Source organism: Streptomyces sp. NPDC058880, from assembly GCF_042742535.1.
Lineage (GTDB): Bacteria > Actinomycetota > Actinomycetes > Streptomycetales > Streptomycetaceae > Streptomyces.
In genome coordinates this window covers 56,897-111,332 of record NZ_JBHYMC010000018.1, presented here as the reverse complement: position 1 = coordinate 111,332, position 54,436 = coordinate 56,897, and the positions used below count along the sequence as shown (strand labels likewise).

Here is a 54,436-nt window from a genome sequence, read left to right as displayed (position 1 = left end):
CGAAGCCCAGCTCGCCGCCCGCTACACGGTCAGCACGCCGACCCTACGGAGCGCCCTCGCGCTCCTCCAGGCCGAAGGCCTCGTCGAAAAGGTCCACGGCAAGGGCAACTTCGTCCGCCCCCCTCTTCGCAGGATCACGTACCTCGGCGGCGGCCCAACACTGCCGACTCCGGGCTTGCAGATCAGCGTCCGGACCGCCAAAATCCGGGCGCGCGGCCACCTTTCCGTCTTGCTGCGGGTACCGGCTGGGAGTCCCCTCACCGAATTCCAGTGCCTGAGTCACGACGGAACCTCGCCCCACAGCCTGTCCCACGTCTACATCCCTCGCGATCTGGCGCCGACTGTCATACCCGACGAGTCGACCTGGCCCACAACCGTGGCGACGCCATTGGCCGAGGTCGAGGAGAGACTCTGCGCTCGCCTCCCCACCCCGTTGGAAGCGGCAACCCTCCGAATCAGCCCGACCCTCGCCGTTCTGGCGATCACCCGCGTAGCGACCGACAGCGCCGGCCGCGTCGTCGAGGCCGCGCTCCTGGCCCTCCCCGGCGACCGCGCGGAAGCCACCTTCACCACCCACCACACGCCCGAAGGCAGAAGGGCCGAAGGATGACGCCTCACAACGAGCTCCGACTCCTCCCATGGTCGGGACCCGACGGCAAGCCCTGCTTCCTGAGCACCGACGGCACCAACGGCCCCTTGTCCCGCCTGGCCGACCGCGCCGAAGCCACCCAACTCGAAGTCGCAGTGCAGCTCTTGGAGCACGCCCAAGAGGTACTCGCCGACGAGTCGACGGCCCCGGAAGAACTCCGTCTCGTGGCGTCAGACCTCACCGGCGCTCTGCGAGACGCACTCCGCGTAGCCGCAAGCCGCGGCCACCGCCTCCCGACGCTGGGCACCTCCGACCACAGAGACAGCAACGAGGTCCCCCACCTGTCGGCAGGCGCCTTCGGCTAACAGCCACGCGCCACAACGACACGAAGCCCCGGGCCAAAGCCCGGGGCTTCGTGCACACGGCTCCGGAGGCCCCGTGCGTCCCACATGTTTCACCAGGTCAGGAGTTTAGGAGAGGCGCGCGCCGTTCCGTAGGTCCACGAATAGGCCGCAGCTTGCAGGGGCACCGTGGATGCGCTGCGTCGGAGCACCGCTAGCGGAGGAACGAGTACACCAGCACGACCACCACCAGGACGCCCAGCCATAGCGGGACGCCGGTTGTTGTGAAGCGCCCCCGGTTGTCCCTAGGCTGCGACCGTCGTCGCTTAGTCATCCCAGCCCCCTACGATCGCGATGCTTCCCCAGCGCCCAGGGTGGGGCTGATGGCCGCACGCAGATAGAGCGAGAACCAGCCGCAGCTGTCCAGGGCCGAGTTTCGTTAGACCGGGATCCTCGGCATCGGTAGAACTGCACACCAGACCTGAGGGCTGTGCGCGTTGGTTTTACGCCACCGTGGCGCCCGGTTACAGCCAAGTTTCCCTTGTGTCGAATAGTGCGTCATACAGTTGCAGGGTTGACGTCAGGCAACGGCTGAGGGGGGAGCTGTGGAACCGGAGATCGTCGCATTGGCCAGTAGTGCAGGAACTACCATCGTCACCTTGATGGCTACGGACGCCTGGGAACGGGTGCGGGAGGGGATCACGTCACTCTGGCGACGTGAGCACGCAGAGCGGGCCGAATCTGTCGCTGTCGAACTCGATGTCACCCGCGAGGACCTTCTCGTAGCCTCGGAGACGGGTGATTCAAATGTTCATGGTGAGCTTCAGGCGGAATGGCAGGGGCGGATTCGACGCCTTCTCGCTATCCGGCCGGAGGTAGCCGGCGAACTGCGGAGGCTGCTGGATGAACTGGCCGCGCAGCCAGGGGGCGCCCCAGCAGTGACGCAACATGCCACCGCCTCGGGCCATTCCAGGATCTATCAGGCAGGCCGCGACCAGCACATTATCGACTGATGAGGCTCACTAGGAGGTTGTGCCGACGGCTGTGGCAGGGTCTGCCAGGTGTCTGGTCATCTGGGAATCACTGAGTATGCGCGGGCGAGGGCAGAGCGAGTGAGTGAAGGGGGAGCGCTGTTGCTGCCCACTGTCCGGCTCGAGTTGATGCAAGCCACAGGTTCATGACCGGCTTCCGGCGTCCTGATCGGCTTTTAGTCGACGCGTAAAGGCGTCCATTACTGGCGATGAATAACCTCTGCCTATCAGCGTTGAACCTACTTCCTCTAAGATCTCGATGCCTCGGCCGGCACCAGCCTTGTTGGCAATCTCCAGCGCTGACATCGCATGCTGGAGAGAGATGTCGCATTCCCCCTTTCTTGCGTAAGCTAGAGCCAGGTATGAGAGATGAAATCCTCCCTCATGGCCGAAATCTTCACCCCATCCATCCATGGCTGCTGATGTATTATTGATCGACTCCTCGAAGCGTCCAAGCCTTAGTAGGGCTATTCCTTTTTGGGCTTGGAGATGGCGTGCACGCATAAAGCTAGCGGAGATTCCGAGAGGGTTGCTCGAGAGATGTCCCGCACCATCTAGAAGCTCCTCGGCGGTATCGAGGTATTGTCGAGCTTTTCTTTCGTTGCCGAGAATCGACCAAGCCTGCGCGCATTGTAGGTGAGCGTTAGCTGAGATTCGATGGATGTTCTCGCCCTCTAACTTGGTGGAGAACTCGGCCATCCCCAATCCTAAGGCTCCATTGCCCTGGTCGGCTGCCACTTGGGAGCGGCGTGAGAAGAAGTACGAGGCTAGAACCTCGTCGCCTCCAGCCTGGGCGAGTATGATTGATCGATCGGCATATACCGCTGCTTTATCATAGTCCCCGCGGCTTTGCCACAGCCAGCACGAGAAATCCATCCACAGGGATTGCAGTCTAAGTAGGCTCTGAGCGATGTGAGTTTCGCCTGTCTCCTTTATTAGCGCATCGACGAGGCTAACTTGATGGTGAACCAATGGGAGAAGTCGTGTCGGCCCTATCACCCTCTCAGAGGCTACGAGATTCTTGCGTAAGTGCGCCAAGGATGTGACTAGGTCGGGCGCGACTCGCACCGATCCGCCCAACCGGCTGACGCCACCTAAGGCGACACTCCCGACCACCTGCATGAAACTTCGCCGGTCCGGTTGAGGTGATGTATCGGCTGCTCTCTGGACTAATCCAGGCGTGAGAGTCGAAGCCTCAAGGGTGTGTAAGGTGATGGAGACGTTGTTGTGTGTGACATGCTGATCTCTGCGTGCTTGATAAATTCCACTGTTCCCCGATGCGGTCGCGTGCAGGTCAATAGAACTTTCCTCGATCTCATCCATTGCTTTCCCTCTGAAACTGGCGAGTCGGGTGGTGCTTGTGAGACACCTGGAATTGAGCCTCCTGGGTACTAACTATGCCCCTTAGGTTCTTCCTGTAAGCAACTACTCGGGAGAGATCGTCAGATCATCGGTGGACCCGAGTGTGGCCCGCGGAGTGGTGCCGAGTCGAACTGCTGCTCGTGCTGGGTGGGGCGCGTACGATCGCTGGGCAGATCAACTGTGGTGCGGCGTGGCTCAACAGGCTGGTCAAGATCGCGGGGACAGGAGCAAGTTGACCTAACGTGGTCGGGCATAGTGCCGTTCGTTGAGTGACGACGACTCCATCGGCATTGCCGCTTTGCCTCATCCTTATCAGGTCGATGACCCGGGGTACGCGATCTCGCACATTCCGTTTGCAGTCCCCACTGACCTGCCGCCGAGGTTGATCAGCGATCGGCGGAATCCGCTCCTGTTGGTGTCAGGCGCTGATGTCAGCCGTCACCACAGCGCTTGACGACTCCAGCGGCTCACGGGATCGCCTGCCACTCCAGGTCCACAGCGTCCGCAACCTGGACGTTCTAGGCTGAGTGACTTCGCGCATGTAGGTGCTGCGCCCCCTACTCAGCATCTTGATTGCCTCGCCCAGCCCGACTGGATCCCAAAGATCCAAAAGACTCTCGTGGCTCTCGGGTACCGCGGCAAGCTTCTCAAGTCGCCCGATTGCCGCCTTGACCTCATCAATGCCGGGAAAGGTTGGCAACGCATGCGCCTCTACCCTGGCCCTGCCGATCGGCTCCAAGATGGCGAAAACATACGATTCGCGCTGTTTGTAATCAGTGGCATCGATATCGCCCAGCGCAACGACGTAACGAGTGCCGGCATCCGCTGCTTCGATGAGGTGTTTGAGCGTCGTCTCGAACCGAGCTACGTCAAACTTGGCAATCTCAAGCTTGCCCTCCCAGAGGATCCGATCTCGGGCTACGCCCTTCTGGGTCCACCGCGTAACGCCGCCGACGATGAGTGCTGCACCAGCCGTGATCAGCGGCGCAACGGTGACGATGGAATCAAGCTGCATGGTCATATGCTGCACGACCTCCTAGCTCAGGACACAGACCCCTCCTGACTGCACTGCCACCTTCAGCTTTTGTCCCACCGATCACCGGGCAAAGCGCCGAAGTGCGGCGCCGACCTTGTGAGCGGAGCGCGCCACTCGCAAGCGGTTTTGCACGGACCCACTGCCGCCAAACTCGGGCCCCGACTCGCGCCGGGGCCCCGGGTGGTCAGCTGGCGTAGTCGCGGGGGTCGTAGCCGTGGTTGCAGACGGGGCAGAGGGTGAGGTCTTCAGGGTCGTCGGAGTACGGGTTGGGGATGATGCCGGCGTCGCACTGGGGGTCGGTGCAGGCCATGGTGTGCTCCTTCGAGGTCGGTGCCGTTGTCCTGATGGGCACCGCCCCTGCACGGTTCTGGGTGGGCGCACAAGGTGGAGCGCGCCACTGTACGAACGACCTTGTGCGCCCACCCAGAACCGTGCCGCCCTCGGGATCAGGACAACGGCGCCGACCGGCAGCCACCACACGAGTGCCCCGCCCCGCCCCGCCACTGGGCCTGACCGCAGTTCCTGCGCCGCCCCCGCCGTGCAGCACAGGTGAGCCCAGTGCCCAGGCGCTTTAGGGGCCCAGCTTCTCGCTCACAGCCTCGGCGTGCTTGGCAATCTGATCAAGTTTGGCCACCACGGTTTCGCGATCGAGGGCCATCCCCTCCATGACGTTCAGGTCGATTACGTAAGTCATGGGAGCGATCGCGCCCGTGGGCCCCACCGCGTTCACCGTGACGGTGTACTGGCGTGGCAGATCGGTTCTTTGGTAGAAGCGGCCACCGAAGGTGAAGAACCACTCAAGGCGACGGCCAGGCGGCAGGAAAGGGATCCTGCGTCCTACGGCGGACGCAATGTCCGTGTCCCAGTTTGGGCTCTCGCCTCCTTGGATTGGCGGGTCGATCGTGAACTCGACATCACGGGCTACTGTCTTGCCGAGGTTCTCGATCACGAAAACCAGGATCCCGCTGCCGCCAGCGCGAGGGCAGATGTCCACCACGACGTAGGGGTCGTTCGCCTCTTTACTCACCCGCTCGGCGAGCCTCAGTTGGTGCCCCGCATAGACAGCCTGTCGACGTGCGTAGAGAAGCGCACCCAGGCTAATCACGACGGCCAGTGCCGCTATGTAGTTGCCCATATCGCGAGAATAGATTGAAACAAGCCATCTGGAGGGTGAATGGCCGAAGATGGCCGGTGGGGTTTCAGTCCGCCGCAACCAAACGATCGCCCAACTCTCATCCCGTCCGCCGTCGACCCACACGCATGTGGAGCGGACGCGGGGCCGGGCGTCCAGGTGGAGCGCGCCACTGTACGAACGACCTGGACGCCCGGCCCCGCGTCTGCTCGGCTTGTCCTGGGTCGATGGCGGACGGGATGGGAGTTCCCCACCCCAGCCATCCACGGGCCGGCACCCGCGAACGGCGCCCCCGCCATCCCGGAGTCGGAGCGCCCCCGCCGGAGGCATCGTCTTGACGCGAGCTGATCAGCCGGCCGAGCCACCGCGGTTCTCACCATCAACCCGAGCCGTAGGCGTGCGGACGGCGGCCGGGCTGGAGCGGGGCGTCAGACAGGAGCGCAGGCCCGGGCGACGGGCCGCGCGCGCCGCGCTGTGCGCGGCGGGTGCCTTGATGAAGTAGAGAAAGTCTTACCGCGCTGCCCTCAAAGGACGATCGGCTTGTACGCCATGGCCCTGTCGACGACCTTTCCGGGCGTCAGCTCGGGATCGGGGTCCCAGAAGATGTAGTCGCTGATGTGCGGGCAGGCCAGGCCCCGTTCAAGGGAAGCCAGAATCTCGGAAGACTCTTCCTCGGGAGTCTCTGGGTTCATGAGGTGTTCGACGAGGAGGATCGCTTCCTCGCGGGTCATCCGCCATGCCGGTTGTGTGCTCACTAGTGCGTGATCAGGTGGCGGCCGTCGTGGCTTCGGACGTGGGGGCCGTTTTCGTCCAGGGCGTCCAGGAGGCGGATCGCGTAGACCTCGGCCATGCGTTCCTCGACCTCGGCCGGCGTCAGCCAGTCCACCGCGGTGGACTCGTCCGAGGTTCGCTCGGTGCCGCCTGAGGGCTTGCAGCGGAAGACCAGGGCCACGATGCCGCGGGTGGTGTTCTTGTACACGCCGGTCAGCTCGTCTACCTCGACGTGGATGCCCGTCTCCTCCAGGACCTCGCGGGCGACGCCCGCTTCCGGTGCCTCGGTCAGTTCGAGGACGCCGCCCGGGAGCTCCCACGTGCCGTTGTCCGCTCGGCGGATGGCCAGGAGGCGCCCGTCTTCGCGCACTACCGCTCCGGCCACGGACACCGAGTGGAGTGGCGTTGACTTTGTTCCCGCGCTCCCGTTACTCATGTACAGGAGCATATGAGAGTGGGTAGGACTGTGGGAACTCCAGCAGGAGCTGGCAGGGCCGTACCTCGGTACGTGCAGATCGCGGACGAGATCGTCCAGCAGATCCGGTCCGGCGTCCTCAAGGCCGGCGACATGGTTCCGAGTGAGTCGGAGCTCGTCGAGCGGTACGGGGTTGCTGGGGGGACTATTCGGAAGGCCATGGTCGAGGTTCGGGCCAGCGGGCTCGTCGAGACCCGGCACGGCAAGGGTTCGATCGTGAAGGACCGGCCTCCCGTACGGCTTCGGTCTTCGGATCGCTTCCGCGCTTCTCACCGGCGGGGCGGTAAGGCTGCCTACCTCGCCGAGTCCGAGCAGTCCGGCGCCACCGCGAAGGTAAGCGTCCTCTACATCGGGCCCATGGAGGCGCCCGCGGACATCGCTGAGCGGCTTGGTGTCGAGGTGGGGACTCAGGTGCTTGCGCGGCGTCGGCTGTACTTCCGGAACGGGACGCCCGTCGAGACCGCCTCGTCGTACCTGCCGTGGGACGTGGTGAAGGACATCCCCGAGCTGTTCGCCGAGAACCCCGGCCCGGGTGGCATCTATGCCCGGCTCGAAGACCACGGTCACACCTTCGCCGAGTTCGTGGAGACGCTCCAGGCTCGGTCGGCCGCGAAGGCGGAGGCCTCCGAGTTGGCCCTGAGTCCTGGCGCCCCCGTGATTCAGCTGGTGCGGGATGCGGTGACCACGAAGGGGCGTGTCGTGGAGGTCTGCGACACGCTCATGGCCGCTGACCAGTTCGTCTTCCAGTACCGGATCCCCGCGACCGACTGACGCTCGCTCAACTCCCCTCAACCCGCTGCGGATTCTTTCCGTGGCGGGTTGACTCATGTACAGGAGTGGTGCACTCTTCCCCATGTCACTCCTGTACAGGAGTGGATGAGTCCAGCCTATATAGAGGAGTGATCCACTGTGCGTCAGATCCCCGTCGACACCTCCGCCGCGATGGTGATGGTGGCCCAGCCCCCGGCCCCGAAGATCGCGAACCGTCAGACCGGTGAGATCGCCACCGACCGGGACACCGGTGCCCCGCTCATGACTGTCGATGTCATGTTCGTCATGGACGGCAACGCCGAGATCCTCAACCTGACCGTGCCCAAGACCGGCATCTCCGAGGAGCTGTCGATGGGCACCCCGGTCGCCCTGACCGGGGTCGTCGCCCGGCCGTGGGAGAACGAGTTCAACGGCCAGAAGCGGCACGGCATCAGCTTCCGCGCCGTCGCCGTCACCTCGCTCGCCGCCGCGAAGGTCGGCTGACCCATGACCGCCTTAACGGTCACCCTCGCACTGGTCGCCACGGTCGCCCTGCTGCTGCGGTGGCAGCGTCCGGCCTGGTACTGGATGAGCTTCGGCGTCGCCTTCGCCGTGGTGCGGATCCTGGCCCGGTATGCGTCGGTCATGGACGCGTGTGGGCTGACCGTCCCGCCCTCGCGCTGGCGCCTGGCGCTGGCTCGGATGACCGGCCGGCCCATCCTCGACTCGCGGGCGCCCCGGATCCTGCGGCTGCGGCCGACACGTACTGGGCTCGTACTGCGGGTGAAGCTGCGCCCCGGTCAGGACGCATTCGACTTCTCCGCCGCCTCGGACCGGCTCCGGCACTCGTTCGTCATGCAGAACGTCACCGCCCGGGAGATCCGCTCGGGTGTCGTCGAGCTGCGGATGACCGGGTACGACGTCCTCAAGCGGGTCCAGATGCCCGCAACTGCCCGTGCCGGGGCGATGCGCGTTCCGGTCGCCATGCGGGAGGACGGAGAGGTCTACTACCGCGACTACCGCCAGACCCCGCACGCGCTGAACGTCGGCGCCACCCAGTCCGGGAAGTCCGTCTATCAGCGCAACCTCGTTGCTGCGCTCGCTCCGCTGGATGTCGCCTTGGTCGGGATCGACTGCAAGCAGGGCGTTGAACTTGCTCCGCTTGCCCGGCGGTTCACCGCCCTGGGCGACAACCCTGACGCCGCCGCCGACCTCCTCGACGCCTTGGTCGAGCACATGGAGGACGTCTACCAACTAATTCGCCGCGAGCAGAGATTGAGTGCAGACCTGCCGGATGCGGAGATCACCGCCGACATCTGGGACCTGCCCGATCGTCTGCGACCGACCCCGATCGTGCTCCTGGTCGATGAGGTCGCCGAACTCGCCCTCTTCGCCACGAAGGAGGAAGAGAAGCGCCGGGACCGGATCATCACCTCACTCGTCCGGCTCGCTCAGCTCGGCCGTGCCGCCGGCATCTACCTGGAGATCTGCGGGCAGCGCTTCGGCTCCGAGCTCGGCAAGGGCATCACCATGCTCCGTGCCCAGCTCACCGGCCGGACCGCTCACCGCGTCAACGACGAGACCTCCGCCAACATGGCCTTCGGCGACATCGCCCCGGACGCCGTCCTCGCCACGGTTCAGATCCGCACCGACCGGCCCGGCACCGCCGTCGCCGGCGACTCCTCCGGTGGGTGGGTCCGCATCCGCACTCCCCACCTCACGCTCCGGCGAGCCGTGAACATCGCGAACTCCCATGCTCACCGCACGCCCGAGATCCCCGCGCTGGACGCCTTCCGGCCCGTCCTGCCGCCGCTGGGCAAAGCCGCGGCGCCCTCGGCCGTCACTGCTCCCGCGATCGCCTGAACTCCCTCGCTCCACGGCGGCGTGACCGCATCGCGCCAGGTCTCTACCCCTCCCATGCCCGAAACCGGAAGGAGGACCCTCCGATGCGTCCCATCCGCCGACCGGACGCCGTCCTCGTACAAGCCGTGATCGCCGGCGCCCTGTCCTTCGCTCACCTCCACGACCTGGCTGCGGCTGCCGGACAGTCCGGTTGGAAGGCCTGGGCCTACCCGGTCTCCGTGGATCTCCTGCTCGTCGCCGCCTGGCACCGGCTGCGGACCTCGCGGGCTGCCGGTGAACCTGCCCGCTCGGCCTGGACATGGTTCATGGTCGCCCTGGCCGCGTCGCTCGGCGCGAACGTTGCCACCGCCGGTCTCCTCGACCTCGGCCATGTTCCCGCCTGGCTGCGCATCCTCGTCGCGGGCTGGCCCGCCCTCGCGTTCCTCGGCGGCACCCTCCTTGTCCACTCACCTGGGCATCCGGCGGCGCCTGCCGAACCCGACACGACCACCGAGCAACCCTCAGCCGTGGAAGCCGTCATCGAGCGGGATGACGTAGCCGAGCCTGCGCCGGAGATCGCCGCCGCACCGGCCCTTCCCTCCCCGGAGCCGGATCCGGAACCCGCACCGGAGCCCGAACCCGCCCCCGTCTCCGTACCGCCGGCGCTCGTCGCTCACGCCCGGAAGGTCGCCGACGACTACCGCGCCCGCACCGGCTACCCGATCGACGCCGACACCCTGCGCGCCCGCCTCGGCGTCCCGCCCCTGATGGCCAACGCCATCGCCGCCCAGCTCGCCTGAGAAGGAGATCGACCATGCGCCACTCGACCCGGCACGCCCTGGAGCGCGCCGCCGAACTGACCCGGAACAACCGCCTGGTGGAAGCCATGGCCACCGCCGAGCCCGTGATCCTCGCCGCCGACGAGTACGAGTCGGCCGAGATTCGCCAGTGGCTCAACGAGCACGCCGACGACTTCACCAGGGAGGCCTGAGCCATGGCCGCCCGCGACCACTTCCACTCCGTGATGCGGATCGGCCCCGTGCAGATCGGCACCCACCGCGACCGCCACGGCCGTACCAAGTACGCCGCCGTCTGCACGTCCGACCGCTGCGGCTGGTCCTCCGCCTACTCCAGCTCCTCGGCCGCCCAGCTCGCCGCCCGTACGCACCGCTGCCGTATCACCGACTGAACGGAGCACGCCCATGGACGTCCCTCTCTGGCTCGCGCTGGTCGTCGTCGGCGGCCTCGGCATCAAGCTCATCCGCCCGCCCTGGTGGCTCGTCGCCGTGATCCTCCTCGGCGGCTACCTCCTCGCCGACAGCGTCCTCGCCCCGCTCATCGACACCACGATCAACAAGTAGGGAGACCCACCATGCTCCGCCCTCGCATCCCGGTCAACCCGCTTCCGACCGGCCTCGTCACCCCGCTCGTCCAGCCGACCACCTCGGCCGACATCGAGCCGGCGGCCTGCAACCACCACGATCACACCCTCGCGCCCATCCCGGCCACGCCCCGCGTCCAGGTCCCGGCCGTCCGCCTCACCCCGACCGGTCTCCTCGCCGTCGTCGCCGGCGGCGCCGGACTCGTCCTGGTCGTTGGCACGGTCCTCGTCTCGATGCTCCTCGCCGTCGCCGTCAGCGCCGCCTCGGTCGCCGTCTGCGCCGTCGTCCTGCGCTCGCTCCTCAACGACCAGCACAAGCGCCGCTAGTCGGGCTCCCGGGCGGCTCAACCGCCAAGTCTCCGCCGCCCGGGAGCCCCGCCCCTATCCAGTCCAGAGAACCAGAAGGCGCCTGCTCATGATGACCGACACCGACCACGTACCGGGCCTGGCCCCGGCCACCCTGAGCGACATGCTCCGGGTGGCCGCCTCCCCCGGCTTCGACCGCTGGAAGGAACAGATTCACCGCACCGGTGGCTGCTCCCAGCCCATCCATCTCCAGGGCTGGACCCTGACCCGGGACAAGACCACCGGCGAGGCCCTGCACCGCTACTCCACCGACGCCGAGCCCGGCGGACGGCTCCGGATCGCCTGCGGCAACCGCCGTGCCTCCCGCTGCCCCGCCTGCGCCTGGACCTACGCGGGCGACACGTACCACCTCATCCGCGCCGGCCTTGCCGGAGACGACCGCCGCGACATCCCGGCCGCCGTCCGCGATCACCCCCGTGTGTTCCTGACCCTCACGGCGCCGTCGTTCGGGCCGGTCCACAACCGGCCCGGCACCCGGCCCTGTCGCTGCGGCACCCGTCACTCTGAGGACGCTGCCGAGCTGGGCACGCCCCTCGATCCCGACGCGTACGACTACGCCGGCGCCGTGCTGTTCAACAACTACGCCGGACAGCTCTGGCAGAGGTTCGCCACCCGGCTCCGCCGTGAGATCGCCGCCGCTGCCGGGCTCTCCCAGCGGGAGTTGAAGGAGGTCGCCCGGCTCTCCTACGGGAAGGTGGCCGAGTTCCAGAAGCGCGGCGCCGTCCACTTCCACGCCGTGATCCGCCTCGACGGACCCGACGGGCCCGACACCCCTCCCTCGTCCTGGGCCACGACCGAACTCCTCACCCGAGCCATCCAGGCTGCCGCTGCCCACGCGTACACGACCATCGCCGTCCCCGCCGTCGGCGATCAGCCGTTACGCCGACTCCGCTGGGGCACCCAGCTCGACATCCGGCCCGTCCGAGCCTTCGGCGACGGCTCCGACATCACCGAACAGGCCGTCGCTTCCTACATCGCCAAGTACTCGACCAAGGCTGCCGAGACCACTGGAAGCCTCGACCGCCGTATCGGCAACCGTGAGGCCCTCGTCCTCCTCGCCATCCCCGAGCACACCCGCCGCCTCGTCGAAGCCTGCTTCGACCTGGACCCGCTCTACCCCGACCGCCGCCTCCTCGCCTGGGCCCACATGCTCGGCTTCCGGGGCCACTTCTCCACCAAGTCCCGGCAGTACTCCACCACCCTGGGCGACCTTCGCCAGACCCGCGCCGACTACCGCGCCGCCCAGGAACGCACCGCCCGCGGCCTCGACGACATCCAGCCGGACACCGTCCTCGTCCTCGCCTCCTGGGCCTACGCCGGTCAGGGCCACTCCCCCGGTGAAGCCGCCCTCGCCGCCTCCATCGCCCGGGACATCCAGCTCAACCGTGAGACCGCCCGCGAAGCCCTACGCGACCAACTCGCCCTGGAAGGAGCCGCAGCATGACCACCGCCACCGCCGAGCTGCTGACCGTTCCCGAGGTCATGACGCGCCTCAAGCTCGGCCGCTCCACCGTCTACGACCTCATCCGGTCCCGCCGCCTGGTCTCCATCACCATCGGCCGGTCGCGCCGCGTTCCCGCCGACGCCGTCCAGGACTTCATCAACAACCAGATTGAGGAGGCCGCCTGATGGCCGCCCAGCGCAAGCGCAACCCCAACGGGGCCGGCACCATCACCCAACGGTCCGACGGCCGCTATCAGGCTGCCGTCTACGTCCTCCAGCCCGACGGCACCCGCGCCCGGAAGTTCGCCTACGGCAAGACCTGGGCCGAGTGCGACGCCAAGCGCCGCGCGCTCCTCGACAAGGTCGACAACGGCGTTCCCGTCCCGACCCGTTCGATGAAGCTCTCCGAGTGGCTGCCGTACTGGCTCGACAACATCGTCAAGCCGCGCCGCAAGAAGACCACCGCGGCCAAGTACGAGGTGCACGTCCGGCTGTACCTCGTTCCGATGCTCGGGCCCAAGCGGCTGGAATCCCTCGGCGTCGCCGACGTCCGGCGCTTCCTCGTCCAGTTGGAGAAGAAGACCAGCGCCGCCACCGCCAAGGAGTCCCACCGGGTCCTGCGCACCGCCCTCACCGCCGCCTGCCGTGAGGAGCTGGTGAGCCGGAATGTCGCGACGCTCGTCGAGCCGCCGACCGTCGCCGCCCGGGAGCTCTCCCCCTGGTCCCTGGACGAGACGCTCGACTTCCTCGCCGCCGCCCGGAAGGACCCGCTGTACGCCGCCTTCGTGCTCGCCATCGCCCTCGGCTTCCGCCGCGGTGAGGTCGTCGGCCTTCGCTGGGAGAACGTCGACCTCGACAAGCGAGAGATCCGGGTCAGGACTCAGCGCCAGCGGGTGGCCGGTGAGGTATACGAGGACGATCCCAAGGGACGCCGGCGCAAGCAGACGCTCCCGCTCCCCGCGATCTGCATCGCGCCTCTCCGGTGGCAGCGTCTCAGGCAGGCCGCCGCCCGCGAGCGCGCCGGAGAGAAGTGGACGGACACCGGGTACGTCTTCACCACCCGCACCGGACAGCCCATCGAGCCGCGGAACCTCTACCGCTCGTTCACCCGCGTCGCGAAGAACGCTGACCTCCGCGTCGTCCGACTCCACGACGCCCGGCACGGTACGGCGACGCTTCTCACCGCCGCCGGCGTCCCGCCCCGCGTCGTGATGGAGATCCTCGGTCACAGCCAGATCGCCGTCACGATGAACGTCTACACCCACGTCGTCCAGGACACGCAGCGCGAGGCCGTGAGTCACATCGACCGGCTGCTCAGGAGTCGTCCCCGGTCGTGATCGACCGTTCCCGTTGATGTCAGATGTAGATGTCAAAGGCCCCTCGCCATGATCGGCGAGGGGCCTTTTCCCTGGTGGGCGCGGACGGTTTCGAACCGCCGACATCTGCTTTGTAAGAGCAGCGCTCTACCCCTGAGCTACGCACCCGTGGATGAGTGGACAGCCTACATGGCGGGCACACCCCCCACGCAAACCCGTTCCCGTGGGGGAGAATGGACCGGGGCATGGCGGACACGTACGGGAGAGGGACTGTGACGACGGCATCCCGGCGGTGGTTCGGTGGGCGGGACGAGAGTCGGCGGGCGGATGCGCAGGCGGCCAAGGATGCCGCCGCGGCCGCGTTCTACGAGCTGGACACGGCGCAGCGGGATCTGCGGATCTCGATCGAGACCATCGCCGCGGCGGACGGGTCGCCCGCGGCACGGCAGGCGACCGAGGGTTTCGCCGCGCTTGGGCAGCGCATCGACCAGGTCAGCCACGTCTACATCGAGGCGGTCGACGCGCACGACCTGGACCGGGCGGAGCTGGAGGCCGCGGTGGCCACGCGTGCGCGGGATCAGCTGACGCGTGCCCGTGATGAACTCGTGCGGGTCAAGGGGGAGCTGGAGCGGTTCGCGCAGAGCCTGCAGCCGTTGCTGGACAAGGCCGAGACGCAGCTCGCGCGGGTCGCGCCGGCGCGGGAGCGGGCCAGGGCCGCGCTGATCGGGGCCAGTGATGCGCTGGACGCCGTGCGGGCCAAGGGGATGCGGGCCGACGACCTCGCGGCGCGGCTGGCGGCGCTGGGGCCGGAGCTGACCAAGCTGAACCAGGGCGCGGCACAGCACGGGGTGCAGGAGACGGTGCGGCGCGCCGACCGGATCCTGCGGGACGCGGAGGCCATACGGGCGGAGGCGGCGCGGCTGCCGGAGCGGGCGGCGGAGATCGACCGGCGGCTGGTGAGCCTGCGGACCCGGGCGCAGGCGCTGCGCAATCGGGCGGAACGGGTGGATCCGGTGCTGAGCGAGTTGCGGCGGCGGTTCAGTGCGGCGTGCTGGCAGGACCTCCAGCAGGTGCCGGACGAGGCGGTACGGAGTGTGTCCCGGGCCGAGGAGCAGCTGCGGGAGGCGGGCGCGGCCCGGGACGAGCAGCGCTGGGCGGACGTGGGGGCGCTGATCGAGGCGGTCCGCGGTGCGCTGGAGGCGACGGACGAGGCGGTGTCGGCGGCGCAGGACCGGCTGACGCGGCTGGAGGCGGTGGCGCGGGATCCGCAGGCGGAAGTGGATCGGACCCGGTTCGCGATCCGGGACGCCCAGCGGCTGGCGATGGCGGGGCGCAGTGTGCCGGATCCGCGGCACGCCCGGCCGCTGGACGATGCGGTGGCGCGGGTGGGCCGGGCGCTGGACGGGCTGGAGGGCAGGCATCCGGACTACTGGGCGTTCCTCCAGGAGATGGAGGCCGTCCGGGCTTCCGTGAACCGGGTGGTGACCGGCATCCGGGAGGAGCTCGCCCACGGCTAGCGCGGGCGGGTCTGCTCCGCCCCTGCCTTCGCGGCTCCGCGGCCCCGTGGCGCTTGTCGCGCCGGTCTTCTGGGTCGCGCTTGTCGTGGGGCGTCCGGCGACGGATGCTGGAGGGTGCGGGACGGAGCAGAGGAGGCCTCCATGGCTGCCCACACCTTCCACAAGCCGCATGCGTCCCAGGCACCCCCGGTGTCGCAGCAGCCGTATGCGCCGCATGCGGCGTACGGATGCACCGAGCCCCATGAGCACTATGCGCCCTACGTGGCCCACGAGCCGTACGAGCCCCGCGTACCGCAGGACCCGCACCCGATGGCGCGGCGGGTGCAGCGCGTTCTGCATCCCGTCAATGCCCGGCTCGACGAGCACCTGCCCATCGATCACAAGCTCAGCCAGGTGTACCGGGTCGGGGCGGGGCTGACCGGTCTGTTGCTGGTGGTCTTCGGGATCCTGGGCCTGGTCGACCGGATCGGGTTCTTCGACACGGGCGGGGACACCGTGCTCGCGTTGAACACCAACGGTGCGCTGAGTGTCCTGTCGATCTGCATCGGCGGGCTGCTCATCGTCGGGATGGTGCTGGGCGGGACCTTCGCCTCGACGCTGAACATCGTGCTGGGCGTGTTGTTCATCGCGAGCGGGTTCGTGAACCTGGCGCTGCTCGACACCGGGCTGAACTTCCTGGCCTTCCAGATCCAGAACGTGCTGTTCAGCTTCGTCGTCGGCGTGATGCTGATGTGGTTCGGGATGTACGGGCGGGTGGGCAGCGCGCTGCCGCACGACAATCCGTACTGGCGGGCCCGTCACCCTGAGCAGGCGGCCCGGGAGGACCGGGCGAGGCTGGCGCGCGGGCAGCTCGCGCGGCCCGACGCCGTCTAGGTGTCGGGGGACGGCGCCGGCCCACCCGCCGCGGCGCCGGCCCACCCGCCGCGGCGCCGGCCCACCCGTCGCGGCACCGGCGCCGACCCGCCGGGCGTCGCACCGGCACCGACCCGCCCGGGGTAGCCCCCGACCACCGCCGTCCTCTCCTTCCCACACGCCGTCCCGCGTCCCACCGGCCGGCCCCGACACCGTGTGCGAGCCGGCCGGGAGTCGTAGCGCGCGGGCGCCGCGCGCGCTTAGCCTGTGTGCATGCCTCGTTACGAATTCCGCTGCCGGACCTGCGACGACACCTTTGAGGTCAGCCGCCCCATGGCCGAGTCCTCCGCCCCTGCCGACTGCCCGGCCGGGCACGCCGACACCGTGAAGCTGCTGTCCGCCGTCGCCGTGGGCGGGGCGGGCCGCGCGCCCGCGGCTGCGGCCGCGCGCCCCATGGGCGGTGCGGGCGGGGGCTGCTGCGGTGGCGGCGGCTGCGGCTGACGCTGCTGCCTGCCAGCGCCCGTCTAGCGCTTGCGCGAGAGCGTCAGGCCGTCCGAGATCGCCAGGAGGACGGAGTCCATGCGCGGATCCGCGGCGACGTGGTCGTTGAAGGCGCGCACGCCGGCCGCCGAGCCGGTGGCCGACTCGTCGAGGACCGTGCCGTGGAACAGGGTGTTGTCCGTGACGATCAGACCGCCGGGACGCAGCCGCGGGACGAGCTCCTCCCAGTAGGCGATCTGGCTCTCCTTGTCGGCGTCCACGTAGGCCATGTCGATGTGCGGCTCGGTGGGCATCGCCCGCAGGGTCTCCAGGGCCGGCGCGATGCGCAGCTCGATGCGGTCGGCGACGCCGGCCTCCTCCCAGGCCTGCCTGCCGTACGCCGTCCACTCCTCGGAGACGTCGCAGGCGATGAGGCGGCCATCGGCGGGCAGCGCCTGGGCCATCGACAGGGCCGAGAAGCCGGTGAAGGTGCCGATCTCGACGATGTGGCGGGCGCCGGTCAGGCGGACGAGGAAGGCCAGCAGGGGTCCCTGCTCCTCCGCGGACTGCATCCCGGCGACGTCCGGGAACGCGGCATAGGTCCTCGCAACCAGCCCCCGCTGGACGGAGTCCAGCGGGGGGTTGTGGTCGAGCATGTAGCGGTACAGCTCGTCTGTGATCTTCGTGCTGTTGCCTTTGGTCATGCGTCCAGTCTGCCGAGCCGACCGGCCTCGCGGGCGAATGCGCGCACGATTTCCTCGCCGGCCAGGACGCCCGCTTCGGCGAGCGCGGTCACCGAGGGGGCCGTCCAGTGCGCGTCGGCCAGTTCCCCATGGCCCGGGCGCCAGGCGGCGTCGGCCGCCAGCAGCAGGTCGGCGTCCAGGAGGGAGTCGCCGGCGGCGAGGGTGGTGGTCGCCCCGGTCCTGCGGGCGACCTCGCGCATCGCCGCGCTCTTGGTGAGCGGGCGCGGCACGGCATAGATCTTCCGGCCCTGGAGGGAGACCGTCCAGCCGCGGGGCCCGGCCCACTCCGCCAGGGACTTGAGCCATGCGTCGGGAACCAGGGGGCGTTCGACGACGAGGTAGGCGAAGAGGTCCTCGGCCACCCGTGCCTTGCGCAGCCACGCCGGGTCGGCGACGGACGACAGGTGCTCGCGGACCTCCTCCAGCGGGGCGCACTCCTCGGCCAGGCGCGCCGCGACCTGTCGCCGCCACTCGCGGTCCGGCACGCCGTCGACGAGGAGCTGCCCGCCGTTGGCGCAGATCGCGTACCGGGCCGGGCGGCCGGGGAAGCGGATGCGCTGGTACTGCTTGCGCGTGCGGGTGGTGGTGGGGACGAAGACGACGGACGGGTCCTCGGTGAGCTCCGCCAGCAGCGCCGCTGCCGTCTCCGTCATGTAGGACAGCGGCTTGCTCTCGTGGACCTCGACGCAGAGCAGGCGGGGGGCCACCGGGTCGGGCATGGTCAGACCGAGGGCGGCCGCCGAGTAGATGAGCGTACGGTCGAGGTCACTGGCTACGAGGACAGTCACTGGGTGGCCACAGCCTTTCCGTCGGCGCCGGTGGCGCCGCGCGTGAATCGGGGGTGGATGAGCCCGACGCAGGTGTAGGGCAGGTCGTCGGCCTCTTCCACCGGGACGCCGCGCTGCTCGGCGAGCAGCCGTACGTGGTCCAGGTCGGACCCGGCGCCGCGCTGCGCCAGGATCTTCCAGGGCACCCGGCGCAGGAGCACGCGGGTGGTCTCGCCGACGCCGGGCTTGACGAGGTTCACGTCGTGGATGCCGTACTCCTCGCTGATCCGCTCGACCGCCGCCCAGCCCTCCCAGGTCGGCGTGCGGTCGGCCGCGAGGAGTTCCTTGACCTCCTCGTCGACGGCGTCCGCGACGTCGTCGAAGTGGGCGGCGACGGCGTCGACGAATTCGGCGGAGACGTCGGCTCCGGCGAGCTCGCGGTAGAACTTCGCGCCGTGGAAGTCGGATGGCCCGACCAGGTCGGACCTCAGAACCGTACGCGAGATGAGCCCGGAGACGGTGGAGTTGAGGCAGGCGGAGGGGATCAGGAAGTCCTCCCGGGTGCCGTAGGTGGGCACGCACGAGCCGGGGTCGGCGAGGACGACGACCTCCGGGTCGAAGCCGGGGAACTCCTTCAGGGCGTCCCTGAGCTCACGGGTGATGGCGCCCTTGCCGGTCCAGCCGTCGACGAAGACGACGTCGGCGGGATCGTGGTGGGCGGCCAGCCAGCGCAGGGCGTTGGCGTCGATGCCGCGGCCGCGCACGATGGAGACGGCGTAGTGCGGGAGGTCCAGGCCGTGCCGGGCGCGGGCCCAGCGGCGCATCAGGACGCCCACGGGGGTGCCGGCGCGGGCGAGGGAGACCAGGACCGGGGAGGGGGAGCGTTCGGCGAGGACGGTCTCGGTGACCGTGCCGACGGCGCGGGCCACGCGGGCGGCGGAGGCGGTCAGCGCGCTGCGGTAGAGCTCCTGGTACTGGGGCGAGGGCTGGTACTCGACGGGCAGGGACTCGGCGTAGTGCGCGCCGCCGGCCTGGATAGCCTCCTCGCGCTCCTCGGTGGGGGCTTCGAGCTGGACGCCGGAGAGGTCCTGGAGCAGCCAGCCGACGTCCTCGGGGGCGTAGGAGGAGAAGGCGGGGCCGCGCAGCGGCTCGGGCATGGTCGGCTCCTGCCGGGTGTCGGGGGTGCTGAAGGCCGTGCCCGGCGGCAGGGGCGCCGTGGACGGTGTGTAGGAGGGGACGACGGCCAGGACGAGGCGGCCGGTGTGCGGGGCGAGGGCGGCGAGGAGTCCTGTGTGCAGTTCGGGGGTGTCGCCGGCCGAGTCCACGACGGCGACGACGGTGTCGAAGCCGGAGCCGTCCGCCGGGCGGGCGACGTTGTAGGCGTAGCGGTCGCCGGGGCCGTCGGCGGGGGTGTCGTGGGCGGGGAAGACGAGGCGGGTGCGGATGGCGTAGCCGGGGTCGTCCACGGCCAGCACCGGGGAGCGCGTGGTGGTGGAGAAGCGGACCTCGCGGGCCGCGCCCGTCTCCTCCAGCGCCTTGGCCAGGCGCAGCGGCGCGTACATCAGCTCCTCGTTGCCGAGGACGAGGACCCGTCCGGGATCGGCGCCGAGGGCGGCCCCGAGGCGGGCGGTGAGGTCGGGCAGGGCGGCCTCCAGACGCTCGCGGTGCAGCGGGTGGAAGCCGTGCCGGCCGCCGTCGGGGAGCCCGTGCGGCCACCGCAGGTCGACGTGCAGGACGGGCCGCGGGGAGCCCGCCGGTCCGGCCGCGTCCGCCGCGTCCGTCTGCTCGTGCTCCTCCACCAGCGCCTTCCCCTTGGCCAGCACCCCGTCGGGGAGGGACACCGTGCCGGAGGCGAGGGCGATCAGGTCCACGCGTGCGCCCAGCTCGGCGGCGAAGGCCGTGAGCCGGTCGCGGTCGGCCGGGGAGCGCATGTCGACGAGGGCGACGACCACGTACCGCGAGCGGGGGTGACGGGCGTGCAGGTCGCGGATGGTGTTGAGGACGGTGTTGCCGGTGGAGAACTCGTCGTCGACCAGGACGAGCGGCCCGTCGCCGGCGAGGAGCGCGGGGTCTTCGGGCAGCAGCAGGTGGGAGGTGGCGTGCGAGTGTGCCTCTTCGAAGCCGCCCGCCGCCGTGACGCCGGGGACGGGCCGGCGGGTGGAGTGCAGGTACGGGGCGGATCCCAGGCCGTCGGCGACGCAGTGGCCGAGTCCGGTGGCGGTCTCGGCGTAGCCGAGGACCACGGCCGTCGCCGCGGCCTCGTCGCCGAGCAGGGCCCGTACGCGTGTTCCGAGCCCGAACCCGGCGGCGTACACCGTGCTCGGGGACTGCGGGACGTGCTTGCCCAGCACCTGCGAGACCAGCAGGTGTGCGCGCTTGGGGTTGCGCCGCAGGGCCATCCCGAGCAGGTCCGTCAGCCGCGGGCTCAGCCGCGGACCGGGCCGCGGCCCCCCTTCGGAGTCGTGCAGGGCGACTCCCAGCCGGTCCGCGACCCAGGTACCCGACCACACCTCGTCGATCGTCTTGCCCTTCCTCGTCGTCTGCTTCGGCACCGGCTCGCTCACACCTGGAGCCCGGCCGTGAGCAGGTCGACGAAGCCGACCTGCTCCTTCGCCACACCGAAGGCCTCGGCGCGCAGCATGGTGCGCTCGGCCCAGGCCCGGTGGGGCTTGATCTCGTTCATTTTGTTCGTATAAGCCGAACGCATCACTCCGCCCCCGCCGCGCTCGGGCCTCAGGATGTCCTCGGCGTCGCAGAACTCCTCGTGGGAGACCACCGACAGGGCGTGCACGGGTGTGACGTGGGCGGGGTGGATGCAGGTCTTGCCGAGCAGCCCGTTGGCCCGGTCGAGCTCGATCTCGCGCAGCAGTCCGTCCAGGTCGTGTTCGATCAGCGCGGTGCGCAGTTCCTCGACGCCCTCCTCCAGGAAGGGGCTGCGGCGCAGCTGGGGCTTGAAGAGGCGCTGCTGGCTGCGGAAGTACTCCCAGACGGGGCCGGTCACGGTGAATCCGGTGCCGTCGGCCCGGCTGAGGACGTTGACGACGTCCGCGATGACGCCGGCGACGATCTGGACGTCGTAGGCGGTCATGTCCGGGGTGCGGCGCAGTCCGTAGGCGGAGCAGAAGTCGGTGACTCCGAGGCGCAGTGCCAGGACCCGGTCGCGGTGGCTGTTGACCGTGCGGGAGATCCCGGCGAGGGCTTCCACGCGGGTTTCCAGGTGGAGGAGTTCCGGCGTCTCCAGGACGGGCATGGCATACAGCCGGTCCCGTCCGCTCACGGCCTCCGCGTCGGCGACGGCTTCGAGGAAGGGGATGCCGCGCCGTTCGTCGAACTTCGGAAGTACGAATCCGGCCAGGTGCCGTACCGAGGGGCCCAGGCGGCGTGCCAGGTCCGGTATCTGGTCGGGCGTGCGGACGCGGATGAAGAGCAGCGGGAGCTCGCCGGCGTCGGCGTCGAGGTCGCGGAACTGGCGGACGAGGTTGTTCTCGGCGTCGAGGACATCGGCGTCGCTGATCGAATCCTCCAGGCAGAGGACCATCGAGACGACTCCGCGGCCGGCCTGCTTGCGGATGTCCGCTGCCAGCGCCGGGCGGGTGGCGGGGCTGTAGAGGGTGGCCCCGAGGGCCGCCGCGAGGAGACGGGCGGGTGAGGTCCCGGTGAACTCCGCCGGTTCCTGGTGGAAGAGGTCCTTACGGACCGTGGGCGATATGTGCCCAAAGTGACGCATGTGCTTCCCCCGTACAACCTCGGCGGCCCAACTGGCATGGCCGGTAATAGTACGTACGAACGTGAACGAAGAGTTCCTCAAGCACATGAAGTTCAGGTAACCCACTTGCACGATGCCCAGCTCGCACGATCGGTACAAGGCCCTACGGGGGGCCGCATTGTCCCGCTCCACCCCGGGAGGGCAGGATGACGTGCATGACGCACGCGATGCAGAAGGGCTCGAACATCCCGGTGGCCCCCGTGGCGGTCCGGGCGGTGCTGCGCTGGACCGGCGGCCCCGAGGTGCCGGACGTGGACGCCTCGGCGCTGCTGGTGGGCCCGGACGGCCGGGTGCGTTCGGACGAGGACTTCGTCTTCTACAACCAGCCCCGGCACCCCTCGGGGGCGGTCTGGCGCCTCGGCAAGAAGCAGGTGGGCGACGCCGTCACCGATGCCGTCCAGGCCGACCTGCGCACGGTGACCCCGAGCGTGGACCGGATCCTGGTGGTCGCCTCGGCCGAGGACGTCCCCTTCCAACGGGTCCGCGACCTGCGGATCCTGCTGTACGACGCCACCGCGACCGGTGGCTCCGAGCCGCTGGCCTACTTCGACGTACGGCCCGAGACCGGCGCGGAGACGGCGCTGATCTGCGGCGAGCTGTACCGCCGGGGCGACGGGTGGAAGTTCCGGGCGCTCGGCGAGGGCTACTCCGACGGCCTGGTGGGGCTGGCGACCGACCACGGGATCGCGGTCGACGAGAACGCCGCCGAGCCCGACGCCGGCGCGGCCGCCGGACCCGGGGCCCCCGCAGCGGGTCCGGGCGCCGACGAGACCGCTGCGATGGCGCCGCCGACGCAGGCCCCGCCGGCCGCCCCGCCCGCCTACGGCTACCCGCAGCCGGTGTCCCCGGTGCCGGGCCCGGGCGGCGACCCGACCTTCCGGCTGCCGGCGCAAGGCCCCCAGTTCATCCGCCGCTGAGAGCGCACCCCGGAGGCGCTCCGGCAGCCGCGGGAGGGACTGCCGAAGGCCCGGGGGACCGGGCGCACCGGGAGGCCTCGGGGCGGCTGCGGTCACCTCTTGGCGCTCTTGTAGCCCCTCCCCCACTGGAGCCCCCAGCCGTAGAGCCGGTCCAGCTCGGACTGGAACCCGTACACGAACTTCACCTCGCGCTTGACGACGAGCTCGCCCTTGACCTTCTCCAGGGAGACGACGGCGCAGGAGCGGGCCTGCGGGTGCCGCTCGTCCAGCGGGATCTCGATCCTCGGGCCGGTCACGGGATAGAGGGTGACCATGGCGTGCGTCCGGTCGAAGGCCGGGGTCTGGTCGTAGATGTAGACGAAGACGAGCATCCGCTTGATCTCGTCAGCGTGGTCGAGGTTGATGTAGAGGGTCTCCCCCGAACCCGATCCGAACCGGTCGTCACCGCTGAGCTTGACGTACGGCGGGTCGTTGAGGTCGCCCAGCAGGTTGCCCAGCGGCTGGACGGCGCCGCGGGTGCCGTCCGCCAGCTCGTACAAGCAGCCCATGTCGAGGTCGACGTTGACCATGCCCTGGGTGTGTGCCTGCACGATGTCCGGCTTGAACAGCTTGAACGGATGGCGGAAGAGCTGGCCGCTCTGGCCGGAACGGCCGCCGATGTCCGAGGTGCGCATGCGCCAGGACAGGTTGACGCGCAGGTTGCCGTGGACGGCGCCCTGCCTGGTGAGCGACACCGTCGAATGTCGCTTGGTCAGCTCGATCGCGTTCGACGAGGCACTGCCCGACTGGAACTGCACGGCTCGGCTGCCCATGATGCCGTCGAAGAAGCCCATCCCCTACCCCCCTGGTCCTGATCCCCTGGTCTGATCCCCTGGTCCCCGCGAGGACTACGGAGAACGGGGCGGCCCGCCGGGCCCGTGAGCCCGGTGGACCGCCCCGCAAGGGAGCGTTCCGCATTAACGCCGCGGTCATGCCTCGACGGAGGAACCCTCCAGTTCCAGGCGCTTGTTGCGGCGCACCGAGGACCAGAAGGAGGCGGCGATCAGCACCACGCCGATGAGGCCGGTGATGATCTCGCTGATCTCGTACTGGATGGTGACGAGCAGGATGGCGGCGAGCGCACCGATCGCGTAGTGCGCGCCGTGCTCCAGGAAGACGTAGTCGTCCAGGGTGCCCTGGCGGACCAGGTAGACCGTGAGCGAACGGACGTACATGGCTCCGATGCCGAGGCCGAGCGCCATCCAGAAGATGTGGTTGGTGATGGCGAAGGCGCCGATGACCCCGTCGAAGGAGAACGAGGCGTCGAGGACCTCCAGGTAGAGGAAGAGGAAGAACGCGGCCTTGCCGGCGAGGCCGACGGCGGACACGGGCTTGCCCGCGGCCTTGGCCTTCTCCTCCTCCTCGTGCTCGCGCTCCTCTTCCTCCTCCAGCTTGTCCTCGAAGTACGAGGACAAGCCGCCGACGATCAGGTAGGTGATCAGGCCGGCGACGCCGGCGAGCAGCACGGTGGCGGACTTGTCGGTGTTGCCGGTGCTGGTGTGGGCGTTGACGGCGAAGGTCATCGCCGAGACCAGCAGGGCGATCAACGCGACGCAGACCGACAACATGTCGACCTTGCCGAGCTTGGCCAGCGGACGCTCCAGCCACGCGAGCCACTTGTGGTCGCGCTCCTCGAAGATGAAGTCGAGGAAGATCATCAGCAGGAACATTCCGCCAAACGCGGCGATGGCCGGATGGGCGTCGGTGACCAGGGCCTCGTACTGGTCGGGCTGATCCAGAGCCAGCTCGATCGCCTCGATGGGGCCGACCTTCGCACTGATGGCGACAATCGCCACCGGGAAGACCAGCCTCATGCCGAAGACGGCGATCAGGATGCCGACAGTGAGGAAGATCTTCTGCCAGAAGGCATTCATCTTCTTCAGGATTCCGGCATTGACGACCGCGTTGTCGAAGGACAGCGAGATTTCGAGGATCGACAGGATCAGTACGACCCCGAACGCCTCCCACCCCCACTGCCACGCGGCGAAGGCGAGGCCGAGCGCCGTGATGGCGAACGACCAGCCGAAGGTTTTCAGAACCACTGGCACCTGACACCCCATGCGTCTTGAAAGGCTTTACGAAACGTTGACCCCGAAGTCTAGAGCGATGCCCCTCAGGCCCGACGCGTACCCCTGCCCCACCGCACGGAACTTCCATTCGCCGCCGTACCGGTAGACCTCGCCGAAGATCATCGCGGTCTCGCTGGAGGCGTCCTCGGAGAGGTCGTAGCGGGCCAGTTCCTGGCCGTCGGCCTGGTTGACCACACGGATGAAAGCGTTGCTGACCTGGCCGAAGCTCTGCCGGCGGGTGTCCGCCTCGTGGATCGAGACCGGAAAGACGATCTTGTCCACCTCGGCCGGCACCTTGGTGAGGTCGATGATGATCGACTCGTCGTCGCCCTCACCCTCGCCCGTGAGGTTGTCCCCCGTGTGTTCGACGGAGCCGTCGGGGCTCTTCAGGTTGTTGTAGAAGACGAAGTACTCGTCCCCCAGCACCCGGCCGCCGTTGCAGAGCAGCGCGCTGGCATCGAGGTCGAAATCGGCTCCCGTGGTCGAGCGCGCGTCCCATCCGAGACCGATCAGAACCCTGGTGAGGTTCGGCGCGGCCTTGGACAGGGAGACATTGCCCCCCTTGGCGAGTGTGACGCCCATGTTGTGGTCCTCCCCGGACGACGGTGTGGCGGTGTGACGGATGGTTCGGCGTGGCGGTGGTGCGGTGCTGCGCGCGAAGCACGTCCGGCGCCGTACACACAGTGCACGGCGCCGGACGGACGGACTTCTCGGACTCAGACGTTGACGCCGAAGTCCTGCGCGATGCCGCGCAGGCCGGAGGCGTAGCCCTGACCGATGGCGCGGAACTTCCACTCCGCGCCGTTGCGGTAGAGCTCGCCGAAGACCATGGCGGTCTCGGTCGAGGCGTCCTCGGAGAGGTCGTAGCGGGCGAGCTCGGTGTTGTCGGCCTGGTTCACCACGCGGATGTAGGCGTTGCGGACCTGACCGAAGCTCTGCTGGCGGGTCTCGGCCTCGTAGATCGAGACAGGGAAGACGATCTTGGCGACGTCACCCGGGACGCCGGCGAGGTTGACCTTGATCGCCTCGTCGTCGCCCTCGCCCTCACCGGTGGTGTTGTCACCCGTGTGCTCGACCGAGCCGTCGGGGCTCTTCAGGTTGTTGAAGAAGACGAAGTTCGCATCGCTGGCGACCTTGCCCTGGTCGTTGGTCAGGATCGCGCTGGCGTCGAGGTCGAAGTCGACACCGGTGGTGGTGCGAGCGTCCCAGCCCAGACCGACGATGACCGCCGTCAGGTTAGGCGCGGCCTTGGTCAGCGAGACGTTGCCGCCCTTGCTGAGGCTGACTCCCACGGGTCCTCCATTGGTTGCTGTGTGGGGCGGTGCCCCGTCGTGCGGTTGCTACCGGATCAACGTTTCGATCCTAGTGACGGGTTCCCGCCCGTTGGCGGTTTTCGCAGGGAACCGCGCGCGACGAGCCGCGCGGACGCCATCAGAGGCTGTCGAGCGCCTTGATGTACTCGTTCAGGTCACGCGCGTCGGGCAGTCCGTTGACGACAGTCCAGCGCACCACGCCGTCCTTGTCGATGATGAAGGTGCCGCGGACCGCGCAGCCCTTGTCCTCGTCGAAGACTCCGTAGGCGCGCGAGGTCTCGCCGTGCGGCCAGAAGTCCGACAGCAGCGGGTACTCCAGGCCCTCCTGCTCGCCGAAGACCCGCAGGGTCGGCACGGAGTCGTTGGAGACGGCGAGGAGCTGGACATCGTCGTTCTGGAAGCGCGGAAGCTGGTCGCGCAGCTCGCAGAGTTCACCGGTGCAGACACCGGTGAACGCGAACGGGTAGAAGAGCAGCACCACGGCCTTCTCCCCCCGGAAATCGGAGAGCCGCACGGTGGCACCGTGGTTGTCCTTGAGCTCGAAGTCCGGGGCCTTGTCGCCGACCTCGATCGCCATCTCTCGCATCCCTTCGTTCCTGCATCCCGGCATTGGGCTGTTCGGGTGAGTCAAAGCCTAGGTCCTGACCGGGCGTGCCCGGGTCTGTGAAACGCGCGGAACGCACACACCCCGCCGACCGGGGGCACCTGGTCGGCGGGGTGTGGAAGCGTGTCCGCTCGGCAGCGGGCGCGGCTCAGCGCTTGGACTTGGCGGCGGTCTTGGGCGTCACCAGCTTGGTGGCGGCCCATTCCTTGCCGACGCTGACGCTCCTGGTCTGCGAGAGACCGGCCGTCTCGGCCGCCTCGCTGATGTCGCTGGCCTCGACGTAGCCGTCACGGCCCGTCTTGGGGGTCAGCAGCAGGATCAGTGCGCCGTCCTCGACCAGCTCGGTGGCATCGACCAGCGCGTCCGTCAGATCGCCGTCGTCCTCGCGGAACCACAGCAGCACCGCGTCGGCGACATCGTCGTAGTCCTCGTCGACGAGTTCGCCGACGAGCTCCTCGACGAGGTCACGGAATTCCTGATCGACGTCGTCGTCGTAGCCGATCTCCTGGACCACCTGTTCGGACTGGAAACCCAGCCGGGCGGCCAGGCTCTCCGCGTGGTCCGCGGTCGCGCTCACGGGGTGCCTCCTGCTCATGTTCGGTGAATGTCTTCGGCGGCGCGCGTACGCGCAGCATTGGGCGTAGTCCACACGGGCGCGGCGGATCGCGCAAGTACCCGGCCGCCGAGACCGTCGAAACGGTGACGATTACGGCCGTCTCGCCTCAACTTTCAGCACACTCGTGTGCACCATTGGTGATTCATCCCACACCATTCCAGCTCATTCGCATCGCATGAGGACTTTCCTACCTGTTTGAGGGACGAACGGCCTCCCGGGGCCGCCGACCGGCTGGGGCGTAAGGTTGCGATTTGGTCGCACCCGCCACCCCCCACCGCGGAACCGGACCCGCCCGCACCTTGCCGGATCTCCCCGCCGATCGCAGGGGTTACCCAGTGGTACGGATGACGATTACGGCCGAGCGTAAGACCATGGGAGGCGGCGCACCCAAGGCGCGACTCCCCCGACAGCGAAGGAACAGCGTGGCTTCCGCATCCGATCGCAATCCGATCATCATTGGCGGCCTGCCGAGTCAGGTCCCGGACTTCGATCCGGAGGAGACGCAGGAGTGGCTCGACTCCCTGGACGCAGCGGTCGACGAGCGGGGCCGCGAACGGGCCCGCTACCTCATGCTGCGGCTGATCGAGCGGGCGCGCGAGAGGCGCGTGGCCGTGCCCGAGATGCGCAGCACGGACTACGTGAACACGATCGCGACCAAGGACGAGCCGTTCTTCCCCGGAAACGAGGAGATCGAGCGCAAGGTCCTGAACGCCACCCGGTGGAACGCGGCCGTGATGGTCTCGCGCGCCCAGCGTCCCGGGATCGGCGTCGGCGGCCACATCGCCACGTTCGCCTCCTCCGCTTCCCTCTACGACGTGGGTTTCAACCACTTCTTCCGGGGCAAGGACGAGGGCGACGGCGGCGACCAGATCTTCTTCCAGGGCCACGCCTCCCCCGGCATCTACGCCCGCGCCTTCCTCCTGGACCGGCTGACCGAGCAGCAGCTCGACGCGTTCCGCCAGGAGAAGTCGAAGGCCCCGTACGGCCTCTCCAGCTACCCGCACCCGCGGCTGATGCCGGACTTCTGGGAGTTCCCGACCGTCTCGATGGGCCTCGGTCCGCTGGGGGCGATCTACCAGGCCCGGATGAACCGCTACATGGAGGCGCGCGGGATCGCGGACACCTCCAAGTCCCACGTTTGGGCGTATCTGGGCGACGGCGAGATGGACGAGCCGGAGTCGCTCGGCCAGCTGTCGATCGCCGCCCGCGAGGGCCTGGACAACCTGACCTTCGTGGTGAACTGCAACCTGCAGCGCCTCGACGGCCCGGTCCGCGGCAACGGCAAGATCATCCAGGAGCTGGAGTCGCAGTTCCGGGGCGCCGGCTGGAACGTCATCAAGCTGATCTGGGACCGTTCCTGGGACCCGCTGCTGGCCCAGGACCGCGACGGCATCCTGGTCAACAAGATGAACTCCACGCCCGACGGGCAGTTCCAGACGTACGCCACCGAGTCGGGTGCCTACATCCGCGAGCACTTCTTCGGCGGCGACCAGCGGCTGCGCGCGATGGTCGAGAACATGACCGACTACCAGATCCAGCACCTGGGTCGCGGCGGTCACGACCACAAGAAGGTCTACGCGGCGTACGCGGCGGCCAAGGCTCACAAGGGCCAGCCGACGGTGATCCTGGCCCAGACGGTGAAGGGCTGGACGCTCGGTCCGAACTTCGAGGGCCGCAACGCCACGCACCAGATGAAGAAGCTCACGGTCGACGACCTCAAGCGCTTCCGCGACCGCCTGCACATCCCGATCACGGACGCGCAGCTGGAGAGCGGCGCCCCGCCGTACTACCACCCGGGCCGCAATTCCCCCGAGATCCAGTACATGCACGACCAGCGCAGCGCGCACGGCGGCTACGTGCCGACGCGGGTGGTGCGTGCCGAGCCTCTCCCGCTGCCCGACGAGAAGACGTACGCGGCCGCCAAGAAGGGCTCGGGCCAGCAGTCGATCGCCACCACGATGGCCTTCGTCCGCATCCTGAAGGACCTGATGCGGGACAAGGAGATCGGCAAGCGCTTCGTGCTGATCGCGCCCGACGAGTACCGCACCTTCGGCATGGACGCCTTCTTCCCGAGCGCCAAGATCTACAACCCGCTGGGCCAGCAGTACGAGGCGGTCGACCGCGACCTGCTGCTGGCCTACAAGGAGTCCCCGACCGGCCAGATGCTGCACGACGGCATCTCCGAGGCGGGCTGCACGGCGTCGCTCATCGCCGCGGGTTCGGCGTACGCGACGCACGGCGAACCGCTGATCCCGGTGTACGTCTTCTATTCGATGTTCGGCTTCCAGCGCACGGGTGACCAGTTCTGGCAGATGGCCGACCAGCTGGCGCGCGGTTTCGTGCTGGGTGCGACCGCCGGACGGACCACCCTCACGGGTGAGGGTCTGCAGCACGCGGACGGCCACTCCCAGCTGCTGGCCTCCACGAACCCGGGCTGTGTGGCGTACGACCCGGCGTACGGGTACGAGATCGCGCACATCGTCCAGGACGGTCTGCGCCGGATGTACGGCCCCGAGGCCGAGGACGTCTTCTACTACCTGACCGTCTACAACGAGCCGATCCAGCACCCGGCGGAACCTGCGGACGTCGACGTGGAGGGCATCCTCCAGGGCATCCACCGGGTCTCGCAGGGCACCGCGGGCGCCGTCCCGGCCCAGCTGATGGCATCCGGTGTGGCGGTGCCGTGGGCCCTGGAGGCCCAGCGGATCCTCGCCGAGGAGTGGAACGTCCGGGCGGACGTCTGGTCGGCGACCTCCTGGAACGAGCTGCGTCGCGAAGCCGTCGAGGTGGAGGAGTACAACCTGCTCCACCCCGAGGAGGAGCAGCGCGTGCCCTACGTGACGCGGAAGCTGTCAGGTGCGGAGGGGCCGTTCGTGGCGGTCTCGGACTGGATGCGGTCCGTTCCGGACCAGATCTCGCGGTGGGTGCCCGGCGCGTACACCTCGCTGGGCGCGGACGGCTTCGGCTTCGCGGACACCCGCGGTGCGGCCCGGCGGTTCTTCCACATCGACGCCCAGTCCGTGGTGCTGGCGACGCTGACCGAGCTGGCCAGGGCGGGGAAGGTGGACCGCTCGGTGCTGAAGCAGGCCGTCGACAAGTACCAGCTGCTCGACGTGGCGGCGGCGGACCCGGGCGCGGCCGGCGGCGACGCCTGACCCCAGCGGGGTCCGGACGGAGGGACCGCACGCGGGGCGTCCGCCCGGCGTGCGGTCCCCGGGCGCGGGTCCCGGCTTCGGCCAGGTCCCGCGCTCTTCGGGCGTTGCCTACGATGCTCCGCATGAAGGAACCATCCCGCCAGCTGCTGTGGGAGCGGTGGAGCCAGACCCCGCTGCTCGTCCTCGCCACGGCCTTCGCCGTGGCGTACGCCGTGCCCATCGTCGCTCCAGACGCGGGCGCGCGGGTGCACGACGCCTGCAGCTACGTGGAGTGGGTGGTGTGGGGCGCCTTCGCCGTGGACTATCTGGTGCGCCTGGCCCTCTCGGCGGATCGGGGACGGTTCGTGCGGACCCACTGGCTGGACCTGACGGCCGTGGTGCTGCCGCTCGTGCAGCCGCTGCGGCTGCTGCGGCTGGTCGCCACGTTGATGCTGGTGGGCCGGCGGGCCCGGATGGCCCCGCAGATCCAGCTGACGACCTACGTGGCCGGCTCGGTAGTCGGGCTGCTGATGTTCGGTTCGCTAGCCGTGCTGAGCGCGGAGCGGGACGCACCCGACGGGAACATCAAGAATCTGGGCGACGCCGTGTGGTGGTCCTTCACCACGATGACGACGGTCGGCTACGGCGACCACTCCCCCACCACCGGCCTTGGACGGGTCCTGGCGGTGGGCCTGATGCTGTCCGGGATCGCGCTGCTCGGTGTGGTGACCGCCAACATCGCTGCGTGGTTCATCTCCCGCTTCGAGCGCGACGACCAGGCCGAACGGCTCCAGTTGGCCGCGATCCAGGAGCTCCGGGCGGAGGTGCGGGCACTGCGCGGCGAGGTCGCCCGGCTGGGCGGCTCGGCGGACGGCGAGGCCGCGCCGCCGGCCGCGGCCGCCGGGGCCGGAGCCCCGGCGCAGCGGGACGCTACCTCTCCCACACCTTGAAGGCCCGTACCTGGTAGGGGGACTGGGGCAGCCAGACCCCGTCGCCCGGGTAGGTCTGGAATTCGCCGGTCTCCGCGCACTCGGCCGACTGGTAGGTGGTGACCGGGCGCGCGGTGCGGTTGACCAGCGACTGGGCGCTGGTGCCGGCGGGCAGGGCGGTGCAGCTGTTGATGTCCAGGGTGCTCAGCTCGTGGATCTGCCGGGTGCCCTTGAAGTCCGGTTTCGCCCACAGGCACAGCTGTCCGCTTGCGCAGGACCCGAGGCCCGGCGGGCCCGCGGCGTGCGCCGTGCCGGCTGTGGTCGGGATAAGGGCGGTGAGGGCCAGGGCGGTCGCGGCGAGGGTGGTGGTGATGCGGGAGGTTCCACACGTACGCATGACGGGTCAACTCCTTGTGGACGGGCGGGCCCCGGACCGCTTCCGGTGCCCCGCTGACACCACGCTGACCTGCGATGACGCTCGGCCGGAAGGGCTGCCGGGCAGGTCCACCCTGATAGGCGACAGGCTCTCCGCACGCGTCCGGCAGGCCCTTCACTCGCGCGGAATTGACCCGTCCGGGAGCGGGTGCGGCGGGGTCGTTCGCGCCCGTGAGCGGGGCCGCGGGCGCACCCGACGGCCCGGGCGGCCGCCCCGAACGTGTCATCCGGCGCCGGTCGGACGCCCCTTCGCGAACGGCTCCGCCAATCGGCCGCGGGACCATGGGTCACGGGTAATCTGACCGCCCATCCGGCGTCAGAGAGGAGCCCGGCGGTGGCGATCGACGAACGGACGGCGCCGGCCGCGCCGGTGGCCGGCCTGCGCGAACGCAAGAAGAGGCGCACCCGCGGTGCGCTGCTGCGCGCCGCGCTCGTGCTCTTCGTCTCCCGGGGGTACGAGCGCACCACCGTCGACGAGATCACCGCCGCGGTGGCGGTGTCCCAGCGCACCTTCTTCCGCTACTTCGCCAACAAGGAGGAGGCCGTCTTCGCCGTCCAGGATCTGGTGGAGTCGCATTTCGTCGCCGAGCTGCAGGCACGGCCGCCGTCCGAGGGGCCGCTGGAGGCGATGCGGGGCGCGCTGATCTGCGCGTGGGACACGCTCGACGATGCCCTCTGCGGGGTGGTCCCGGTCGACCTCTACCTGCGCAGCTACCGCCTGATCGAGTCCACCCCGGCCCTGCTCGCCGTGCACCTGCGGCGCTCCACCGAGCTGGAGGAGCGGGTCTCCCGGCTGGTCGCCGCGCGGGAGGGCCTGGACGTGGACGCCGACCCGCGGTCCCGGGTGGCCGCCGCCTCGTTCTTCGGGGTGATGAGGGTCACGGGGCGGCTCTGGGGACAGGGGGACGAGACGAGTGTGCAAGCGCTCCGCCGGCTGGCGGACAGCCATCTCGACAGCATCGGCCCAGCTCTGGCGGGGCGGTGGCGACGAGCCACCCCGACGAAGTGACATTTCGGATCTTTCACCCGGGGTGTCGCGGCAGCCGGTCCGCCCGCCGCGGGGTCGCACGGTCGGGCGTGACCCCCGTCACCCGGCGCGCCAGGCCCGGAATCGGTCTCCTACGCTGGTCCCAGTGAATCTGCCCGGCCTCGCCCACTCCACCGTTCCAGGCGCCGACCCGCGCCCGGCCGCCCTGCGCACCCTGCTCGCGCTGACGGTCGTCCTGATCATGCTGGCGACCACCGGCTGGACGGCCGTGCACCGCCCCGAGGGGGGCACGCCGCTGCGCGTGACCGCTCTCGACGCTTGGTCCAAGGCGCACTTGGACGGCCGGCCGGTGCCGCCGGCGGACGCCCCCGTGCGGACGGTGGCCCGCTTCTTCGCGGGCCTCGACGACGCGCAGCGGGCCCGCCTCGCCGACGGCTACCCGCTCGTCGTCGGCAACCTCGACGGCGTACCGGTCGACACCCGCTACCGGGCCAACCGGCGCGGGCTGGAGAAGGCCCGGCTGGTGGAGGAGGCCCGCAGCCACGACGTCGCGCTGACCCCGGCCGACCGGGCCGAGGCCGCCCGGCGCTCCCACCGCTTCGCCTCGCTCGCCGAACCCGGCCGCCAGATCCTCGCGTTCGACCCCACCGGCGGCGGTCGGGCGGCCGAGGTCTTCGGCGACCTCGACGGCGCCGAGCGGGTCTCGGTGATCGTTCCCGGCGTGGACACCGACCTCCTCACCTTCGAGCGCACCCAGCGCCGGCTGACCTCGCCCGTCGGCATGGCCGAGGCCTTGTACGAGACCGAACGGACGGCCGCGCCGAAGAGCCGGACGGCGGTCATCGCCTGGGCGGGCTACACCGCCCCCGCCGGGGTCGGTGTGGACGCCGCCACGGGGCGGATGGCTTTCGACGGCGCCGTCCGGCTGAAGGCCCTGACGGTGTCCCTGCCCGGGAACTCCAGCGTGGCGCTGTTCTGCCACAGCTACGGGTCGGTGGTGTGCGGGGTCGCCGCGCACGAGCTGCCCCGGCGCGTGACGGACGTGGTCGTCGCAGGCAGCCCCGGCATGCGGGCGGAGAACGTCGCGGGCCTGCGGACGTCGGCGCGCGTCTGGGCAACGCGCGACGAGGGCGACTGGATCGCCGACGTGCCGCACCTGGAGGTCGGCGGCGTGGGCCACGGTGCCGACCCGGTGTCCCCGGAGTTCGGCGCGCGGCTGCTGTCGTCGGCCAGGGCCAGGAACCACACCGGCTATTTCGCGCCAGGTACGGAGTCGATGGCCAACTTCGCCAGAATCGGAACCGGCGCGTTCGATTCCGTCGTGTGCGCCACCGGCGACGACGCGTGTCGCCGTGGAATTTCCGGGGCCGAGCAGGACCGACGCGCGTAGAGGTGCGGAAATCGGCCACAGCATCGAGGGGGACGCACGGGGGTGGCTCCCTTTACCATGTGGCGCATGGGTGACGTACTGGCCGGAAATCATGCCGTCTGGGAGTTCGACTCGGACTCAGTGCTCATCCGCTTCACACGGGGGCTGCGCACACCGAGGCTGTGGCAGGCGCTGGGGTCGCGCCGAATACCCCTGGAAGCGGTGTCGGCCGTGACCGTGGCCGCCGGAAGGCGGGACACGGTGGTCCTGCGCGCCGTCCCGCGCCCGGGTGCGGACCCGCTCATGGAGGCCGCCGCCGGACAGCTCAAGGAGGCGTGCGACCCGTACCGGATGGTGCTGCCTGGTGACCGGGCGACATCGGCCGAGGCGTTCGCCGCCGCCCTGCGCGCCCGACTCGGGCCGGAGGTCGCCGAGCCGGCCCCGCGCTTCCTGGTCGACGTACCGCAGCCGCCGCTGCAGCTGAAGGCGTACGACGCGAGGGTCGGCTTCGACGGCTCCGCGGTCGGCTTCCACTGGTCGCGCACCGGCGCGACCGGCACGAAGTGGAAGGCGGGCGACCAGTCCTACCCGCTGGCCGAGCTCACCGGCGTCGAGTGGCGCTCTCCCGGCGGCACCGGCGGCCACCTGCGGCTGCTGCTGCGGGAACCCCAGCAGACCCCGGCCGACCCCCGCCCGGACCACGACCTCGCGACGGCCGTCTTCGGCGTGGGCTACGGGGCGGTGCACGAGTCGCTGCCCTTCGCCGCGGCCGTCCTCGCCGCCACGCGCGGCCGGACCCCGGTCGGCGCCGCCCGCGGCCGCTCGGGGGACGAACGGCTCCGGCACCTGAGCGAGCTCTACTCGGCCGGCCTGCTGACCGACGGCGAGTACACGACCCTGCGGGACCGCTTCACCGCCGGGTCCCGCTAGCGCGTGTCCGGCGGATCACGGCCGGAGCCCACCCCCTGATCCGCCGGCCCACCGCGCGCGAGGTCGTCGAGGCGACGGCCATCAACCCGAACACGGTGCTCAAGGCCTATCGGAAGCTGGAGCGCGAGGGCCTGGTGGAGGCCCGCCGGGGCATGGGCACCTTCGTGCGCAGGTCCCTGGCGGGCGCCCGGCCGACTCGCCCCTGCGCGGGGAACTGGCCGACTGGGCACGGCGGGCGAGCGCCGCGGGGATGGAACGAGACGACGTGGCCGCGCTCTTCACTTCCGTACTGGACCAACACTTCGAGGGGGACGACACGTGACGGACGATCCGGTGATCGAGGCGGTCCTGGCCGCGCTCGCCCTCTCGGGCGCCTTCGCGGTGCTGCGGGCCCGACACCCCTGAGGCCGACGGCCGCTACGCCTCCCGGGCCGCCGAGGTGAAGGTCATGTCCGGATAGCGGTCCCCCGCGACCTGCGCCGCGATCGGCTCCAGCAACGCCAGCTGCGCCGGCGTGAGCGTGATCCGGGCCGCCGCGGTGTTCTCGCGCAGTCGCTCCGCCCGACGGGTGCCCGGGATCGGGACCACGGTCAGCCCGTGCACCGCCGCCCGCCCGTGCACCCAGGCGAGGGCGACTTGCGCGGGACTCGCGCCCAGCTGCGCCGCGATCTCCCGGACCGGGGCCAGCAGCGCCGCGTTGGCCTTCGCGTTGCCGCCGGTGAACCGCGGCTGGTGGCGGCGGAAGTCGTCCTGCGACAGCTCCGCTGAGGCGTCCGTGAAGGCCCCGGTCAGGAAGCCCCGGCCGAGCGGGGAGTAGGGCACGAAGGCCACCCCCAGCTCCGCCGCCGCGGCCACCGCGCTGCGTTCCACGTCCCGGCTGAACAGCGACCACTCCGACTGGAGCGCCGCGATCGGGTGCACGGCGTATGCCTCGCGCAGCTCCGCGCCGGTGACCTCGCTGAGTCCGAGGTGGCGCACCTTGCCCTCCTGCACCAGCTCGGCCATGGCCCCCACCGACTCGGCGAGCGGCACGGCCGGATCGCGCCGGTGCATGTAGTAGAGGTCGATGACGTCCACGCCGAGCCGTCGCAGGCTGCCCTCGACGGCGGCGCGGACGTACCCGCGGTCGTTGCGGACGCCCCGGTGGGCGGGGTCGTCGGTGCGCTCTATGGCGAACTTCGTCGCCAGGGTGATGTCGTCGCGGTGTGCGGCCACGAACGGGGCCAGGAACTCCTCGTTGCGGCCGCGGCCGTAGACGTCCGCCGTGTCGAAGAGGGTGACACCGGCGGCCAGCGCCGCCGCTAGGGTCTCCCGGGCGGCCGCCTCGTCGGTGTCCCCGTAGAACTCGCTCATGCCCATGCACCCCAGGCCCTGGACGCCGACCAGCGGGCCGCCCCCACCCAGCTCGACCTGCGCCATGGCGTCGCCGTGCTCCGTCATTGCCGTCCCTTCCCCGAGACCTTCTCCATCGCGTACATGTCGATCTTGTAGTCCAGTACGGCCAGTGCGTCCGTCAGCTCCGCCAGCCGTGCCCGCACCTCGCTTCGGGTGCGTTCCAGCAGTTCACGGCGTGCCTCGGCAGTGTGATCGCCCTCGCGGACCAGCTCGGCGTAGCGGACCATGTCCGCCACCGACATCCCCGTGGCGCGCAGCTTCCCCACGAAGCCCAGCCAGTCGAGGTCCTTGTCGGTGAACCGCCGCCGGCCCGAGTGGGAGCGGTCCACATGCGGCATCAGGCCGATCCGCTCGTACCAGCGCAAGGTGTGCTGGCTCAGACCGGTCCGGGCCTCCACCTCGCTGATCGTGTACCGCGTCTGCGTCAGGCTCGGGCCCCGGCTCTCGCTCATGGCCCCACGCTAGAACCCTTGAGTGCACTCCAAGCAAGTAGGCTCGGCCGCATGGACAGCAAGGAGGCCGTGAGCGGCATGGAAAGCCTGCGCATCATCGAGACCTGGCCCGTGGACACCGCCGCGGCGGCCGTTGTACGCGCCGACGGGAGCCTCGCCGGCGCGCACGGGCCCGTCGGCCACCGCTTCGCGCTGGCCTCGGTCACCAAGCCGCTGGCCGCGTACGCCGCCCTGGTCGCCCACGAGGAAGGGGCGATCGAGCTGGACGAACCGGCCGGACCCGAGGGGTCGACGGTCCGTCACCTGCTGGCGCACACCAGCGGCCTGGCCTTCGACGAGCACCGCACGGCGGCCGCGCCCGGTACGCGCCGGCTGTACTCGAACGCCGGCTTCGAGGTGCTGGGCGACCACATCGCCAAGGCCACCGGCATCCCCTTCGCGGAGTACGTACACCAGGCCGTCTTCGAGCCGTTGGGCATGGCCTCGACCACGCTGGACGGGTCGCCCGCCAAGGACGGCGTTTCCACCGTCTCCGACCTGCTGCGCTTCGCCGCCGAGCTGCAGGCGCCCCGGCTGCTCGACGTCCGCACGGTGGCCGAGGCCACCTCGGTCGTCCACCCGGGGCTCAGGGGCGTCCTGCCGGGGTACGGGAGCCAGTCCCCCAACGACTGGGGGCTCGGCATGGAGATCCGCGACGGCAAGTCCCCGCACTGGACGGGCCTGACCTCCTCCCCGCGCACCTTCGGCCACTTCGGCCAGGCCGGCACCTTCCTGTGGGTGGACCCGGACGTGGGCGCCGCGTGCGTGGCGCTGACGGACCGCCCCTTCGGCCCGTGGGCGGTCGAGGCCTGGACCCCGTTCACCGACGCGGTCCTGACCGAACTGCGCTCCGCCTGAGCGGCCTCTAGCCCGGCAGCTCCCACATCAGCAGCTCCCCCGGGGACCCGGCGACGATCTCCAGCCCCTTCTCGGCGGTGATCCGCACCGAGTCGCCGGGGCCCAGCTCCGTCCCGTCCAGGCGCAGGTCGCCGCGGACCACGTGCAGGTACACCCGCTCGGCGGCCGGTACGGCGACCCGCTCGCCCGCCCCGGGGCGGCGTACGTGCAGGGCGGCGCCGGCCGCGGGGACCTCGTAGGGCGTGCCGTCGGGGACGTCCCGCAGCACCTCGTAGGAGGGTTCGCCACCCGCGGCGAGCGGCGAGAGCCACATCTGCACGAAGCGCAGCGGCCGGTCGCCGTCGTTGCGCTCCACGTGGCGTGCCCCGGACCCGGCGCTGAGCCGCTGCACGTCCCCCGGCCGGACCACGCTCTCCTCGCCGGTGGTGTCCTGGTGGGTGAGCTCGCCCTCGATCACCCAGGTCACGATCTCGGTGTGGCTGTGCGGGTGCTCGTCGAAGCCCGCGCCGGCCGCGAGGGCCTCCTCGTTGCAGGCCAGGACGGGACCGAAGCGCAGGTTGTCCGGATCGTAGAAGGAGCCGAAGGAGAAGGCGTGCCGGGTGGTGATCCCGGCGGCCGGGTCCCCTCCCTCGTACCGGTCGGCGCCGCGGCGTACATCAATCATGAGGGCCACGGTAGTCCCAGCGGTGGGGCGGACCCGGGCCCGGACACGGGACCGGACTCGGCGCAGCCTTCCCGATAAGGCAGTCTTGTCCCGTGCCCCAACCCGAACGTGAGCATTCGCCCGCCACACACGCCGCGCATCCCGCTCCCGCCCATCCGCACGCCGCGACCCTGCGCCGCCTGGAGAAGTCCTCCGGCCGACTCGCCGCCAACGCGATCGCGCGCATGGACGAGACCTTGCCGTGGTACCGGGCCATGCCACCCGAGAACCGCTCGTGGATCGGTCTGGTCGCGCAGGCCGGCATCGCCGCCTTCACCGAGTGGTTCCGGCATCCGGAGACCCCGCAGGCGATCTCCACCGACGTCTTCGGTACCGCTCCACGCGAGCTGACCCGGGCGATCACCCTGCGTCAGACGGTCGAGATGGTCCGCACCACGATCGAGGTCATGGAGGCCGCGATCGAGGAGGTGGCCGCCCCCGGCGACGAGTCGACCCTGCGCGAGGCGCTGCTGGTCTACGCGCGGGAGATCGCCTTCGCGACGGCCCAGGTGTATGCACAGGCCGCCGAGGCACGCGGCGCGTGGGACGCCCGGCTGGAGTCCCTGGTCGTCAACGCGGTGCTGTCCGGCGAGGCCGACGAGGGCGCGCTGTCGCGGGCGGCGGCGCTGGGCTGGAACTCCCCGGAGCACGTGTGCGTGGTGCTCGGCACCGCGCCGGAGGGCGACAGCGAGCTGACGGTCGAGGCGATCAGACGGGCGGCCCGCCACCACAAGCTCCAGGTCCTGACGGGCGTGCTCGGAGACCGTCTGGTCGTCATCGCGGGCGGCAGCGACAACCCGATGCAGGTGGCGAAGTCCCTGATCGGGCCGTTCGCGGCGGGTCCGGTCGTGGCCGGTCCGGTGGTCGCCGATCTGCTGAACGCGACGAAGTCGGCGCAGGCCGCGGCGGCCGGACTGAAGGCCTGTACGGCGTGGCAGGACGCTCCGCGGCCGGTCCTGGCGGATGATCTCCTGCCGGAACGCGCGATCGCCTCCGATCCGGCTGCCAGGGAACAACTGGTGGAGGAGATCTACAGACCGCTTGAGGAGGCGGGGTCAGCACTGCTGGAGACGTTGAGCGTCTATCTGGAGCAGGCGAGCAGCCTCGAAGGGGCGGCCCGGATGCTGTTCGTGCACCCCAATACGGTGCGCTACCGGCTGCGACGTGTGACCGACGTCACCGGCTGGTCGCCGTCCGATGTCCGATCGGCGTTCACCCTGCGGATCGCCCTGATTCTGGGGCGTCTGGCCGACGGTGACACACAGTCCTAGACTTTTGTGGGACATCAACAATTACCCCGACGGTTCTTGGTCCCTGTCCCCACGGGCGGCAGGGACCATCCACAAGAGAGAGTGTGAGGGTGCTCGTACTCGTCGCTCCCGGCCAAGGCGCTCAGACGCCCGGCTTCTTGACTCCCTGGCTCGACCTCCCCGGTGCCGCTGACCGCGTCGCCGAGTGGTCCGAGGCCATCAGCCTGGACCTCGCCCGATACGGCACGACGGCCGACGCCGAGGAGATCCGCGACACCGCGGTCGCCCAGCCCCTGCTGGTCGCCGCCGGTCTGCTCTCGGCCTCCGCGCTGGGGTCGACCTCGGCCTTCGGCGCCGTCGCCGGTCACAGCGTCGGTGAGATCACCGCCGCGGCCATCGCCGGCGTGCTGCCCGAGAGGGACGCGCTGTCGTTCGTCCGGACCCGCGGGCTGGGCATGGCGGAGGCCGCCGCCGTCATCGAGACGGGCATGGCCGCGGTGCTCGGCGGGGAACCCGCCGCCGTCGTCGCACACCTTGAGAAGCTCGGCCTGACCCCGGCCAACATCAACGGCGCGGGCCAGATCGTGGCCGCCGGCACGATGGAGCAGATCGAAGCCCTGCAGGCCGACAAGCCCGAGGGTTCCATGAAGGTCGTTCCCCTCAAGGTCGCGGGCGCCTTCCACACGCACCACATGGCCCCTGCGGTCGCCGAGCTGGAGAAGGCCGCCGAGGCGCTCTCCCCGGCCGACCCGGCCCTGAAGTACGTCTCGAACAAGGACGGCCTCGTCGTCACCACGGGCGCCGACGTCGTCGCCCGACTGGTCGGCCAGGTCGCGAACCCGGTCCGCTGGGACCTGTGCATGGAGACGTTCGCCGAGCTGGGTGTCACCGGGATCATCGAGCTGTCCCCCGGCGGCACTCTGACGGGTCTGGCCAAGCGCGCGCTGAAGGGCGTACCGAGCGTGGCGCTGAAGACCCCGGACGATCTCGAGAAGGCCGCGGCGCTGGTCGCCGAACTGACGGCCTGAGAGAAGGAGCCCCTACAGCATGTCCAAGATCAAGCCGGCCAAGGGCTCCCCCTACGCCCGCATCCTCGGTGTCGGCGGCTACCGCCCGACCCGTGTGGTGCCCAACGAGGTCATCCTCGAGACCATCGACTCCTCCGACGAGTGGATCCGCTCCCGCTCCGGCATCGCGACCCGGCACTGGGCCTCGCCCCAGGAGACCGTCTCGGCCATGTCGGTGGAAGCCGCGGGCAAGGCGCTGGCCGACGCCGGTGTCGGACCCGAGCAGATCGGTGCGGTGATCGTCTCCACGGTCTCGCACTTCAAGCAGACCCCGGCCGTCGCTACCGAGATCGCGCACCGGATCGGCGCGGTCAAGCCTGCCGCCTTCGACATCTCCGCGGGCTGTGCCGGCTTCGGCTACGGCCTGACCCTTGCCAAGGGCATGGTGGTGGAGGGTTCCGCGGAGTACGTCCTCGTCATCGGCGTGGAGCGGCTCTCGGACCTCACGGACCTGGAGGACCGCGCGACGGCCTTCCTGTTCGGCGACGGAGCCGGCGCGGTCGTCGTCGGCCCCTCGGCCGAGCCGGCCATCGGCCCCACGGTGTGGGGTTCGGAGGGCGACAAGTCGGAGACGATCAAGCAGACCGTGCCGTGGGACGAGTACCTCGGCAAGGACGCCGGAGAGAAGTTCCCGGCCATCACGCAGGAGGGCCAGGCGGTCTTCCGCTGGGCCGTCTTCGAGATGGCCAAGGTGGCCCAGCAGGCGCTCGACGCCGCTGGGATCACCGCAGAGGACCTGGACGTCTTCATCCCGCACCAGGCGAACATGCGGATCATCGACTCGATGGTGAAGACTCTGAAGCTGCCGGAGCACGTGACGGTCGCCCGTGACGTGGAGACCACCGGCAACACGTCGGCCGCCTCGATCCCGCTCGCCATGGAGCGGCTCCTGGCGACCGGAGCGGCGAAGAGCGGCGACACCGCGCTCGTCATCGGCTTCGGGGCGGGGCTCGTCTACGCCGCGACGGTCGTTACCCTCCCCTAGGGCCGGGATCCGCATCCCGGTCTTTCTACCCAGTTACCCAGAGAAGGAGCGCCACATGGCCGCCACGCAGCAGGAGATCGTCGAGGGCCTCGCCGAGATCGTCAACGAGATCGCGGGCATCCCGGTCGAGGACGTCGAGATCGACAAGTCCTTCACCGACGACCTGGACGTCGACTCCCTGTCCATGGTCGAGGTCGTCGTCGCCGCCGAAGAGCGCTTCGACGTCAAGATCCCGGACGAGGACGTCAAGAACCTCAAGACGGTCGGCGACGCCGCGGACTACATCCTGAAGCACCAGGCCTGAGCCTGACGAGCGTTTGTCGCCACCCGGCGGTGGCGCCGTGACAATTCAGCACCCTCTGAGACGTGGAGAAAGAATTCCTGTGAGCCCGACCAATCGCACCGTGGTCGTCACCGGTATCGGCGCAACCACTCCGCTGGGTGGCGACAGCGCTTCGACCTGGGAAGGTCTGCTCGCCGGCCGCTCCGGCGTCAAGCCCCTGGAGGGCGAGCGCTTCGCCGAACTCCCGGTACGCATCGCCGCTCCGGTAGCCGTGGACCCCAGTGAGGTCCTGCCCCGGCCGCTGGCCCGCAAGCTGGACCGCTCGGCGCAGTTCGCCGTGATCGCGGCCCGCGAGGCGTGGGCCGACGCCGGCTACACCGCTCCGGCGGGCGAGGACGAGTCCGTCGCGCCCGACCGCCTGGGCACCGTGATCGCCTCCGGCATCGGCGGTGTCACCACTCTGCTCGACCAGTACGACGTACTGAAGGAAAAGGGCGTGCGCCGGGTCTCCCCGCACACGGTCCCCATGCTCATGCCGAACGGCCCGTCGGCCAACGTCGGCCTGGAGGTCAACGCCCAGGCGGGCGTGCACACTCCGGTCAGCGCCTGCGCGTCCGGCGCCGAGGCCATCGGCTACGCCGTCGAGATGATCCGCACCGGCCGCGCCGACGTGGTTGTCGCGGGCGGCACCGAAGCGGCGATCCACCCGCTGCCGATCGCCGCCTTCGCCAACATGATGGCGATGTCGAAGAACAACGAGAGCCCCCAGACTGCCTCCCGGCCCTACGACAAGGCCCGTGACGGCTTCGTCCTGGGCGAGGGCGCGGGCGTCGTCATCCTGGAGTCCGCCGAGCACGCCGCGAAGCGCGGTGCCCGGGTCTACTGCGAGGTGCTGGGCCAGGGCCTGTCCGCGGACAGCCACCACATCGCGCAGCCGGAGCCGACCGGCCGCGGCGTCGCGGCCGCGGTGCAGAACCTGCTCGACAACACGGGTCTCGACCCGGCCGAGCTGGTCCACGTCAATGCGCACGCCACGTCCACCCCGCAGGGTGACACGGCGGAGATCAAGGCCCTGCGCAAGGTCCTCGGCGACGACCTCGACCACATCGCGATCTCCGCGACCAAGTCGATGACCGGTCACCTGCTGGGCGGCGCCGGCGGTATCGAGACCGTGGCCACCGTGCTGGCGCTGTACCACCGCATCGCTCCGCCGACGATCAACGTCGACGCGCTGGACGACGACATCGACGCGGACATCGTCGTGGGCGAGCCTCGCAAGCTGCCGACCGACGGCCCGATCTCCGCGATCAACAACTCCTTCGGCTTCGGCGGCCACAACGTCACCCTGGCGTTCCGCACCGTCTAGTACGTCCGAGCCGGCGCCGCCCGCCGCGGCGGTTGCCGGCCGATGGTCGCGGTGCTCGCCGTCCGAGCACCGCGAAAGGCCCACCCGGTTGATTCCGGGTGGGCCTTTCGCGTCGGACGGAGCGGGTCAGGGGGCCGGGGCAGGGGTCAGACCACCTGGTGGAGCCAGCGGACGGGCGCGCCCTCGCCCGCGTGGCGGAAGGGTTCCAGTTCGTCGTCCCACCGCTTGCCGAGCAGTTCGGCGATCTCCGCCTCCAGATCGGTCTCACCGCGGACGGACCGGGCCAGCGCGGCGCGCAGCCGGTCCTCCGGGATCAGGATGTCGCCGTGCAGGCCGGTGACGGCGTGGAAGATGCCGAGCTCCGGTGTGGAGCTGTAGCGCTCGCCCTCGGCGGTCGGACAGGGCTCCGAGGTCACCTCGAAGCGCAGCAGGTGCCAGCCGCGCAGCGCGGAGGCGAGTTTCGAAGCGGTGCCCGCTTCGGCCCGCCAGGAGAACTCGGCTCTCCAGGTGCCCGGGGAGGCGGGCTGCCTGATCCAGTCGAGGTTCACCCGCACCCCGAGCACGCCCGCTACGGCCCATTCCACGTGCGGGCAGAGCGCGCGCGGTGCGGAATGCACGTACAGAACTCCACGTGTCGTCACCGGGACCTCCAGTGGTGGACGAGGTCGGGAATAAACTCCAGAAAACGGACAGTTTGTGACGTGATGTAATGTAACGGAAATTATTTGACATTGCGCAACGGGACCTGCGGCCGAAACGCCACGGGAAAAAGCTACCGTGCGCCAGGGGTCCCGGTGTGACGTACGGTCGCTCCGGGGCCGGTAAACACAGAGCTTTCACTCAGCAGGACCCCCTGGACGGCACGGGGGCGACAAGGAGGGGTCGTTCCCATGCGCAGGACCGCAGCACGCTGCCGCGCGCGCCGCACCCTCGCGGGCGCGGGCGCGACGGTCGCGGTGCTGGCCGGGGCTCTGACGGGGTGCCAGTCGGGCGGGTCGGCCGACCCGGGCGAGGGCGGATCGCGGTCCGCCCCCCGGTGGAACACGGCACCCACCTCGATCGCAGCCACGGGGGACTCCATCACGCGTGGTTTCGACGCCTGTTCGGTCCTCGCCGACTGCCCCGAGGTCTCCTGGGCCACCGGCAGCGACCCCGCCGTCCGCTCCCTCGCCGCCCGGCTGCTCGGGGAGGCCGCGGTGCCCGAGCGCAGCTGGAACTACGCGGTGACCGGCTCGCGCATGGCGGACTTGCCGGCCCAGCTGACCTCCGCCGCCGCGCACAGGCCCGACCTGGTCACGGTGATGGTGGGGTCGAACGACGCCTGCCGGCCCACTGCTTCGTCGATGACCCCGGTGGCGGAGTTCCGGTCCGGCTTCGAGCAGGCCATGACACAGCTGCGGGCCGCGTCCCCGGCCACCCAGGTGTACGTCTCCAGCGTGCCCGACCTGCAGCGGCTGTGGGAGCAGGGCAAGGACCTCCCGATGGTGCGGCAGGTCTGGAAGCTGGGCATCTGCCAGTCGATGCTCGCCGATCCGCTGTCGCCGGCCGCGGCTGCCACGGCCAGGCGCGAGCAGGTGCGGGCACGGGTCGTGGAGTACAACGAGGTACTGCGCGAGGTCTGCGGCCGGGACGCCCTGTGCCGCTACGACGGCGGCGCGGTGTTCCGGTACCCCTTCGCGGCCGAGCAGTTGAGTCGCTGGGACTGGTTCCACCCGGGCAAGGACGGGCAGGCGCGGCTGGCGGAACTGGCGCACCGCCAGGTGACGGCGGCCGAACCGCCGCGCTGACCCTCCGGTGCGCGCAGGGTCCGGGGGCGGGAGTCAGGGCCCGCCCCCGGACCGGCTTTCAGGGGTGATTTCCGGCCATTCGGCGTGTCATGCGATGTCGAGCACCGTCGTGAGCCGCGTGTCGCCGTGCGCGTGGCTCACGCGGACCTCGTAGGCGCCGCCGATCCGCCGCCAGCCGCGGGCCTCCTCGTCCCAGATCTCGAAGGCCCGGGCGGGCAGCGGGATCTCGGTCTCGACGCTCTCGCCGGGGCCCGCTGCGACGCTCGCGAAGCCGGCGAGCCAGCTCGCCGGACGCTCCGGCGTCGTGTTCTGCGCGCCACCGGAGGCGGTGGCGACGGGCGCCAGGTAGACCTGGACGACCTCGCGGCCGGGCCGCGAGCCGGTGTTGGTGACGCGGACCCGTACGGAGTCGGCGGTGGCCTCCAGGGACTCGTACGCCCAGTCGGTGTAGCCGAGGCCGTGGCCGAAGGGGTAGGCGGGAGCGACGCCGTGCTTCTCATAGGCCCGGTACCCGATGAACAGGCCCTCGACGTACTCCAGGCGCCCGTCGGTGGGGACGACCTCGGTGACGGGCGCGTCCGCCAGCCGCGCGGGCCAGGTGGTGGGCAGCCGGCCGCCCGGCTCGGCCTCCCCGAGGAGTACGTCGGCCAGTGCGGCCCCGCCCTCCTGCCCGGGGAACCAGGTCAGCAGGACGGCGGCAACGTCCTCGCGCCACGGGAGTTCCACCGGGGAGCCGGCGTTGACGACCACCACGGTGCGGGGGTTGGCGGCGGCGACGGCCCGCACCAGGTCGTCCTGGCGGCCCGGGAGGGCGAGGTCGCCGCGGTCGAAGCCCTCCGACTCCACGCGCTCGGTGGTGGCGACGACCACGACGGCGGTGTCGGCGGCGCGGGCGGCCGCCACCGCCTCGGCGATCAGCTCGTCGGGGTCGCGCCGCGGGCCGAGGTGGAGCAGGGAGAACATGACGGCCTTGAGCGGCATGGCGGTCATGTCGGGGACCCGGTAGGTCAGCGACACCTCCACGGGCTCGCCCTCGGCGAGGGTGACGCGGGCCCGCTCGCTGGGCGCCCCGAAGAAGGCCTCGAAGGGGTCGGCCTCGTCGCCCATCTCCTGAACGCCGCTCCAGAGCCGCCGGCCGCCCACCGCGAGGGAGAAGGCGCCGAGTCCGCGGGTGCCGAAGGTGTGCTCGCCGCTCTCGCGCGGTACGAACGTGCCGCGGACCTCGATGCTGGCCATCGTCGCGTACGTGGCGCCCGCGGGCAGGTCGTCGCCGATCCACTGGACCTGGCCGGTGGGCAGGCGGCCCTCGCCGAGGATCGCCCCGGAGGCGTCCCGGCACACGGCGACGAGCTCGAATCCCTGGTCCGCGGGGGTGGGTTCCTCGGAGGGGTCGGCTCCGACGGCGTAGGTCAGGGCCCCCGCCGGGAGGGCCGCGGCCAGTCCGTCGAGGGGGGAGACGACGCGTTCGGGGAAGACGGTGGCGCTGCCGCCGCCGAGCACCCGGGCGTCGCGCGCGGCGGCCCCGAGGAGGGCGACGGTGCGCCCGGAGGAGGCGTCCAGCGGCAGGGCGCCGTCCTCGTTGCGCACGAGGACGAAACCGCGGGTGGCGAGTTCCCGGGCCAGCGCCTGTCCGTCGACCGGGGCCGGGGCGGTCTCGACGACGGCCGGGGCGCCCTCCAGCGCTCCGACCCGGGCGGCCAGGCGCAGGACGTTGCGCACGGCGTCGTCGACGGCGGACTCGGGCACCTCCCCGGCGCGGACGGCCTCGGCGAGGGCGGGACCGTAGACGGTGGCTGGGCCGGGCATGGCCACGTCCATGCCGCCCGTGATGTCGCCGGTGGTGGAGCGGGCGGCCATCCAGTCGGAGATGTTGCAGCCGTCGAAGCCCCACTCACCGCGCAGGACCTCGTTCACCAGGTGACGGTGCTCGGTCATCGTCGTGCCGTTGACCTGGTTGTAGGCGGTCATGACGCCCCACGGGCGGGCGCCCTCGACGATGGCCTCGAAGGGCGCCAGGTAGAGCTCGCGCAGCGGGCGCGGGGCGATGACACTGTCGACGGTGAACCGCTCGGTCTCGGCGTCGTTGCCGACGAAGTGTTTGACGGTGGTGCCGACGCCGCCGTCCTGGACGCCGCTGACATAGCCGCTGCCGACGGCCCCGGTGAGGTACGGGTCCTCGGAGTAGCACTCGAAGTGCCGGCCGCCCAGCGGCGAGCGGTGCAGGTTGACGGTGGGCGCGAGCAGGACGTGGACGCCCTTGCGGCGGGCCTCCTGGGCGAGGAGCCGGCCCGCTCGGCGGGCGAGCTCGGGGTCCCAGGCGGCGGCGAGGGATGTCGGGGACGGCAGGGCGAGGGACGGGTCGTCGGCCGTCCAGCGCACACCGCGGACCCCGACGGGCCCGTCGGACATGACCAGGGACTGAAGCCCGATGGCGGGGATCGCGGGCAGGGACCACATGTCCTGACCCGCCAGGAGCAGGGTCTTGGTGTCGAGGTCGAGCGTGCCGAGCGCCGCCTCCACGGCGGCGTCCCGTATCTGATCGCGGACCTGATCGGCATCGGTCACGGCCGTGCCTCCTCGTCGAGAGCGTGCGGTTGCGCGGTGCGGCGCTGTGCGGAGCCCCATCGTGGACCTGTTACCTGGCAAGCGGTAGGGTTCGTTATGTTTTCGTAATTTCAGAATGCCGTACCGTCCTCCTACGGTCCCGCCGAGGAAGTGGACGGAAGGGGTGCCATGGCCATGGCCAGGGCGAGGAGTGAGGAGCGCCGCGGGGAGATCGTCCGCGCCGCCGTCGAGGTGATCGCGGAGCGCGGATACCGGGGGGCGTCCCTGGGCACGGTCGCCGAGCGCGTGGGCCTGACCCAGCAGGGACTGCTGCACTACTTCCCGACCAAGGAGGCGCTGCTCGTCGCCGTGCTGGAGGAGCGCGACCGCTGGGACACCGGCGGCGGCTCGCGTGCCGCGGCGGACACCTGGCGCCTGGACCTGCTGGCCTCCCTGGTGGACTACAACGCGATGCGCCCGGGCATCGTGCAGACCTTCTCGGCACTGCTGGGCGAGAGCGTCACTGACGGGCACCCGGCCCGGGAGTTCTTCACCGAGCGCTACGCCCAGGTCCGCGGGGAGATGGCGGCGGTACTGCGCGCCGAGTTCGGCGACCGCCTGCCCTCGGGGCTCACCCCGGAGCAGGCGGCCCCGCTGCTGACGGCGGTCATGGACGGCCTGCAGTACCAGTGGCTGCTGGCCCCCGAGTCCGTGGACATGCCAGCCGCCTTCCGCGCCTTCCTGACCCTGCTGCGGGGCGGCCCCGACGCCCGGGGCGCGTCCGCGACCTCACCGCACTAGTCGATCAGGAGCTCGCCCATCCCGCTCCAGCCGGTCGCCCCCTCGATGGTGGTGCTGACGATCTCGGGCGTACGGGTCAGCATCGGCCGCATGGTCTCCAGCGCGGCGCTGAAGTGCGCGGAGTTGACGTGCGCTTCGGCGGCGTCGTCCTGGAAGGCCTCCACCAGGACGTAGCTGTTCGGCTCCTCCAGGCTGCGCGACCACTCGAACCAGAGGTTGCCCGGTTCGGCGCGGGTGGCACGGGTGAAGGGCGCGACCTTGTCGGGCCACGCGTCGACGTATTCGGGCTTGACGGAGAATTTCACCACAATGAAGATCACACCGGCATTTTATGCACGCTGATTCGCACCGCGGGCGAACTCCTGCGCCACCGGCCGGGGGCGCAGGGCGGAGAGGTCACGGTCCGCGAGGTCCGGGCGCGACGCCAGCGCGGCGCGCACCGACTCCAAGACCGGCAGCGGCGCGTGGGCCGCGGCCAGGGCCACGTCCTTCGCGGCCAGGGCGACCGGGAAGTACGCGGTGTCGGCATAGGCCCGGGCCACCGCGCCCGCCAGCGGTCCGCGGGCCAGTTGGGCGCGGACCAGTTCCTCCGGCAGCCTCAGGGCCCCGCCCAGCCGCAGCGCCTCGGCCACCAGGGCCACCCCGCCGACCGCCGCGTTGATCAGCACCAGCTTCAGTGCCGCGCCGGAACCGGCCGGGCCGCACACGGTGACCTCGCCGAGGGCTTCGAGGACCTGTCGGACCGGGCCCGGCAACGGGTCACCGCCCGCCAGGACCCACAACTCCCCCGCCGCCGCCCGGTCGACGCTCCCCATCACGGGCGCGTCGGTCAGCGTCACCCCCGCCGGCAGCCGCCCGGCGAGCTCCCCCACCGCCTCCGGACCGACCGTCGAGGCGTCGATCCAGTGGACCCCGGGGCGCAGGGCGGGGAGCACGCCCTCCGCCACGGCCCGCAGCGCCGCCGGATCGGCCAGCATCGTGATGACGAGGTCCGCGTCGCGGACGGCCTCGGCGGGTGTCGCCGCGGACTGCGCGCCGGCCCGCGCGAGCGGCCACGCCTTCTGCGGCGTCCGGTTCCACACCGTCAGCCCGTAGCCCAGGGACAGCAGGTGACGGGCCATCGGGGCGCCCATGTGACCGAGGCCGAGGAATGCGATCTGGTGCGTTGTGTCCATGCCCACGACGCTAGGCGCGGGCCATCCATGCGACAAGCGAATGTCTAGCATGGCTGACATGCCGACACCGCACAGCTTGTACGAGGTCTTCCTGCGCGTGGCCCGCCTGGCCTCCTTCACCGCCGCCGCCCGATCCCTGGGCTACACCCAGTCCGCCGTCTCCCGGCAGATCCAGACCCTGGAGGACGAGTGGGGCGCCGCTCTCTTCGACCGCCTTCCGCGCGGCGTCCGCCTCACCGAGGCCGGCCGCGTCCTGCTCCCGCACGCCGAGGCCGTCGGCGAACGCCTGCGGACCGCCCGCGCCGAGCTCGACGCGCTGCGCACCCTGGGCGCCGGACGGCTGCGGATCGGCTCCTTCTCCACCGCGGACGCCGCGCTGCTGCCGCGTGCGCTGGCGGCTTTCCTGGCCCGCCACCCCGCCGTCACGGTCACCCGTACCGAGGGGCCGTCCGCCAAGCACCTCGCCCTCCTCGCAACCGGGGAGCTGGACCTCGCCGTCGTCGCCGAGACCTCCGGGCGGCCGCCCCGGGACTGCACCCCGCACCACCTGCTCGACGAGGGGATGTACGTGGCCCTGCCGGCCGGCCACCGACTGGCCGGCCGGGCCGGGGTGCGGCTCGCCGACCTGGCCGACGAGGAGTGGATCGCCGCCGGCACCCGCCCCGAGGAGACCCTCATGCACTCCGCGCTGGCGGGCGGATTCCGCCCCCGTACCGGCTTCGTCGCCGCCGACTGGATCGCCAAGCAAGGCTTCGTCGCGGCCGGGCTCGGCATCACCCTCGTCCCGGCGCTCGCCGCCTCCTCGGTCCGGCCCGACCTGGCGCTGGTCCCGCTGCACCCGGACGACACCCCACGCCGCGGGGTCTACGCGGCCACCCCGCGCGGGGCCGCCCCCTCACCGGCCGCCGCGGCCCTGCTGACCCTGCTGAAGGAGGCCGCGGACGGATGGGCGTCCTGAGCCGGTGAAGATCGCCGCAGCACATTCGCGCCCCGGCCGCGGCCGCTCCGCCGTGTACGCGCCGGGCGGCACGCGGCCGGCCGAAGCGGATGACCGCACGGCCCCGGTGGTGAGCGCCCCGATCGTCCCAGCGGTCCGACGGGGGCACCGGTCGGGGCGGTTCAGAGGGTGGGTCAGGCCGGCTCGGGCACGGGCCGGCGACGGTCCGGACGCGGGGCGTCGAGGTCCGGCAGCGCCGCGGCCCCGCGGTCGGGCAGCAGGGCGGGCAGCAGCACGGCGAAGGCCGCCACCGCGTACACGCAGGTCCACAGGACCCAGCCGCCGGGCGGGGCCCAGTGCGCCGAGGTGGCCACCCACGACCCCTTGGTGCCGACGGCGAACCGGCGCAGCGTCCAGTAGAAGGCGGCCAGGTCGGCCAGTGCGAGGGCGGCGACGGACAGGCCCACCAGGCGCCGCCACGGCAGGCCCCGGTCGGGAGCGCGCGTGGCACAGACGGCCACGGCCATCAGCGGCAGGCCGACGGCGAAGGGCAGCAGGTAGCGGCCCTGCCACACCATGCCGATCCGCTCTGCCTGCGAGGCCTGCGCGACCACCGGCACCATCACGACGGCGGCCAGCATGCCGAGCATCGCCACCACCTCGCGTGCGCGGCCGTGGACGAGTGCCAGCACGACGACGGTGGCGAGCACGGCCATCCACACCAGGTACATGAGGGCCGGGGCAGGGGTGTCCAGCCAGCCGAAGAAGCCAAGCATCTGCTTGATGTAGACCTCGGTATTGCCGAGGGTCTTCTTCGCGGCGACGCCCGTGGTCAGCGAGTCGGGAATGTCGATCTTCGAGTTGTCGGGGTGCCTCGCCGCCCAGAGCAGGGCGCCCGCCGTCGCCAGGCCCAGCAGGGCGGTCCAGAGCCACAGGGCCTTGCGGCGCAGCACCTGGCCCAGCAGTCCGCGCCGCTGTGTCAGGAACAGGCAGAAGACGACCGCCCCGCCGAACCAGATCAGTCCGAGTGGCCGGATGTTGATCAGCACCAGGCCGCCGATGCCGAGCCGGGCCAGTCTGCGGTTCAGCCGCGCGGGGTCCGGCGACAGGACGATCGACAGCAGGGCCGTCCACACCAGGATCCCGGCGGCGATCTCGCCCCCGCTGGGGTTGACCATGCCGGACATGTAGAGCGTCATGGGCGTGGCCGCGGCGAACACGCCCAGCATCGCCAGCGAGCGCCGCCGCCATTCGGCGGCCGTGACCACGGCACTGGCCAGCAGCGCCGAGCAGAGCAGCGCCGACATGAAGCGCATGAGATACAGCCCCTTGGGGCCGTCGATGAGCAGGCTCGGCCAGCCGGTCACCAGGTAGTAGCCGGGGTGGTAGCGGCCTGCGGCCGTGGTGGCCTGCGCCGTCTTCTCGGAGGTGCCGAGCGGCGGCGCGCAGGACGCGGGCTGTGCCTCCCGCCACGCGTAGCACTCGTGCACCGTGGGCAGCTGGCGGTACCACTCCGGGAGCTGCACCCCGGTCTCGGCGAAGTGCCCCTCGATGCCGGCCACCGTGTGCGGGACCATCACCTCGGTTCCGCCGATCTGGCCCCTGGCCACGGCGGCGGCGCGGATGAAGTGGGCGTGCTCGTCGGGGGAGCTGCCCAGGGGGCTGGCGGCCGCCCACGAGCCCGTGAGGGTGAAGAACAGCGCGAACGAGAGTAGCCAGAGCCGCTTGGGCGTCCTGGCCGACCAGTCGGCCAGCCGCGTCAGGGCGGAGGTCATCGGTCTCCTGGAAGTCATCGGATGAAGCCGAGCCAGCTCTGGTCGCCGTCCTTGGAACACGTCCCGCCGGGCGCGTACTTCGGGCAGCTGCCGTCCTGTTCCGTGATGGTGTGCGACACCCAGGGCAGGATCCGGTACGTGTTCTCCTTGACCGGCATGTAGCGGTCGGCCATCGAGGAGGAGACGGTGCCGAGGAGCAGCAGCAGGGCGCACAGGGCCCCGATCACTGCGCCCTCGCGCGCGGGGAAGCCGGTGCCCGCCCCGGGTGGCGTGGTGTGCGCGGGCTCCGATTGCGCTCCGGGCAGCGACCGGCGCGCGGCCATCCGCAGCGAGACCAGGTGGACCACCAGCGCGCACAGCAGCAGCCCACAGTAGAGCAGCTGGTTGTTCGTGCGGGTGTAGAGCTGGACGGTCTGCGTCTCGTACATGTGCGAGGCGATGTACATGCGCATCACCCACGCGCTGATGAGCATGGCGGCGATGGTGACCACCATCGGCTTGCGGATGCCCAGCCAGATCGCGGCGCCGAGGCCGACGAAGGTGACCAGGGCGAACAGTCCGACGCCACCGTACTCGCCGGGCAGCGGCCACTCGCCGACCTTGCCGGGCATGTCCGTGCGCCACATCAGGTAGTACGCCGGGTCGGTGAAGTTGTCGAACCGGAAGTTGTAGTCCTTGGTGGTCTGCCCCTCGGTCAGCATGACCATGAGGTAGCGGCCGGCGACCACGAGGAACGCCGCCAGGCTGGCGCCGAGGAAGGCCACGCCCTTGATCCGGCCGAGCCGGCCCTCCCTCCACGGGAAGTACAGCAGCGCGGCGAACAGCACGCCCGCCGCGCTCCACAGGAACCAGCCCGAGTAGGTGAGGAACATGACGCCGAGCAGCGCGCCGAAGCCGGCGCCCTTGAGCAGGAGCGGCCGCCAGCCCTGGGTGCCGCTGCGGCTGAGCGAGACCACCATCGCCACGAGGACCGGGACCAGTACGACGAGGACGGTCTGGCTATAGGGCTTGTAGGCGTCGATCAGCGCGAAGGCGGGGGCCACGCCGAAGGCGAGGGCCCGGAGCGGGCCGAGCAGCATGCGCCAGCACAGGTAGACCAGCGGTCCGAAGGCCGCGGCGCCGAGGATCTGGAGGTCCTTGAAGGCGTATGCGGTGTTGCCGCCGCGGAACCACTCGGCGTAGTAGCCGAGGGTGTAGAGCGGGGCCGGCGGGTACACGGGGGAACCGGAGGGGCGGCCGTTGGCCACGGCCTGGGCCCACTCGACGATGCGGCCGCTGTCGCCGTTGAGGCCGAACATCGGCCAGGGCGTCCCGTGGAGGGCGACGACGGCACCGGCGGCGACGAAGCCGCTGGCCAGACCGGCGAGGGCGGCGGAGGCGAACCGGGTGGCGAGGTCGAAGTGCCGGCCCTTGCGCAGCCGCACGGCCAGTGCCACCGCGCCCACGAAGACCAGACCGAGGAGAGCGAACCGCAGCTGGATCGCGGCGAGGCCGCTGACCTGCGCGATTCGGTCCAGGGGGTTGAGCTTGAAGCCGCGGGCGAGCAGCGGGAGCACCAGCGCCGCGGCGAACGCGACGAGTGCCTCGATGAGCAGGAGCCCACCGCGTGAGCCGACGCCCCGCCGGGCGGCCGGTATCGAGCGGGCGGGCGCGGCCGGTCCGCCCGGGGGCAGCACGGTCGCCGGGCCCTCGGTACTGACTGTCACTGCTCTGTAT

At 70.6% G+C, this 54,436-nt stretch carries 58 protein-coding genes, 1 tRNA gene and 1 pseudogene (1 of these 60 only partly in view); 33 read left to right on the top strand and 27 right to left on the bottom strand.

Features of this window, described 5'->3' with window-relative positions; genetic code table 11:
- From ACFW2G_RS13830 to ACFW2G_RS13820, 3 genes are all read left to right on the top strand, one after another.
- Positions 1-610, top strand: partial view of a GntR family transcriptional regulator gene (locus tag ACFW2G_RS13830; RefSeq protein ID WP_384456355.1) — the 3' portion only. 98 nt of this gene lie to the left of the window's left edge; 610 of the gene's 708 nt are visible here — the last part of the coding sequence; its start codon lies beyond the left edge, outside the window; its stop codon occupies positions 608-610.
- Positions 607-954, top strand: a complete 348-nt coding sequence (locus tag ACFW2G_RS13825; RefSeq protein WP_384456327.1) for a hypothetical protein — start codon at positions 607-609, stop codon at positions 952-954. The genes ACFW2G_RS13830 and ACFW2G_RS13825 overlap by 4 nt, the downstream gene beginning before the upstream one ends.
- A gap of 581 nt (positions 955-1,535) precedes the next feature.
- Complete coding sequence (locus ACFW2G_RS13820) at positions 1,536-1,943, top strand: hypothetical protein (RefSeq protein ID WP_384456329.1); 408 nt, start codon at positions 1,536-1,538, stop codon at positions 1,941-1,943.
- A gap of 162 nt (positions 1,944-2,105) precedes the next feature.
- Here the strand turns inward: ACFW2G_RS13820 and ACFW2G_RS13815 are convergent, their stop codons facing one another.
- The 6 genes from ACFW2G_RS13815 to ACFW2G_RS13790 all read right to left on the bottom strand — a co-directional run bounded on the left by ACFW2G_RS13815 (position 2,106) and on the right by ACFW2G_RS13790 (position 6,710).
- Positions 2,106-2,660, bottom strand: a complete 555-nt coding sequence (locus ACFW2G_RS13815; RefSeq protein WP_384456332.1) for a hypothetical protein — start codon at positions 2,658-2,660, stop codon at positions 2,106-2,108.
- A gap of 1,081 nt (positions 2,661-3,741) precedes the next feature.
- Positions 3,742-4,344, bottom strand: a complete 603-nt coding sequence (locus ACFW2G_RS13810; RefSeq protein ID WP_384456335.1) for a hypothetical protein — start codon at positions 4,342-4,344, stop codon at positions 3,742-3,744.
- 199 nt (positions 4,345-4,543) lie between these two features.
- Entirely contained in the window at positions 4,544-4,669 is a 126-nt protein-coding gene (locus ACFW2G_RS13805) for a hypothetical protein (RefSeq protein ID WP_384456338.1), read from the bottom strand.
- A gap of 261 nt (positions 4,670-4,930) precedes the next feature.
- Positions 4,931-5,494: a hypothetical protein gene (locus ACFW2G_RS13800; protein WP_384456341.1), complete on the bottom strand. Its 564-nt coding sequence runs from the start codon at positions 5,492-5,494 to the stop codon at positions 4,931-4,933.
- A 521-nt stretch (positions 5,495-6,015) separates the two neighbouring features.
- Positions 6,016-6,246, bottom strand: a complete 231-nt coding sequence (locus ACFW2G_RS13795) for an e9imm peptide (RefSeq protein ID WP_384456576.1) — start codon at positions 6,244-6,246, stop codon at positions 6,016-6,018.
- Complete coding sequence (locus ACFW2G_RS13790) at positions 6,246-6,710, bottom strand: NUDIX hydrolase (RefSeq protein WP_384456573.1); 465 nt, start codon at positions 6,708-6,710, stop codon at positions 6,246-6,248. The genes ACFW2G_RS13795 and ACFW2G_RS13790 overlap by 1 nt, the downstream gene beginning before the upstream one ends.
- On the opposite strand from ACFW2G_RS13790, the gene ACFW2G_RS13785 reads away from it, so the two are divergent.
- From ACFW2G_RS13785 to ACFW2G_RS13735, 11 genes are all read left to right on the top strand, one after another.
- Positions 6,711-7,508 (top strand): GntR family transcriptional regulator, encoded by a 798-nt coding sequence (locus tag ACFW2G_RS13785; protein WP_384456570.1) that lies wholly within the window; start codon positions 6,711-6,713, stop codon positions 7,506-7,508. It abuts the gene before it with no gap.
- Between the two features lie 138 nt (positions 7,509-7,646).
- Entirely contained in the window at positions 7,647-7,991 is a 345-nt protein-coding gene (locus ACFW2G_RS13780) for a hypothetical protein (RefSeq protein ID WP_030688073.1), read from the top strand.
- Positions 7,992-7,994: 3 nt separating this feature from the next.
- Entirely contained in the window at positions 7,995-9,350 is a 1,356-nt protein-coding gene (locus ACFW2G_RS13775) for an FtsK/SpoIIIE domain-containing protein (RefSeq protein WP_384456567.1), read from the top strand.
- 83 nt (positions 9,351-9,433) lie between these two features.
- On the top strand, positions 9,434-10,129 hold the full coding sequence (locus ACFW2G_RS13770; protein WP_384456564.1) for a DUF2637 domain-containing protein: 696 nt from the start codon (positions 9,434-9,436) through the stop codon (positions 10,127-10,129).
- A gap of 14 nt (positions 10,130-10,143) precedes the next feature.
- Positions 10,144-10,320, top strand: a complete 177-nt coding sequence (locus tag ACFW2G_RS13765; RefSeq protein WP_384456561.1) for a hypothetical protein — start codon at positions 10,144-10,146, stop codon at positions 10,318-10,320.
- Positions 10,321-10,323: 3 nt separating this feature from the next.
- The gene (locus ACFW2G_RS13760; RefSeq protein WP_384456558.1) at positions 10,324-10,518 is read left to right on the top strand and encodes a mobile element transfer protein; all 195 of its coding nucleotides are present in this window, start codon (positions 10,324-10,326) and stop codon (positions 10,516-10,518) included.
- Positions 10,519-10,531: 13 nt separating this feature from the next.
- Entirely contained in the window at positions 10,532-10,690 is a 159-nt protein-coding gene (locus tag ACFW2G_RS13755) for a hypothetical protein (protein WP_384456555.1), read from the top strand.
- 11 nt (positions 10,691-10,701) lie between these two features.
- Positions 10,702-11,037, top strand: coding sequence for a SpdD-like protein (locus ACFW2G_RS13750; protein WP_384456553.1), 336 nt, complete (start codon positions 10,702-10,704; stop codon positions 11,035-11,037).
- 91 nt (positions 11,038-11,128) lie between these two features.
- Positions 11,129-12,520, top strand: coding sequence for a replication initiator protein RepSA (gene repSA / locus ACFW2G_RS13745; RefSeq protein WP_384448804.1), 1,392 nt, complete (start codon positions 11,129-11,131; stop codon positions 12,518-12,520).
- Positions 12,517-12,705: a helix-turn-helix transcriptional regulator gene (locus ACFW2G_RS13740; RefSeq protein ID WP_384448640.1), complete on the top strand. Its 189-nt coding sequence runs from the start codon at positions 12,517-12,519 to the stop codon at positions 12,703-12,705. The genes repSA and ACFW2G_RS13740 overlap by 4 nt, the downstream gene beginning before the upstream one ends.
- The gene (locus ACFW2G_RS13735) at positions 12,705-13,856 is read left to right on the top strand and encodes a tyrosine-type recombinase/integrase (protein WP_384448642.1); all 1,152 of its coding nucleotides are present in this window, start codon (positions 12,705-12,707) and stop codon (positions 13,854-13,856) included. Before ACFW2G_RS13740 ends, ACFW2G_RS13735 begins: the two co-directional genes overlap by 1 nt.
- A 72-nt stretch (positions 13,857-13,928) precedes the next feature.
- Here ACFW2G_RS13735 and ACFW2G_RS13730 read toward each other — a convergent pair.
- A tRNA-Val gene (locus ACFW2G_RS13730) sits at positions 13,929-14,003 on the bottom strand.
- A 65-nt stretch (positions 14,004-14,068) separates the two neighbouring features.
- On the opposite strand from ACFW2G_RS13730, the gene ACFW2G_RS13725 reads away from it, so the two are divergent.
- The 3 genes from ACFW2G_RS13725 (at position 14,069) to ACFW2G_RS13715 (ending at position 16,705) form a co-directional block, all read left to right on the top strand.
- Positions 14,069-15,352 carry a hypothetical protein gene (locus tag ACFW2G_RS13725; RefSeq protein ID WP_037924026.1) on the top strand — a complete coding sequence of 428 codons (1,284 nt, stop codon included), beginning with the start codon at positions 14,069-14,071 and terminating at the stop codon, positions 15,350-15,352.
- A gap of 309 nt (positions 15,353-15,661) precedes the next feature.
- Complete coding sequence (locus ACFW2G_RS13720) at positions 15,662-16,225, top strand: DUF4383 domain-containing protein (RefSeq protein WP_384448807.1); 564 nt, start codon at positions 15,662-15,664, stop codon at positions 16,223-16,225.
- A 252-nt stretch (positions 16,226-16,477) separates the two neighbouring features.
- Entirely contained in the window at positions 16,478-16,705 is a 228-nt protein-coding gene (locus ACFW2G_RS13715) for a zinc ribbon domain-containing protein (protein WP_037924459.1), read from the top strand.
- A 23-nt stretch (positions 16,706-16,728) separates the two neighbouring features.
- Here ACFW2G_RS13715 and ACFW2G_RS13710 read toward each other — a convergent pair whose 3' ends face one another.
- From ACFW2G_RS13710 to ACFW2G_RS13695, 4 genes are read right to left on the bottom strand one after another with little or no spacing between them, the layout of a single operon-like run.
- Positions 16,729-17,388 carry an O-methyltransferase gene (locus ACFW2G_RS13710; protein ID WP_037924024.1) on the bottom strand — a complete coding sequence of 220 codons (660 nt, stop codon included), beginning with the start codon at positions 17,386-17,388 and terminating at the stop codon, positions 16,729-16,731.
- The gene (locus ACFW2G_RS13705; protein ID WP_384448648.1) at positions 17,385-18,215 is read right to left on the bottom strand and encodes an HAD family hydrolase; all 831 of its coding nucleotides are present in this window, start codon (positions 18,213-18,215) and stop codon (positions 17,385-17,387) included. Before ACFW2G_RS13705 ends, ACFW2G_RS13710 begins: the two co-directional genes overlap by 4 nt.
- Complete coding sequence (locus ACFW2G_RS13700) at positions 18,212-20,746, bottom strand: phosphoribosyltransferase (RefSeq protein WP_384448651.1); 2,535 nt, start codon at positions 20,744-20,746, stop codon at positions 18,212-18,214. Before ACFW2G_RS13700 ends, ACFW2G_RS13705 begins: the two co-directional genes overlap by 4 nt.
- Before the next feature lie 8 nt (positions 20,747-20,754).
- Complete coding sequence (locus ACFW2G_RS13695; protein ID WP_384448654.1) at positions 20,755-21,921, bottom strand: HpcH/HpaI aldolase/citrate lyase family protein; 1,167 nt, start codon at positions 21,919-21,921, stop codon at positions 20,755-20,757.
- A gap of 194 nt (positions 21,922-22,115) precedes the next feature.
- Between ACFW2G_RS13695 and ACFW2G_RS13690 the strand changes: the two genes are divergently transcribed.
- A complete protein-coding gene (locus ACFW2G_RS13690) occupies positions 22,116-22,877 on the top strand; it encodes a TerD family protein (RefSeq protein WP_037924018.1) in 762 nt (253 codons plus the stop codon).
- Between the two features lie 92 nt (positions 22,878-22,969).
- On the opposite strand, the gene ACFW2G_RS13685 is transcribed toward ACFW2G_RS13690, so the two are convergent.
- The 6 genes from ACFW2G_RS13685 to ACFW2G_RS13660 form a co-directional block, all read right to left on the bottom strand.
- Positions 22,970-23,710, bottom strand: a complete 741-nt coding sequence (locus ACFW2G_RS13685; RefSeq protein WP_384448658.1) for a Tellurium resistance — start codon at positions 23,708-23,710, stop codon at positions 22,970-22,972.
- A 135-nt stretch (positions 23,711-23,845) separates the two neighbouring features.
- Positions 23,846-24,958 carry a DUF475 domain-containing protein gene (locus tag ACFW2G_RS13680; RefSeq protein ID WP_037924014.1) on the bottom strand — a complete coding sequence of 371 codons (1,113 nt, stop codon included), beginning with the start codon at positions 24,956-24,958 and terminating at the stop codon, positions 23,846-23,848.
- A gap of 33 nt (positions 24,959-24,991) precedes the next feature.
- Positions 24,992-25,567 (bottom strand): TerD family protein, encoded by a 576-nt coding sequence (locus ACFW2G_RS13675; RefSeq protein WP_037924012.1) that lies wholly within the window; start codon positions 25,565-25,567, stop codon positions 24,992-24,994.
- Between the two features lie 134 nt (positions 25,568-25,701).
- On the bottom strand, positions 25,702-26,277 hold the full coding sequence (locus ACFW2G_RS13670) for a TerD family protein (protein WP_030657021.1): 576 nt from the start codon (positions 26,275-26,277) through the stop codon (positions 25,702-25,704).
- Between the two features lie 139 nt (positions 26,278-26,416).
- Positions 26,417-26,875, bottom strand: a complete 459-nt coding sequence (locus tag ACFW2G_RS13665) for a peroxiredoxin (RefSeq protein WP_030819487.1) — start codon at positions 26,873-26,875, stop codon at positions 26,417-26,419.
- A gap of 175 nt (positions 26,876-27,050) precedes the next feature.
- Positions 27,051-27,479, bottom strand: a complete 429-nt coding sequence (locus tag ACFW2G_RS13660; protein WP_030026015.1) for a DUF3052 domain-containing protein — start codon at positions 27,477-27,479, stop codon at positions 27,051-27,053.
- A 461-nt stretch (positions 27,480-27,940) separates the two neighbouring features.
- On the opposite strand from ACFW2G_RS13660, the gene aceE reads away from it, so the two are divergent.
- Together aceE and ACFW2G_RS13650 are read left to right on the top strand one after the other, a co-directional pair.
- A complete protein-coding gene (gene aceE, locus ACFW2G_RS13655) occupies positions 27,941-30,673 on the top strand; it encodes a pyruvate dehydrogenase (acetyl-transferring), homodimeric type (RefSeq protein ID WP_384448663.1) in 2,733 nt (910 codons plus the stop codon).
- Between the two features lie 122 nt (positions 30,674-30,795).
- Positions 30,796-31,602 (top strand): potassium channel family protein, encoded by an 807-nt coding sequence (locus tag ACFW2G_RS13650; protein WP_384582316.1) that lies wholly within the window; start codon positions 30,796-30,798, stop codon positions 31,600-31,602.
- Here ACFW2G_RS13650 and ACFW2G_RS13645 read toward each other — a convergent pair.
- Complete coding sequence (locus tag ACFW2G_RS13645; protein ID WP_172671354.1) at positions 31,583-31,978, bottom strand: peptidase inhibitor family I36 protein; 396 nt, start codon at positions 31,976-31,978, stop codon at positions 31,583-31,585. The two genes, ACFW2G_RS13650 and ACFW2G_RS13645, sit on opposite strands and share 20 nt — an antisense overlap.
- 372 nt (positions 31,979-32,350) lie before the next feature.
- On the opposite strand from ACFW2G_RS13645, the gene ACFW2G_RS13640 reads away from it, so the two are divergent.
- The 4 genes and pseudogenes from ACFW2G_RS13640 to ACFW2G_RS13625 all read left to right on the top strand — a co-directional run.
- Positions 32,351-33,025 (top strand): TetR family transcriptional regulator, encoded by a 675-nt coding sequence (locus tag ACFW2G_RS13640; protein ID WP_384448667.1) that lies wholly within the window; start codon positions 32,351-32,353, stop codon positions 33,023-33,025.
- Positions 33,026-33,245: 220 nt separating this feature from the next.
- Positions 33,246-34,394, top strand: a complete 1,149-nt coding sequence (locus ACFW2G_RS13635; RefSeq protein WP_384582323.1) for an alpha/beta hydrolase — start codon at positions 33,246-33,248, stop codon at positions 34,392-34,394.
- Positions 34,395-34,451: 57 nt separating this feature from the next.
- Entirely contained in the window at positions 34,452-35,303 is an 852-nt protein-coding gene (locus ACFW2G_RS13630; RefSeq protein WP_384448814.1) for a DUF4429 domain-containing protein, read from the top strand.
- A 44-nt stretch (positions 35,304-35,347) separates the two neighbouring features.
- Positions 35,348-35,625: pseudogene (locus ACFW2G_RS13625) on the top strand (GntR family transcriptional regulator); the annotation flags it as partial.
- A 95-nt stretch (positions 35,626-35,720) separates the two neighbouring features.
- On the opposite strand, the gene ACFW2G_RS13620 reads toward ACFW2G_RS13625, so the two are convergent.
- Entirely contained in the window at positions 35,721-36,743 is a 1,023-nt protein-coding gene (locus ACFW2G_RS13620) for an aldo/keto reductase (RefSeq protein WP_384448670.1), read from the bottom strand.
- Entirely contained in the window at positions 36,740-37,150 is a 411-nt protein-coding gene (locus ACFW2G_RS13615) for a MerR family transcriptional regulator (RefSeq protein ID WP_384448673.1), read from the bottom strand. Before ACFW2G_RS13615 ends, ACFW2G_RS13620 begins: the two co-directional genes overlap by 4 nt.
- Positions 37,151-37,228: 78 nt before the next feature.
- Between ACFW2G_RS13615 and ACFW2G_RS13610 the strand changes: the two genes are divergently transcribed.
- The gene (locus tag ACFW2G_RS13610; protein ID WP_384582321.1) at positions 37,229-38,047 is read left to right on the top strand and encodes a serine hydrolase domain-containing protein; all 819 of its coding nucleotides are present in this window, start codon (positions 37,229-37,231) and stop codon (positions 38,045-38,047) included.
- A 7-nt stretch (positions 38,048-38,054) separates the two neighbouring features.
- Here the strand turns inward: ACFW2G_RS13610 and ACFW2G_RS13605 are convergent, their stop codons facing one another.
- Positions 38,055-38,711, bottom strand: a complete 657-nt coding sequence (locus tag ACFW2G_RS13605; RefSeq protein WP_384448676.1) for a pirin family protein — start codon at positions 38,709-38,711, stop codon at positions 38,055-38,057.
- A 92-nt stretch (positions 38,712-38,803) separates the two neighbouring features.
- On the opposite strand from ACFW2G_RS13605, the gene ACFW2G_RS13600 reads away from it, so the two are divergent.
- From ACFW2G_RS13600 to fabF, 5 genes are all read left to right on the top strand, one after another.
- On the top strand, positions 38,804-40,021 hold the full coding sequence (locus ACFW2G_RS13600; RefSeq protein WP_052030895.1) for a CdaR family transcriptional regulator: 1,218 nt from the start codon (positions 38,804-38,806) through the stop codon (positions 40,019-40,021).
- Positions 40,022-40,110: 89 nt separating this feature from the next.
- The gene (locus ACFW2G_RS13595) at positions 40,111-41,028 is read left to right on the top strand and encodes an ACP S-malonyltransferase (protein WP_384582314.1); all 918 of its coding nucleotides are present in this window, start codon (positions 40,111-40,113) and stop codon (positions 41,026-41,028) included.
- A gap of 19 nt (positions 41,029-41,047) precedes the next feature.
- On the top strand, positions 41,048-42,052 hold the full coding sequence (locus tag ACFW2G_RS13590) for a ketoacyl-ACP synthase III (protein ID WP_037923999.1): 1,005 nt from the start codon (positions 41,048-41,050) through the stop codon (positions 42,050-42,052).
- Positions 42,053-42,107: 55 nt separating this feature from the next.
- The gene (locus tag ACFW2G_RS13585; protein WP_030657054.1) at positions 42,108-42,356 is read left to right on the top strand and encodes an acyl carrier protein; all 249 of its coding nucleotides are present in this window, start codon (positions 42,108-42,110) and stop codon (positions 42,354-42,356) included.
- 79 nt (positions 42,357-42,435) lie between these two features.
- Positions 42,436-43,701, top strand: a complete 1,266-nt coding sequence (fabF, locus tag ACFW2G_RS13580) for a beta-ketoacyl-ACP synthase II (protein WP_384582311.1) — start codon at positions 42,436-42,438, stop codon at positions 43,699-43,701.
- A gap of 146 nt (positions 43,702-43,847) precedes the next feature.
- Here fabF and ACFW2G_RS13575 read toward each other — a convergent pair whose 3' ends face one another.
- The gene (locus tag ACFW2G_RS13575) at positions 43,848-44,342 is read right to left on the bottom strand and encodes a DUF3145 domain-containing protein (protein ID WP_037923994.1); all 495 of its coding nucleotides are present in this window, start codon (positions 44,340-44,342) and stop codon (positions 43,848-43,850) included.
- A 249-nt stretch (positions 44,343-44,591) separates the two neighbouring features.
- Between ACFW2G_RS13575 and ACFW2G_RS13570 the strand changes: the two genes are divergently transcribed.
- Entirely contained in the window at positions 44,592-45,488 is an 897-nt protein-coding gene (locus ACFW2G_RS13570) for an SGNH/GDSL hydrolase family protein (protein WP_384448687.1), read from the top strand.
- Between the two features lie 87 nt (positions 45,489-45,575).
- Here ACFW2G_RS13570 and ACFW2G_RS13565 read toward each other — a convergent pair whose 3' ends face one another.
- Positions 45,576-48,053, bottom strand: a complete 2,478-nt coding sequence (locus ACFW2G_RS13565) for a beta-glucosidase (RefSeq protein ID WP_384448690.1) — start codon at positions 48,051-48,053, stop codon at positions 45,576-45,578.
- Between the two features lie 174 nt (positions 48,054-48,227).
- Between ACFW2G_RS13565 and ACFW2G_RS13560 the strand changes: the two genes are divergently transcribed.
- Positions 48,228-48,833, top strand: coding sequence for a TetR/AcrR family transcriptional regulator (locus ACFW2G_RS13560; protein ID WP_384448820.1), 606 nt, complete (start codon positions 48,228-48,230; stop codon positions 48,831-48,833).
- Here the strand turns inward: ACFW2G_RS13560 and ACFW2G_RS13555 are convergent.
- Complete coding sequence (locus tag ACFW2G_RS13555) at positions 48,830-49,153, bottom strand: putative quinol monooxygenase (protein WP_037923987.1); 324 nt, start codon at positions 49,151-49,153, stop codon at positions 48,830-48,832. The two genes, ACFW2G_RS13560 and ACFW2G_RS13555, sit on opposite strands and share 4 nt — an antisense overlap.
- A 9-nt stretch (positions 49,154-49,162) precedes the next feature.
- Positions 49,163-50,008 (bottom strand): NAD(P)-dependent oxidoreductase, encoded by an 846-nt coding sequence (locus tag ACFW2G_RS13550; protein WP_384448693.1) that lies wholly within the window; start codon positions 50,006-50,008, stop codon positions 49,163-49,165.
- Between the two features lie 49 nt (positions 50,009-50,057).
- Between ACFW2G_RS13550 and ACFW2G_RS13545 the strand changes: the two genes are divergently transcribed.
- Positions 50,058-50,966, top strand: a complete 909-nt coding sequence (locus ACFW2G_RS13545; RefSeq protein ID WP_384448696.1) for a LysR family transcriptional regulator — start codon at positions 50,058-50,060, stop codon at positions 50,964-50,966.
- 173 nt (positions 50,967-51,139) lie between these two features.
- On the opposite strand, the gene ACFW2G_RS13540 is transcribed toward ACFW2G_RS13545, so the two are convergent.
- A complete protein-coding gene (locus ACFW2G_RS13540; RefSeq protein WP_384582309.1) occupies positions 51,140-52,720 on the bottom strand; it encodes a DUF2142 domain-containing protein in 1,581 nt (526 codons plus the stop codon).
- Positions 52,721-52,734: 14 nt separating this feature from the next.
- Complete coding sequence (locus tag ACFW2G_RS13535; RefSeq protein WP_384582307.1) at positions 52,735-54,426, bottom strand: hypothetical protein; 1,692 nt, start codon at positions 54,424-54,426, stop codon at positions 52,735-52,737.
- Positions 54,427-54,436: the final 10 nt, after the last annotated feature.

Coding starts and splice junctions, on each gene's coding strand:
- ACFW2G_RS13645 (WP_172671354.1), bottom strand. CDS start 31,978: ATGCGTACGTGTGGAACCTCCCGCATCACCACCACCCTCGCCGCGACC.
- ACFW2G_RS13560 (WP_384448820.1), top strand. CDS start 48,228: ATGGCCAGGGCGAGGAGTGAGGAGCGCCGCGGGGAGATCGTCCGCGCC.
- ACFW2G_RS13715 (WP_037924459.1), top strand. CDS start 16,478: ATGCCTCGTTACGAATTCCGCTGCCGGACCTGCGACGACACCTTTGAG.
- ACFW2G_RS13665 (WP_030819487.1), bottom strand. CDS start 26,875: ATGGCGATCGAGGTCGGCGACAAGGCCCCGGACTTCGAGCTCAAGGAC.
- ACFW2G_RS13750 (WP_384456553.1), top strand. CDS start 10,702: ATGCTCCGCCCTCGCATCCCGGTCAACCCGCTTCCGACCGGCCTCGTC.
- ACFW2G_RS13570 (WP_384448687.1), top strand. CDS start 44,592: ATGCGCAGGACCGCAGCACGCTGCCGCGCGCGCCGCACCCTCGCGGGC.
- ACFW2G_RS13550 (WP_384448693.1), bottom strand. CDS start 50,008: ATGGACACAACGCACCAGATCGCATTCCTCGGCCTCGGTCACATGGGC.
- ACFW2G_RS13685 (WP_384448658.1), bottom strand. CDS start 23,710: ATGGGCTTCTTCGACGGCATCATGGGCAGCCGAGCCGTGCAGTTCCAG.
- ACFW2G_RS13770 (WP_384456564.1), top strand. CDS start 9,434: ATGCGTCCCATCCGCCGACCGGACGCCGTCCTCGTACAAGCCGTGATC.
- ACFW2G_RS13540 (WP_384582309.1), bottom strand. CDS start 52,720: ATGACCTCCGCCCTGACGCGGCTGGCCGACTGGTCGGCCAGGACGCCC.
- ACFW2G_RS13710 (WP_037924024.1), bottom strand. CDS start 17,388: ATGACCAAAGGCAACAGCACGAAGATCACAGACGAGCTGTACCGCTAC.
- repSA (WP_384448804.1), top strand. CDS start 11,129: ATGACCGACACCGACCACGTACCGGGCCTGGCCCCGGCCACCCTGAGC.
- ACFW2G_RS13545 (WP_384448696.1), top strand. CDS start 50,058: ATGGCTGACATGCCGACACCGCACAGCTTGTACGAGGTCTTCCTGCGC.
- ACFW2G_RS13740 (WP_384448640.1), top strand. CDS start 12,517: ATGACCACCGCCACCGCCGAGCTGCTGACCGTTCCCGAGGTCATGACG.
- ACFW2G_RS13620 (WP_384448670.1), bottom strand. CDS start 36,743: ATGACGGAGCACGGCGACGCCATGGCGCAGGTCGAGCTGGGTGGGGGC.
- ACFW2G_RS13695 (WP_384448654.1), bottom strand. CDS start 21,921: ATGCGTCACTTTGGGCACATATCGCCCACGGTCCGTAAGGACCTCTTC.
- ACFW2G_RS13815 (WP_384456332.1), bottom strand. CDS start 2,660: ATGGCCGAGTTCTCCACCAAGTTAGAGGGCGAGAACATCCATCGAATC.
- ACFW2G_RS13785 (WP_384456570.1), top strand. CDS start 6,711: ATGAGAGTGGGTAGGACTGTGGGAACTCCAGCAGGAGCTGGCAGGGCC.
- ACFW2G_RS13630 (WP_384448814.1), top strand. CDS start 34,452: ATGTGGCGCATGGGTGACGTACTGGCCGGAAATCATGCCGTCTGGGAG.
- ACFW2G_RS13610 (WP_384582321.1), top strand. CDS start 37,229: ATGGAAAGCCTGCGCATCATCGAGACCTGGCCCGTGGACACCGCCGCG.
- ACFW2G_RS13755 (WP_384456555.1), top strand. CDS start 10,532: ATGGACGTCCCTCTCTGGCTCGCGCTGGTCGTCGTCGGCGGCCTCGGC.
- ACFW2G_RS13650 (WP_384582316.1), top strand. CDS start 30,796: ATGAAGGAACCATCCCGCCAGCTGCTGTGGGAGCGGTGGAGCCAGACC.
- ACFW2G_RS13590 (WP_037923999.1), top strand. CDS start 41,048: ATGTCCAAGATCAAGCCGGCCAAGGGCTCCCCCTACGCCCGCATCCTC.
- ACFW2G_RS13635 (WP_384582323.1), top strand. CDS start 33,246: ATGCTGGCGACCACCGGCTGGACGGCCGTGCACCGCCCCGAGGGGGGC.
- ACFW2G_RS13725 (WP_037924026.1), top strand. CDS start 14,069: ATGGACCGGGGCATGGCGGACACGTACGGGAGAGGGACTGTGACGACG.
- ACFW2G_RS13585 (WP_030657054.1), top strand. CDS start 42,108: ATGGCCGCCACGCAGCAGGAGATCGTCGAGGGCCTCGCCGAGATCGTC.
- ACFW2G_RS13675 (WP_037924012.1), bottom strand. CDS start 25,567: ATGGGCGTCACACTCGCCAAGGGGGGCAATGTCTCCCTGTCCAAGGCC.
- ACFW2G_RS13720 (WP_384448807.1), top strand. CDS start 15,662: ATGGCGCGGCGGGTGCAGCGCGTTCTGCATCCCGTCAATGCCCGGCTC.
- ACFW2G_RS13805 (WP_384456338.1), bottom strand. CDS start 4,669: ATGGCCTGCACCGACCCCCAGTGCGACGCCGGCATCATCCCCAACCCG.
- ACFW2G_RS13790 (WP_384456573.1), bottom strand. CDS start 6,710: ATGCTCCTGTACATGAGTAACGGGAGCGCGGGAACAAAGTCAACGCCA.
- ACFW2G_RS13690 (WP_037924018.1), top strand. CDS start 22,116: ATGACGCACGCGATGCAGAAGGGCTCGAACATCCCGGTGGCCCCCGTG.
- ACFW2G_RS13810 (WP_384456335.1), bottom strand. CDS start 4,344: ATGACCATGCAGCTTGATTCCATCGTCACCGTTGCGCCGCTGATCACG.
- ACFW2G_RS13615 (WP_384448673.1), bottom strand. CDS start 37,150: ATGAGCGAGAGCCGGGGCCCGAGCCTGACGCAGACGCGGTACACGATC.
- ACFW2G_RS13605 (WP_384448676.1), bottom strand. CDS start 38,711: ATGATTGATGTACGCCGCGGCGCCGACCGGTACGAGGGAGGGGACCCG.
- ACFW2G_RS13735 (WP_384448642.1), top strand. CDS start 12,705: ATGGCCGCCCAGCGCAAGCGCAACCCCAACGGGGCCGGCACCATCACC.
- ACFW2G_RS13760 (WP_384456558.1), top strand. CDS start 10,324: ATGGCCGCCCGCGACCACTTCCACTCCGTGATGCGGATCGGCCCCGTG.
- ACFW2G_RS13800 (WP_384456341.1), bottom strand. CDS start 5,494: ATGGGCAACTACATAGCGGCACTGGCCGTCGTGATTAGCCTGGGTGCG.
- ACFW2G_RS13825 (WP_384456327.1), top strand. CDS start 607: ATGACGCCTCACAACGAGCTCCGACTCCTCCCATGGTCGGGACCCGAC.
- ACFW2G_RS13775 (WP_384456567.1), top strand. CDS start 7,995: ATGACCGCCTTAACGGTCACCCTCGCACTGGTCGCCACGGTCGCCCTG.
- ACFW2G_RS13765 (WP_384456561.1), top strand. CDS start 10,144: ATGCGCCACTCGACCCGGCACGCCCTGGAGCGCGCCGCCGAACTGACC.